The 57,671-nt window shown below is 40.5% G+C and carries 53 protein-coding genes and 1 pseudogene (1 of these 54 cut by a window edge); 17 read left to right on the top strand and 37 right to left on the bottom strand.

From position 1 onward, the window contains the following. The 31 genes and pseudogenes from B2Z27_RS15995 to B2Z27_RS15845 form a co-directional block, all read right to left on the bottom strand. Positions 1-1,106 carry the 5' portion of a thymidine phosphorylase family protein gene (locus tag B2Z27_RS15995; protein WP_286814393.1) on the bottom strand. The gene continues 397 nt to the left of window position 1, outside the view, so only the first 1,106 of its 1,503 coding nucleotides appear in the window; its start codon is at positions 1,104-1,106; the stop codon falls past the left edge of the window. A gap of 3 nt (positions 1,107-1,109) precedes the next feature. Beyond that, the gene (locus tag B2Z27_RS15990; RefSeq protein WP_210707541.1) at positions 1,110-2,486 is read right to left on the bottom strand and encodes an MBL fold metallo-hydrolase RNA specificity domain-containing protein; all 1,377 of its coding nucleotides are present in this window, start codon (positions 2,484-2,486) and stop codon (positions 1,110-1,112) included. Positions 2,487-2,500: 14 nt separating this feature from the next. Further along, positions 2,501-2,755, bottom strand: coding sequence for a hypothetical protein (locus B2Z27_RS15985; protein WP_210707527.1), 255 nt, complete (start codon positions 2,753-2,755; stop codon positions 2,501-2,503). 25 nt (positions 2,756-2,780) lie between these two features. Beyond that, complete coding sequence (locus B2Z27_RS15980; RefSeq protein WP_210707526.1) at positions 2,781-3,623, bottom strand: ATP cone domain-containing protein; 843 nt, start codon at positions 3,621-3,623, stop codon at positions 2,781-2,783. Beyond that, entirely contained in the window at positions 3,620-4,456 is an 837-nt protein-coding gene (locus B2Z27_RS15975; RefSeq protein WP_210707525.1) for a universal stress protein, read from the bottom strand. The genes B2Z27_RS15980 and B2Z27_RS15975 overlap by 4 nt, the downstream gene beginning before the upstream one ends. Before the next feature lie 25 nt (positions 4,457-4,481). Next, positions 4,482-5,255 carry an SDR family oxidoreductase gene (locus tag B2Z27_RS15970; protein WP_286814392.1) on the bottom strand — a complete coding sequence of 258 codons (774 nt, stop codon included), beginning with the start codon at positions 5,253-5,255 and terminating at the stop codon, positions 4,482-4,484. Positions 5,256-5,297: 42 nt separating this feature from the next. Next, positions 5,298-6,287: a 2-hydroxyacid dehydrogenase gene (locus B2Z27_RS15965; RefSeq protein WP_286814391.1), complete on the bottom strand. Its 990-nt coding sequence runs from the start codon at positions 6,285-6,287 to the stop codon at positions 5,298-5,300. A gap of 10 nt (positions 6,288-6,297) precedes the next feature. Further along, positions 6,298-7,566, bottom strand: coding sequence for an MgtC/SapB family protein (locus B2Z27_RS15960; RefSeq protein WP_210707522.1), 1,269 nt, complete (start codon positions 7,564-7,566; stop codon positions 6,298-6,300). Between the two features lie 2 nt (positions 7,567-7,568). Continuing rightward, positions 7,569-8,543 carry an ATP-dependent 6-phosphofructokinase gene (locus tag B2Z27_RS15955; RefSeq protein WP_210707521.1) on the bottom strand — a complete coding sequence of 325 codons (975 nt, stop codon included), beginning with the start codon at positions 8,541-8,543 and terminating at the stop codon, positions 7,569-7,571. Further along, positions 8,533-9,450 carry an alpha/beta fold hydrolase gene (locus tag B2Z27_RS15950; protein ID WP_286814390.1) on the bottom strand — a complete coding sequence of 306 codons (918 nt, stop codon included), beginning with the start codon at positions 9,448-9,450 and terminating at the stop codon, positions 8,533-8,535. Before B2Z27_RS15950 ends, B2Z27_RS15955 begins: the two co-directional genes overlap by 11 nt. Further along, complete coding sequence (locus B2Z27_RS15945; RefSeq protein WP_286814389.1) at positions 9,447-10,805, bottom strand: dicarboxylate/amino acid:cation symporter; 1,359 nt, start codon at positions 10,803-10,805, stop codon at positions 9,447-9,449. The genes B2Z27_RS15950 and B2Z27_RS15945 overlap by 4 nt, the downstream gene beginning before the upstream one ends. Positions 10,806-10,817: 12 nt before the next feature. Continuing rightward, on the bottom strand, positions 10,818-11,879 hold the full coding sequence (locus B2Z27_RS15940) for a class I fructose-bisphosphate aldolase (RefSeq protein ID WP_210707518.1): 1,062 nt from the start codon (positions 11,877-11,879) through the stop codon (positions 10,818-10,820). A gap of 11 nt (positions 11,880-11,890) precedes the next feature. After that, complete coding sequence (locus tag B2Z27_RS15935; protein ID WP_210707517.1) at positions 11,891-12,904, bottom strand: type II glyceraldehyde-3-phosphate dehydrogenase; 1,014 nt, start codon at positions 12,902-12,904, stop codon at positions 11,891-11,893. A gap of 24 nt (positions 12,905-12,928) precedes the next feature. Then, positions 12,929-14,272, bottom strand: coding sequence for an APC family permease (locus B2Z27_RS15930; RefSeq protein ID WP_210707516.1), 1,344 nt, complete (start codon positions 14,270-14,272; stop codon positions 12,929-12,931). A 7-nt stretch (positions 14,273-14,279) separates the two neighbouring features. Further along, on the bottom strand, positions 14,280-15,620 hold the full coding sequence (locus tag B2Z27_RS15925) for an NAD(P)/FAD-dependent oxidoreductase (RefSeq protein WP_414673610.1): 1,341 nt from the start codon (positions 15,618-15,620) through the stop codon (positions 14,280-14,282). 30 nt (positions 15,621-15,650) lie between these two features. Further along, a complete protein-coding gene (locus tag B2Z27_RS15920; protein WP_210707514.1) occupies positions 15,651-16,118 on the bottom strand; it encodes a universal stress protein in 468 nt (155 codons plus the stop codon). A 33-nt stretch (positions 16,119-16,151) separates the two neighbouring features. Then, positions 16,152-16,760, bottom strand: coding sequence for a lycopene cyclase domain-containing protein (locus tag B2Z27_RS15915; protein ID WP_244745172.1), 609 nt, complete (start codon positions 16,758-16,760; stop codon positions 16,152-16,154). A gap of 105 nt (positions 16,761-16,865) precedes the next feature. After that, positions 16,866-18,020, bottom strand: coding sequence for a hypothetical protein (locus B2Z27_RS15910; protein ID WP_210707512.1), 1,155 nt, complete (start codon positions 18,018-18,020; stop codon positions 16,866-16,868). Positions 18,021-18,049: 29 nt separating this feature from the next. Continuing rightward, positions 18,050-19,333 carry a multicopper oxidase family protein gene (locus tag B2Z27_RS15905; RefSeq protein WP_210707511.1) on the bottom strand — a complete coding sequence of 428 codons (1,284 nt, stop codon included), beginning with the start codon at positions 19,331-19,333 and terminating at the stop codon, positions 18,050-18,052. Positions 19,334-19,338: 5 nt separating this feature from the next. After that, positions 19,339-19,617 carry a DUF5676 family membrane protein gene (locus B2Z27_RS15900; RefSeq protein ID WP_286814388.1) on the bottom strand — a complete coding sequence of 93 codons (279 nt, stop codon included), beginning with the start codon at positions 19,615-19,617 and terminating at the stop codon, positions 19,339-19,341. A gap of 77 nt (positions 19,618-19,694) precedes the next feature. Further along, positions 19,695-20,141, bottom strand: coding sequence for a hypothetical protein (locus tag B2Z27_RS15895; protein ID WP_210707509.1), 447 nt, complete (start codon positions 20,139-20,141; stop codon positions 19,695-19,697). A gap of 38 nt (positions 20,142-20,179) precedes the next feature. Continuing rightward, positions 20,180-20,395 (bottom strand): SHOCT domain-containing protein, encoded by a 216-nt coding sequence (locus B2Z27_RS15890; RefSeq protein WP_210707508.1) that lies wholly within the window; start codon positions 20,393-20,395, stop codon positions 20,180-20,182. A 40-nt stretch (positions 20,396-20,435) separates the two neighbouring features. Further along, a complete protein-coding gene (locus B2Z27_RS15885; protein ID WP_286814387.1) occupies positions 20,436-20,654 on the bottom strand; it encodes an SHOCT domain-containing protein in 219 nt (72 codons plus the stop codon). A gap of 27 nt (positions 20,655-20,681) precedes the next feature. Further along, complete coding sequence (locus B2Z27_RS15880; RefSeq protein WP_210707506.1) at positions 20,682-20,897, bottom strand: heavy-metal-associated domain-containing protein; 216 nt, start codon at positions 20,895-20,897, stop codon at positions 20,682-20,684. A gap of 18 nt (positions 20,898-20,915) precedes the next feature. Further along, positions 20,916-21,122: a hypothetical protein gene (locus B2Z27_RS15875; protein ID WP_286814386.1), complete on the bottom strand. Its 207-nt coding sequence runs from the start codon at positions 21,120-21,122 to the stop codon at positions 20,916-20,918. Between the two features lie 105 nt (positions 21,123-21,227). Beyond that, positions 21,228-21,770 (bottom strand): hypothetical protein, encoded by a 543-nt coding sequence (locus B2Z27_RS15870; protein WP_317197100.1) that lies wholly within the window; start codon positions 21,768-21,770, stop codon positions 21,228-21,230. A 77-nt stretch (positions 21,771-21,847) separates the two neighbouring features. Further along, the gene (locus B2Z27_RS15865) at positions 21,848-22,663 is read right to left on the bottom strand and encodes a prohibitin family protein (RefSeq protein ID WP_286814473.1); all 816 of its coding nucleotides are present in this window, start codon (positions 22,661-22,663) and stop codon (positions 21,848-21,850) included. Positions 22,664-22,854: 191 nt separating this feature from the next. Then, positions 22,855-23,436, bottom strand: a complete 582-nt coding sequence (locus tag B2Z27_RS15860) for a helix-turn-helix domain-containing protein (RefSeq protein WP_286814385.1) — start codon at positions 23,434-23,436, stop codon at positions 22,855-22,857. Between the two features lie 177 nt (positions 23,437-23,613). Continuing rightward, the gene (locus B2Z27_RS15855) at positions 23,614-24,021 is read right to left on the bottom strand and encodes an HYC_CC_PP family protein (RefSeq protein WP_286814384.1); all 408 of its coding nucleotides are present in this window, start codon (positions 24,019-24,021) and stop codon (positions 23,614-23,616) included. Positions 24,022-24,243: 222 nt separating this feature from the next. Beyond that, positions 24,244-24,963 carry a gluconate 2-dehydrogenase subunit 3 family protein gene (locus B2Z27_RS15850; protein WP_286814383.1) on the bottom strand — a complete coding sequence of 240 codons (720 nt, stop codon included), beginning with the start codon at positions 24,961-24,963 and terminating at the stop codon, positions 24,244-24,246. A 3-nt stretch (positions 24,964-24,966) separates the two neighbouring features. Beyond that, a pseudogene (locus B2Z27_RS15845) lies at positions 24,967-26,696 on the bottom strand (GMC family oxidoreductase). 344 nt (positions 26,697-27,040) lie between these two features. On the opposite strand from B2Z27_RS15845, the gene B2Z27_RS15840 reads away from it, so the two are divergent. After that, positions 27,041-27,484 carry a ubiquinol-cytochrome c reductase iron-sulfur subunit gene (locus B2Z27_RS15840; RefSeq protein ID WP_286814382.1) on the top strand — a complete coding sequence of 148 codons (444 nt, stop codon included), beginning with the start codon at positions 27,041-27,043 and terminating at the stop codon, positions 27,482-27,484. Between the two features lie 11 nt (positions 27,485-27,495). On the opposite strand, the gene B2Z27_RS15835 is transcribed toward B2Z27_RS15840, so the two are convergent. The 5 genes from B2Z27_RS15835 to B2Z27_RS15815 all read right to left on the bottom strand — a co-directional run bounded on the left by B2Z27_RS15835 (position 27,496) and on the right by B2Z27_RS15815 (position 36,845). After that, positions 27,496-28,299 carry a DUF6503 family protein gene (locus tag B2Z27_RS15835; RefSeq protein ID WP_286814381.1) on the bottom strand — a complete coding sequence of 268 codons (804 nt, stop codon included), beginning with the start codon at positions 28,297-28,299 and terminating at the stop codon, positions 27,496-27,498. 31 nt (positions 28,300-28,330) lie between these two features. Next, on the bottom strand, positions 28,331-30,871 hold the full coding sequence (locus B2Z27_RS15830; RefSeq protein ID WP_286814380.1) for a spermidine synthase: 2,541 nt from the start codon (positions 30,869-30,871) through the stop codon (positions 28,331-28,333). 97 nt (positions 30,872-30,968) lie between these two features. Next, complete coding sequence (locus B2Z27_RS15825; protein ID WP_286814379.1) at positions 30,969-32,306, bottom strand: hypothetical protein; 1,338 nt, start codon at positions 32,304-32,306, stop codon at positions 30,969-30,971. Between the two features lie 19 nt (positions 32,307-32,325). Next, complete coding sequence (locus B2Z27_RS15820) at positions 32,326-35,589, bottom strand: SusC/RagA family TonB-linked outer membrane protein (RefSeq protein ID WP_286814378.1); 3,264 nt, start codon at positions 35,587-35,589, stop codon at positions 32,326-32,328. 104 nt (positions 35,590-35,693) lie between these two features. After that, a complete protein-coding gene (locus B2Z27_RS15815; protein ID WP_286814377.1) occupies positions 35,694-36,845 on the bottom strand; it encodes a FecR family protein in 1,152 nt (383 codons plus the stop codon). 115 nt (positions 36,846-36,960) lie between these two features. Between B2Z27_RS15815 and B2Z27_RS15810 the strand changes: the two genes are divergently transcribed. Then, positions 36,961-37,545: an RNA polymerase sigma factor gene (locus B2Z27_RS15810; RefSeq protein WP_286814376.1), complete on the top strand. Its 585-nt coding sequence runs from the start codon at positions 36,961-36,963 to the stop codon at positions 37,543-37,545. A gap of 63 nt (positions 37,546-37,608) precedes the next feature. On the opposite strand, the gene B2Z27_RS15805 is transcribed toward B2Z27_RS15810, so the two are convergent. Further along, positions 37,609-39,843: a TonB-dependent receptor family protein gene (locus B2Z27_RS15805; RefSeq protein ID WP_286814375.1), complete on the bottom strand. Its 2,235-nt coding sequence runs from the start codon at positions 39,841-39,843 to the stop codon at positions 37,609-37,611. Positions 39,844-40,100: 257 nt separating this feature from the next. Between B2Z27_RS15805 and B2Z27_RS19875 the strand changes: the two genes are divergently transcribed. The 15 genes from B2Z27_RS19875 to B2Z27_RS15735 all read left to right on the top strand — a co-directional run bounded on the left by B2Z27_RS19875 (position 40,101) and on the right by B2Z27_RS15735 (position 57,514). After that, positions 40,101-40,517, top strand: coding sequence for an HYC_CC_PP family protein (locus tag B2Z27_RS19875; protein ID WP_414673609.1), 417 nt, complete (start codon positions 40,101-40,103; stop codon positions 40,515-40,517). A 106-nt stretch (positions 40,518-40,623) separates the two neighbouring features. Then, a complete protein-coding gene (locus tag B2Z27_RS15800; RefSeq protein WP_286814374.1) occupies positions 40,624-44,460 on the top strand; it encodes an efflux RND transporter permease subunit in 3,837 nt (1,278 codons plus the stop codon). Position 44,461: 1 nt separating this feature from the next. Then, entirely contained in the window at positions 44,462-45,685 is a 1,224-nt protein-coding gene (locus B2Z27_RS15795; protein ID WP_286814373.1) for a TolC family protein, read from the top strand. A gap of 130 nt (positions 45,686-45,815) precedes the next feature. Beyond that, positions 45,816-47,666 carry an efflux RND transporter periplasmic adaptor subunit gene (locus B2Z27_RS15790; protein ID WP_286814372.1) on the top strand — a complete coding sequence of 617 codons (1,851 nt, stop codon included), beginning with the start codon at positions 45,816-45,818 and terminating at the stop codon, positions 47,664-47,666. A 24-nt stretch (positions 47,667-47,690) separates the two neighbouring features. Beyond that, entirely contained in the window at positions 47,691-48,146 is a 456-nt protein-coding gene (locus B2Z27_RS15785; protein WP_210707497.1) for a hypothetical protein, read from the top strand. Positions 48,147-48,510: 364 nt separating this feature from the next. Then, positions 48,511-50,943 carry a multicopper oxidase domain-containing protein gene (locus B2Z27_RS15780; RefSeq protein WP_286814371.1) on the top strand — a complete coding sequence of 811 codons (2,433 nt, stop codon included), beginning with the start codon at positions 48,511-48,513 and terminating at the stop codon, positions 50,941-50,943. Between the two features lie 210 nt (positions 50,944-51,153). After that, positions 51,154-51,540: a DUF302 domain-containing protein gene (locus B2Z27_RS15775; RefSeq protein WP_286814472.1), complete on the top strand. Its 387-nt coding sequence runs from the start codon at positions 51,154-51,156 to the stop codon at positions 51,538-51,540. A 10-nt stretch (positions 51,541-51,550) separates the two neighbouring features. Then, positions 51,551-52,024 (top strand): DUF302 domain-containing protein, encoded by a 474-nt coding sequence (locus B2Z27_RS15770; RefSeq protein ID WP_286814370.1) that lies wholly within the window; start codon positions 51,551-51,553, stop codon positions 52,022-52,024. Positions 52,025-52,045: 21 nt separating this feature from the next. Next, complete coding sequence (locus tag B2Z27_RS15765) at positions 52,046-52,699, top strand: DUF3347 domain-containing protein (RefSeq protein ID WP_286814369.1); 654 nt, start codon at positions 52,046-52,048, stop codon at positions 52,697-52,699. Next, positions 52,699-53,154, top strand: a complete 456-nt coding sequence (locus B2Z27_RS15760) for a heme-binding domain-containing protein (RefSeq protein ID WP_229702447.1) — start codon at positions 52,699-52,701, stop codon at positions 53,152-53,154. The genes B2Z27_RS15765 and B2Z27_RS15760 overlap by 1 nt, the downstream gene beginning before the upstream one ends. Before the next feature lie 22 nt (positions 53,155-53,176). Further along, on the top strand, positions 53,177-53,743 hold the full coding sequence (locus B2Z27_RS15755) for a DUF3347 domain-containing protein (protein ID WP_286814368.1): 567 nt from the start codon (positions 53,177-53,179) through the stop codon (positions 53,741-53,743). Between the two features lie 151 nt (positions 53,744-53,894). After that, complete coding sequence (locus B2Z27_RS15750) at positions 53,895-54,434, top strand: hypothetical protein (protein WP_286814367.1); 540 nt, start codon at positions 53,895-53,897, stop codon at positions 54,432-54,434. Positions 54,435-54,758: 324 nt separating this feature from the next. After that, positions 54,759-55,433, top strand: a complete 675-nt coding sequence (locus tag B2Z27_RS15745) for a DUF2231 domain-containing protein (RefSeq protein ID WP_286814366.1) — start codon at positions 54,759-54,761, stop codon at positions 55,431-55,433. Positions 55,434-55,443: 10 nt separating this feature from the next. Continuing rightward, a complete protein-coding gene (locus B2Z27_RS15740; protein ID WP_286814365.1) occupies positions 55,444-56,970 on the top strand; it encodes an FMN-binding glutamate synthase family protein in 1,527 nt (508 codons plus the stop codon). After that, positions 56,963-57,514, top strand: a complete 552-nt coding sequence (locus B2Z27_RS15735) for a YceI family protein (protein ID WP_286814364.1) — start codon at positions 56,963-56,965, stop codon at positions 57,512-57,514. The genes B2Z27_RS15740 and B2Z27_RS15735 overlap by 8 nt, the downstream gene beginning before the upstream one ends. The last annotated feature ends 157 nt before the right edge of the window (positions 57,515-57,671 follow it).

The raw sequence follows: 57,671 nt of genomic DNA, 5'->3' as shown, positions 1-57,671 counted from the left end.
GCCAAAAGCAATGACCTTTCCATTAAGTCCATCGGCGCATCTGTCTCATTTTTCAAAACCTTTAGTATATCGATGGCTTCTAAAGTTGGACCAATCCCTCTCCCTACAGGTTGCGTACCATCAGTAATGACCACTTTCACATTCAACCCGACAGTGTTGCCTACCGTTTCCATATGGTTTTTTAGTTTTTGTGCCATTTCTTCACTTCTAACTTTCGCAGTTTTTCCTACGGGAATATCTATAACAACGTGGGTTGAACCTGCCGCAGCCTTTTTGGAAAGTACCGAGGCTATGAGTTGCCCTTCGCTATCAATATCCAAGGCCTTCTCAATCTTAATCAGTACATCATCGGCAGGGCTTAATTGCGCTGTACCACCCCAAACAAAACAACCTCCTTCTTTTTCTACCACAGCCATTATTTCTTCGGAAGAGAGCGTAACATTGGTCAGAACTTCCATAGTATCTGCTGTACCTGCGGGCGAAGTAATGGCTCGCGAGGACGTTTTTGGCATTGTAAGTCCATAAGCAGCTACAATGGCCACTACCAAGGGTGTGGTTCTATTACCGGGTAATCCGCCAATGCAATGTTTATCGACAACGATTTCTTTATTCCAATTCAATTGTTTTCCAGAGGCAATCATAGCTTTTGTGAGGTCGGATATTTCATCAATATCCATTCGGTCACCTGCACAGGCAGTAATGAATGCTGAAAGGTGTATGTTGGAATAGTCGCCTTCAACGATGTCGGTTATGATTTGGTTGTAGGCGTTGTAATCCAGTTTTTGGTTATAGATTTTTGCCCTGACGTGGCTTAACGATTCTATAGGTTCTAAATGGGAAACGTACAGGGTGTCATTGTCGGAAACATTCAACTTTTTTGCAGCAGCATCCGATAGTCCTATTTCGTTGGGCAGCAGGATATCAGAATTTAAGACATTTAGACTTGCAACGATTGAGGTACTTGCATTGGATATCCTTATTCGTGTTAATGCTTCAAAACCTTCTGAAATACACACGTGGCAATCCTCACGCATATACACCACATTTTCGTTTTGGGTGTAGATTCCAAGATGTTTGTATTTTAATATATTTGAATGTTGTTCCATAGTTTATTTTATTTCTTCAATGCTATATAATTGTGGGATTTCAGCATCCCACCCATAGGTCTCCTTGATACCTTTTTGTAGTGCTTCTGCACTTTCTTTTTCACCGTGCACTATGAAAATCCGCTCTGGTTTATTATTTATTTTGCTCATCCAATCCATAAGTTCAGCGTGGTCTGCGTGTGCCGAAAGTCCTTCAATTTCCGCAACTTCCATATGAAATGGCACCCATTTTCCGTACACTTTTAATTCCTTATCGCCTTCCAATAGCTTTCTTCCACGAGTGCCTTCAGCTTGATAACCCACAAAAAGCAAAGTGTTTTTTGGGTTTTGTGCTTGTGTTTCGAGATAGTTGAGCATTCTGCCGCCAGTAAGCATCCCACTTCCCGCAATCACGATTTTTGGCTTGTTATCTGTTCTTAATTCCATAGTTTCCCGATAACTACTTACGACCGTGAAATGTGAGCACATTTCATCACATTCATTGTCCTCTAATCTGTGCCAATCCCTTGTACGGTGGAAGAGTTCGAGTACATTCGCTCCCATTGGACTGTCCATTATCATTTGTACTTTCGGTATTTTGTTCTCTTTTAATAATCTCCAAAAAATGAGCATCATCAATTGGGCACGTTCTACCGAAAAGCTTGGAATAAACAGGCTGCCATCTCTATTGATGGTATCGTTGACCAATTTTTCAATCTGTGGCAGTGCTTCTACTTCATCTGGATGAAATCTTCCGCCATAAGTGGATTCAATGAAAAGCACATCCGCTTTTTTTGGTTTTAGTGGTGGGTAGAGCAATAAATCATTGCTTCTTCCAATATCTCCTGAAAAAACAAACCGTTTTCCGTGCACATCTAGCTCAATGTAAGTTGCACCTAGGATATGTCCGTTGTATTGGAAACGAGCTCTGATATCGTCAAATAACGGAATCCATTGTGCTTGAGGAATGCCCTTAAAATGTGGAATGGTTTTTTCTACATCTTTTAAATCGTAGAGTGGTTCTGCTGGGCTATGCTTTGAATAACCTTCCTTATTGGCACGTTCGGCTTCCTGTTCCTGAATTTTTGCACTATCGTTCAAAATGATTTTTGCAATGTCCAAGGTGGGATTTGTGCCGTAAATCGGGCCTTTAAACCCTTGTTTTACCAATCGAGGTAAATACCCTGTGTGGTCCATATGGCCGTGGGTAAGCAAAACCATATCAATTTCTGAAACTTCAACGGGTGGATATTCCCAGTTTTTAAGGCGCAATTCCTTCAGCCCTTGAAAAAGTCCGCAGTCTATCAATATCTTTCTCTCTCCCGTATCCACTAAATATTTTGAACCGGTTACAGTACCGGCCGCTCCCAAAAAGTGGATGTTGATTTTATTGTTTTTCATCGTATTCTTATGTATTAGTGCCCACCACAACAGGAAGGTGTACTTCCTTTATCTTCGGTCGATTTGTATAACGCTATCACTTCATTATATAGATTTCGTGAATCCTCTTTGATATAGAGTGCTACCTTTTTTATGGATTTAGGTTCAAAGTCTACCATATCCAATAGTATTTCCAAGGCCTCTTCAAGCAGTATTGGGTCGTCTTCCAATGCTTCGTAAAAAGGCTCAAAATCTATGTTGTTCTGTTTTTTTAATTCTTCAGTTTTCATATGACTATTTTTAAAAGTTTATTTTTTAATGGTTTTTACACAACGCTTCTAAATCTTCCAAAATCTTTTTTTGCCTTGATTTATCTATTCCGATTTCATTTAATAAAGAAGGTGTTTCGCTAAGCTCTTTGCAGAGTACAATTCCTTTATCCAATAATTTTGTCTTTTCGGATTTGGTTATTGTCGTTAATGCTGTTAAGGGATGAAATCCGGACTTGTCTATTCTGTCTTTTAAACCATTTCCCATAGGATAATCCCAGCTTGTCAATAACAATCCAACACATTTGCTGTACTGTATTGCATCCGTAGTAAATCGTGTATTGGTATATACACCGCCTTTATGTAGTTTGGCTTCGTGACCTTTTTGATGTTCCCATTGTTTTTCAACATCCAAAAATCGTGAATGGATGTACAAGGGAATCTTGACATTACAAAACCTACCTTGGTCACTATGGTATTTGCACTCAATCATATAATGGTAATTATCCTTTTGGGCTATTACATCTACTTCGTGCTGTACGCAGTTCCCTTGTACAATCACACCAACCTTGGTTTCAAATCCTTCGTGTGCCAATAGTTTTCCCACTAACTTTTCAAATGGGAAGCCAGAAGGGCCCAATTCCATCAATGCTTTTTTGAGCTTGTACTTTGAAGCACTTACACGTGATTTGCCTTTAAGCATTTTAAATGCCATTTTATAGATTTGTTTGGTTGTAATTCCATCGTATAATTGACTTTCAACTTGCTCTACAATTTGCTGAATCAATGCTTCACTCGCTTGTGCACGTCTTAAGGAATTGATGAGTTTATCCACATCAAAAGCTACGACGTCGCCAGAATACTTCACTATGTTGATTGATTGTTTCATTTTTTGATATGTATGGTCATCACAGGAAGTTCTGAATGATTAGTTACACCTTCGGCAATGCTTTTTGAAAATAAGCTCAAAAATCCTGTCTTACCGTGTGTACTCATTGCAATCAAATCTGCGGGCTGATGTTTTAAAAATGTATTGATACCTTCTTCTACTGACGATTCGTTGTGAACGTTCATAGAAAAGTTTTTTAAGGCGGGAAACTTTTCAAGGAATTGCTTGACAGGGTTTAATCCAGCGTTAATATTATTAAAGTCTGTTTCTGTGTTGATACGTAACAAATGAATTTTAGCATCACATTTTTCAGCTATGGAAAGCACAGCTTGAAATGGATGACTAACATCTTCTTCAAAAGAAGAGACGAATAGAATATCCTTAAATGGAAACGTTACTTCCTGCTCTTTGACCACGATAATTGGTGCATTGGCTTTTCGTACAATCTTCTCAACATTACTACCTGTTATCTCCCTCACACGACCTTTAGTGCCACTACTTCCTGTAATGATAAAATCGTGATGAAAATGACCAGAATGCTCCAAAATATCTTTTTGTCCTGAATCGAACTGAAGAAAGGTGCGGCATTTAAGACCTTCGTGTTCTGCAATTTTTTCGAGTTCACGTAAATTAGCCTTTGCAGCGCCTATCTGCTTTAAGGTTTCTGGATAACGCTTTTCTTTAAGCTTATCTAATTTTACCCAATCCACAGGCGTGGTCATTTGATGTAGAAAGTGTATTTCGGCCTTATACAGTTTGGCCATTTTAATGCCTAAATGTGCAGCTTTGGTACAGTTTTCAGAGAAATCGGTGGGTACGAGTATGTTTTTCATAAATTTTTAATTTTTAGGTTATCCATTATTGTGCAGTATAACCACCATCAATGACCAACTCAGAACCGGTCATAAATTTTGATTCGTCCGAAGCTAGGTAAACGACACCGTAACCTATGTCATCCGGCTCTCCCAAGTGTCCAACTGGATGTAGACTTTCTAACTGCTTTTTGCCCTCTTCCACATTGCCTTGGGCTTTTAGGAAATTTTCTACCATTGGGGTCCATATATATGCTGGATGAATGGAATTAACGCGTATTTTGTAACCCTGCTTCGCACAATGTAGTGCTGCCGATTTGGTAAATATGGTTACACCTCCCTTACTTGCATTATAGGCGGGTAGATTAGGGTCTCCAATAAGTCCTTCGATTGAAGAAAAGTTAATAATGGAACCACCTTCTCCAGTTTCCTTCATTCCCTTTATGCCATATTGGGTGCCTAAAAAAGTACCGTGAAGGTTTACGTTTATAAGATTTTTCCAGTCATCTAAAGTTACATCTTCAACCGTTCCACCTATTCCTATTCCGGCAGAATTAGCTACTATATGAAGCTTTCCATATGTTTTGATCGTAGTCTCAATAACCATTTTCCATTCTTCTTCTTTAGAGACATCTTGTTTAATGAAAATTGCCTCACCGCCATCATTGTTAATGTCTTGAACTACTTTAGTTCCGTTTTCATCATCTACATCAGTTATCACAATTTTAGCACCTTCACGAGCCAATAAGATTGCACTTGATTCTCCTAGGCCAGAAGCACCTCCCGTGACAATGGCTACTTTATTTTTTACTCTATCCATAATTTTAAGATTTAAGTGTTATCACTAATTTTTGTTTCTTAATCAAGAAACTTCGTTTCCTGAGACTTTGCCATTTTCAAAACAGTCTATATTATAAATTGTGGTTTCAGCAATATTGGTCAAAGCTGTTTCGGTTAAAAATGCTTGATGGCTGGTTATAAAAACATTGTTGAAGGTCATTAATCGGGCAATCACATCGTCTTGTAAAATGTCATCGGAATGGTCTTCAAAGAACAATCCTTCTTCTTCCTCATAAACATCGATTCCGAAATAGCCAATTTTTTTGGTTTTCAATCCTTCGATAACCGCCTTGGTATCTACTAATCCGCCACGACTGGTATTGATAAGCATTACTCCAGGTTTCATAAGTGCTATGTGTTCTTTGTCAATTAAATGTTTGGTTGTAGCCGTTAATGGTACGTGCAGGCTTATAATATCAGATTGCTTGCAGATGGTTTCACAATTGGTATAGATTACATTATACGAATTGATTAGATTTTGATCTTCAATGACATCTTGGGCAAGTATTTTGCAACCAAAGCCGTGTAGAATCTTTACCAGCACGGACCCAATCTTTCCTGTTCCGATGACACCCACGGTTTTTCCATTGAGGTCGAAACCGGTAAGACCGTTCAATGAGAAATTTTGGTCACGCACCCTATTGTGAGCTTTAATCAATTTTCGGTTTAGGGCAAGTATTAGGGCCATTGTATGTTCTGCAATTGCATAAGGGGAATAGGCAGGGATGCGAGCCACTTTTATACCCAGTTCCGATGCTTTTTTTAAATCGACGTGATTGAAACCTGCTGAACGTAGGGCGAAATTTTGAATACCGATAGCGTTCAATTTTTCTAGAACATTTGCCGAGGCATCATCACCAGTAAATAGACTTACAGTTTTAGAGCCAGTAGCCAGAATAGCAGTTTCTTCTGTTAAACGACTTTCTAACAGTTTTAATTGGTGTTTACCGTTATTTGCTTTTACCAGATATGGTTCTTCAAATTTATGGGTGCTAAATATGGTTGTTTTCATCCTTCTATTTTTAAATTCCGAATTGTATTAAAATATAGGCTATACCGACGACAACGACACTTCCAAAAATGAGCATTACCAGTTTCCCCGTTTTTTTGGAACCTTTGAAATAGGTAATACCCAACTTCACAATCATATTACTTATGGTTGCTGTTATAATGACATTGGTGGCAAGCGCGAGTTTGTCTTCTAAAGACCCAAATTTTGCCATACTAATAGTTATCGCATCCGTATCTGCCAATCCTGCAATTAGCGCTGAATAATATAAACCGCTTTCACCAAAAAATTGATTTCCATAAAAAACTGCAAATAAGATGACCACATAAATACCACCAAAGCCAAGGGCGTTCAATATATTAAGTGGGTTGCCAAGATCAATTGCTGTTTTTGAGACTTCGGTATTCTTTCTAATAAATAGGATGGCACTTATCAAACAGATCAGTGTTAGGATAGTAAAGGGAACGGCCAAATAAGAGAGTATGGCAGTATTAAAAATATAGGCAAGAATGGCAAGCCTTGGAAACATTATGGCCGAAGCTATAATGACACCGGCAGCATATTCTTTTGAAAGTTCTGGCGATTCTTTACTGCGAGAAGCATATATCCAAGATACTGCGGTACTTGAAATCAATCCACCCAAAATTGCAGTGAGCAGAATACCTCGTTTAGAACCTACATATTTTACAAGAAAGTAGCCGATGAAATTCAGAAAAGAGACAATCACTATTATTGTTCCAATCTCAAAAGGGTTCAGCAAACCTTCTGGACCAAAATCGTCATTTGGTAAAAAAGGTAAAATTAAAAGCGCAATAATTGCAAACTTAATAAAGGCAAAAAGTTCTTCTGAAGTAATATTCTTAATGAAGGTATTAAAGGTTGTTTTCAATGATAACAGTGTAACTACTACTACCGCAGTAGCAACTGCTTCTTTATGCAAATGATTAGCAACCATAACCCCTAAAATCAACGTAGCGAACAGTGCCATATTGGTGGTAATACCAGTCATAATATGCTTTTGCACTATGGAAAGATGACTCAAAGACAGAAACAAAAGAAATGCTGCGGCAATTATAATTACCAACCAAGGTGTATAAGCTATAGAAAGATTTCCCAAGATATAACCAATGATGGCGACAATCGGGAAGGTTCTTATTCCAGCAAAACCTTGTTCTTCCTTCAATTTATCGTATTCACGTTCCAATCCCAAAATAAGACCAATGCCCAGACTGATGAGTAGTCCGAGGATAAAGGGATTGATGTTTTTAAAAGCTTCTATCATTTCTACTTTCCAAATAATTCTAAAAGTTCATATAATTCAGTATTTACCTGATGTTGCTTGACCACCTCTTTAAAAGGGGTTAGATGCAATTGATTATTCAAAACACCAACCATTGCATTCTTTTTACCTTGTGAAAGAGCGTTTACACTTGCCACCCCAAGTCTAATTCCCAACATTCTATCTAAAGCAGAAGGATTTCCGCCTCGCTGCACGTGGCCGAGTTTTGTAATTCGTAAATCGACATTGGAATTAACCTCCTTTATTTTTGAGGAAATAAGTTCAGCGCCTAACTCATCACCTTCGGAAACCACGACAAGGAAAGGGTCTTCGCTATCGTAATTTTTAACTTTATCTAATAGGTAAATAAAGTCTTTGCCACTCTCGGGAATTAGTATAGCATCGGCACCTACCATTAATCCTGAATGAATAGCGATATATCCTGAATCCCTTCCCATTACTTCAACAATAAATACACGGTTATGAGATTCGGCAGTGTCCTTTATTTTATCAATATTTTCAATGGCTGTGTTTACTGCGGAATCAAAGCCAAGGGTATAATCAGTACCAGAAATATCGTTGTCGATAGTCCCAGGAATACCTATAAATGAGATATCGCATATTTCTGAAAAAGCCAATAATCCTTTAAAAGTTCCATCACCGCCAATGGCAACTAAAGCGTCTATGTTGTTTGCTTTGAGGGATTGAAAGGCTTTTTTACGCCCCTCTAATTCCAGAAAACGTTTGCTTCGTGCTGTTTTTAATATTGTACCGCCTTTTTGGGTTATTTTTTTTAGTTCGTGAGATTTTAATGGTACTAAATCGCCATCTATCAACCCTTCATACCCTTTTCGAAAACCACTTACTTTTATTCCCTTTGCTTCAGCGGATTTGGCAATGGCGTAGAGCGCAGCGTTCATCCCAGGGCTATCACCTCCAGATGTAAATACGCCTATATGTTTAATTTTATTAGTGTTCATTAGATATGGTTTTTTGTAACTTTTTTTCTGAAATAGTAAAATCTTGGATTGTGCTCCAAACAAATCCTGCTTCTTTCAAAAAGAACTGGTGGTCTCCTTCAGATGAAGTAATCAGTTGTGCGCTTTTAAATTCCTTTAATAATTTCAAGGCATTTTTTAAAGGTGCAGTGGTGTCTTTTTCTCCGTGAATAAAAAGCACGTCTTTATCCGAAATTTTCCTTGCTATCGCATATAAATCAGTTTTCAAAATAACTTCTGTGAGTGAATAATAATAACTCATCCAATGATGTTTTTTTGCATCTTCATAAACTTCATCCGTTAGGTTATCAGGCTTGAATGCACGTGACATAAATATGGGATGAATCATACAGATGTATTTTGAGAATTTGCTTGTTGAAATCCTATCTACAAAAGAATGCGACGACATAATTTCTTTAAATTCATCAGCGTTTTTATAAACGGGTATGCTTATAAAAATTCCTTTCTTGAACCAAGTGGGTTGCTTTTCCAATAGCGCCATTGAAATCATAGCTCCCATAGAATGTCCCGTAATAATGGTATTTCCGTCATTGAATCCTTCTTTTTTAAGAATCAACTCAATAGCAGTTAATTGCATAGAAAGGGTATAATCGCCTTTGGGTTTAGGGGAATTTCCAAACCCGAGAAGGTCTATTACAAGCAAAGAATGTGTTTTTTTAATGCTTTCTAATTCACGTTTCCAATAGTGTAAAGAGCCTGTTAATCCGTGCAACAAAACAAGTTTGTTCTCACCAGAACCTACTATTTCATAATTTAAAAGCGTTTCGTTGGCATCATAAGCTGGTTGCATACCAATCTTGTAATGCTGATAGCTTGCTATAGCTGCAACAGGTAAAATGAACACTATGAATATGAGTAATAATGTCATTGTTTTGAACTTGATTTATTATTCGTTTTCTCACTGACCAAGATTGGGATTTTACCATAGAACCTATTAAAAACCATACAGGCAGTCAAATCACCAGTTACATTTACAGCAGTCCTAAACATTCCCAAAAGTCTTTCTACACCAATGATAATGATGATCCCTTCAGCAGGAATCCCGACACTTCCCAAAACAGAAGCAAGTATGACCACGCCACTTCCTGGGATGGCAGGTGTACCAATGGAAGCAGCGACAATGGTTACAATGACCACTATAATATTGAGTAAACTCATTTCCAGACCGTAAGTTTGAGCGATAAAAAGTGTAGTAATAGTTTGATATAGTGCCGTTCCATCCATATTGACGGTTGCACCAATAGGAATTATAAAATTGCTAATAGTTTTGTCCACTTTCAATTCCTCTTCGGCGGTTTTCAATGATAAGGGCATTTCTGCCGCCGAACTTGTGGTGGAAAAAGCCAATAATTGAACATCCCTTATTTTTTTAAGAAAGTGCAATGAATTTGTCTTTCCGAGAAGTACGATGAGTCCCAAATAGCAAATTACCAATAACAGAAGGCCGAGAAGTACGACTCCAACATAATAGGTTAGACCTGACAATGAACTTAAACCAACACTAGAGGTAAGCTGCGCCATAAGACCAAAAACGACGATAGGCACTAGAAGCATTGACCATTTTACCACCGTCATACAGACTTCCTGAATGGCACTTAAAAGAAGCTTTACTGGGCGCAGTAAAGAATTCTCAAGCGATAGCACAGCTACACCAATAATGATTGTGAAAATCACGATACTTAACATTTCACCACTAACCATAGATGCCAAAGGGTTTTCTGGAAGCAAGTTCGATATGGTATCTGGGATGGTTTCAAGACCAAAGGAAAGCTCTGGACTTTCCGTTGGGACAGCTGTAATTTCATTATGTTCATCTAGAGCCTGCTGATGTAAAAAACGCCCAGGTCTAAAAAGTTGAGATAGTATAACACCCAAACTTACCGAAACTATGGTCGTACCTAGAAAATATAAGAGAACGCCACCACCTAATTTTTTTAGACTGTCCTTGTCATTACTTGCGATTCCGGTAATAATGGAAGCCACAATCAAAGGAATCATAATCATCTGCACCAATTTCAGAAAAAGTACACCAGGCAATGCCAGCCAATCTCCTGCTATATCAGCTGTTTCTTTAGTAATCCACCCATTTTGAGGACTTAAAAGTAAACCAAACCCAACACCCAGAAATAAGGCAATGATAACCTTTAGCCATAGACGACTTTCTACCAATTTTGAGAGGTAGTGATTGAATGATTTAAGCGATTTTACTTCTGTATCGAACATTTCTTTTTCCTGTTATGCTATGCTAATTTTAGAATCCAAATAAACTTTCTGAACGGATTGTAATACTTCCACGCCTTCGCCGAAGGGCTTTTGAAAGGCCTTTCTTCCCATAATCAACCCAGAACCACCAGCTCTTTTATTGATTACAGCTGTAGTTATTGCTTCCACTAAATCTGACTCCCCTTTAGAGCCACCTCCAGAATTTATCAGTCCTATTTTGCCCATATAACAATTGGCTACTTGTAACCTACAAAGGTCAATGGGATGATCTGTTGTCAACGTATCATACATTGCATCATCATATTTTCCGAACCCTATCTCTTTAAAGCCAAAATTGTTTGTAGGCAATTTTTGTTTAATAATATCTGCCTGAATAGTAACACCCAAGTGATTGGCCTGTCCAGTTACATCGGCAGCAGCGTGGTAATCTTCTTTTGCAGTTTTAAAGGTTTCGTTTCGGGTATAGCACCATAAAATGGTAGCCATACCTAAATTGTGAGCCTCTTCAAAAGCCTCGGAAATTTCTTCCAGTTGTCTGTTGCTTTCTTCAGAACCAAAATAGATGGTAGCACCCACAGCAACAGCTCCCATATCCCACGCAGATTTTACTTTTCCAAATAGTGTTTGGTCATATTTATTAGGGTAGGTAAGTAGTTCATTGTGGTTAATCTTCACTATAAATGGAATTTTATGGGCATATTTTCTTGCATTTAATCCCAAAACACCAAAGGTTGAAGCCACTCCATTGCATCCCGCTTCCATTGCCAATTTTATAATATTCTCTGGGTCAAAATAATCAGGGTTTTTATAGAATGAATACGCTGCGCTATGCTCAATGCCTTGGTCAACTGGTAGAATGCTCAAGTAGCCTGTGCCACCAAGATTTCCGTGGTTATATAATTGTGAAAGACTTCGCAGTACTTGCGGATTTCTATTACTTTGGGTAAATACCTTATCTAGGCTTGTTCTACTAGGGGTTTGCAGTTCGTCCTTGGTTATTTTTTCACAAACGTGTTCTAAATAGAAGTCTGCTTTTTCCCCTAATAGTTCTGTAATATTTATGTCTGTTTTCATTTTATTAATGATTAAAGAATTCCTAAACTTTCATTTGTTTTGGCGATGGATTTTGCACCATCTGTTTCAATTCCAGTTAATGCTCTAATGGCATCAATCGTTTCGGGGATTACAATGGCTTGATTATCTACCACGTATGCATAAAAAAGTTCGTCGCCCTGTACTTTCAACATATCTTCCCATAGGGCTACTTCGTACATATCGCCCCAAGGTCTTCCCATATCCAAAAACATTTCCTTAATGGTGTTGTTTGAAACTAGGCCTTGGTCATATTGAATCAGTTTGATGCGACTAGACGTTTTGAAAGCATTCAGCACTTCTTCTTTTGTGGCTTGTTTTTTTAACTTCACGTTCCAATAGTGCATATGGCTCAAAGTTTCTGGAACTTTTACTGCGGCAGTGATGACATCCAAATCTGGGTCAACACTTTTAGCATCAGGACCTTGGTGGCTCGGGATGTCTTTTTCAGGAACCATCGTATTCATAATACCACCTAAATGGCTTTCCCAAGGATCTGTTGCTCTTCTCAAAAGTGTTCCTCTGGCGTAATCCAATAAATTGGCTCTTTTTAAAGCGGTCAATGTTCTTAAGATGGAAGTGGTGTTGCAGGAAACTACACGTGTAGCATCTAGATTTAGAGCAGACTGATAATTATTTTCAGCACTAAAGGAATGGCCTGTGGTTTCGTGTTTTTCGCCTCCGTGTAAAATAAATTTGATGTTTTGTTCTTTATAAATTGCTACATTTTGAGCCGCAATCTTTTTAGGGGTACAGTCCACAACGAGATCCGATTTTTTCAACAGGTCGTGCAAATCGCCTTTTACTGAAATACCTTCAGATTTCATTTTGCCTTCTGCTTCTTGAGTTGCAGCGTAGATATCGTACTCTTTTCTTACCGCATTTTGAATGCGCCAATCGCTAATGATATCACACGCGCCCGAAAGTTTCATATCGTCTTGTAGATTGATGGCATCCGCCACCCTTTTTCCAATGACTCCGTATCCTATAACTGCTATATTTTTCATATAAATTGTTTTTATTAATTATGTTTAATTGTTTTTTTTAGTTTTCATTCCCATTGGCATATTACCTTCATCGTTTGTATGCGAAATCATAAAAAACCGTTCCGCAACAAGAATCAGGATAATTCCAATTGCTGCTACGATGAGCACCATTGGATCATTCAGATATTTTATATATAGAAAGGCTGCCAGTACTACCGTGTCCATTACAATAGCTATTAACGGAATGATGGGTTTAAATTTCACCTCGTTTTTTAGGTTGCGAAAAAGTCCCCAATGGATAGCTATATCCATAATAAGGTAGAAAATAGCTCCTATAGAAGCGATTCTTGTTAAGTCGAAAAGGGCAGTGAGTAAAATGGCAAGGGCAACCGTGAATATGAGCGCTGGGTTTTTAAAATTACCCATCTTTTTTAAAGAGGGTACCTGTTTCATATTGCTCAACATCCCCAATAAGCGCGATGCCGAAAATACACTGGCGATAACCCCTGAAAAGGTTGCTACAATAGCGATGGCTATAGTGAACCATAAACCCCATTCCCCAAAAACAGGTTCGGCTGCTGCTGCCAAAGCATAATCTTTTGCCTTTATTATTTCAGGGATGCTCAAACCACCTGCAACAGCAAGTGCCAAGGTCACATAGATAAGTGTGCAGATAAGAATTGAAATCACAATGGATCTTCCAAGGTTTTTGTGTGGATTTTTGATATCTCCACCTTGATTCGTGATTGTGGTAAACCCTTTATAGGCAAGGATCGACAATGCCAATGCCGCTACAAAGCCAAATCCTTTTGGTAAGGTTTCGGTATTTTTTGGGATATAGTCTCCTGTAATATCTGCAAATCCGGAAGCTATCAGACCTGCAATCGCAAGTAGTGCAATGCCACCTACTTTAATAATTGCTGTAAAAGTGGCCGTTGCTCCAATTACTTTATTTCCTAGAATATTTATAACATAAGCTGTTACCAATAGTAGAATACCAAGAATGGATGCATAACCGGCATAACTTTCTGGGAATAATCGAAGGGTATAAGCGCCAAAGGTTCCCGCCACCAAACTTTGTGCGACAACCATTGATACATACATTAATAAGGAATAGACACCTGTTGTCGTTCCAGGACCATAGGCTTTATTGAAAAACTTAACCACCCCTCCAGATGACGGAAAGGCATTTGAGAACTTTACGTAAGAATAAGAGCTGAAACCCACTACAACAGCTCCTGCAATAAAGGCAATCGGGAACAGATCACCTACTAACTCGGCTATTTGCCCCATAAGGACAAATATCCCAGCACCTATCATTACACCAGTACCTAGGGATATGGATCCTGTTAGGGAAAGCTTATTGTTTTTATCTGTTGTGTCTTTCATTCGTAAATTATTTCTTTGTGTTATTAACTGAAGGTTTTGGTTTAAAATTTCTAATAATCAGGCGATTGCTCTTTTCATAGGAAAAATAGCTTACGGCCCAATTGAAACCGACCAATAATTTGTTTCGAAATCCGCTTATTGACAATAGGTGCACGACCGACCATAGCAACCAGGCAAAATATCCGGCAAACTTCAACTTTCCCAAATCGGCAACTGCCTTGCGCTTGCCCACGGTAGCCAAAGACCCTTTATCCCTGTAACTAAATAGGCTTATTGGTTTGTCATTGATAAGTCCCATCAATGTAACCGAAAGATATTTTCCTTGTTGCATAGCCGCCTGCGCTACCTGTGGGTGGCCTTTTGGGCTCTCTTCTGAAATTAGGGCGGCAATATCGCCAATGGCATAAATGTTTTCTTGGCCATCCACTTTCAAATAGGCATCGGTTTTTAAGCGATTGCCCTTGACTACATGCTTGTCATCGATACCTTTTGGGAAATCGCCTTTTACACCGGCGGTCCAAATCAAGTTCTTGGCCAAAATCGTTTTCCCACTTTTGGTTGTTACTATTGAGCCATCGTAATCGCTTACCGATTCATTGAATAGTACCTTTACATCCAAGTCTTTCAAATATTTCAGGGTTTTTGTAGAGGCTTTTTCAGACATCGTACTTAACAATTCATCAATGGCTTCTATCAAATAAATGTTCATAATGGAAGAAGGGTATTCTGGATAATCCTTCGGTAGAATGTATTTGCAGAATTCAGCCAAAGCTCCTGCCATCTCTACGCCAGCAGGACCACCACCAACTATTACAAAATTGGTCAAGGCATCACGTTCATTATCATCACAGGTAATCGTTGCTTGCTCTAAGTTTTGAAGCATCATATGGCGAATATTCAGGGAATCGCGAATATCCTTCATACCCAAACTATTTCTTTCGACTTCTTCCATACCAAAGAAGTTAGTCTTTGTTCCCGTTGCCAAGACCAGATAATCGTAGGTAAGCTTGCCTTTGTCCGTTATCAGCGTATTCGCGGAGGCTTGGATTTCCTGTACCTCGGCCAATCTGAAGCTCACATTCCTGTATCCTTTAATTTGTTTCCTAAAAGGAAATACGATACTATCGGGTTCGAGGCCACTCGTAGCTACCTGATAGAATAAGGGTTGAAATTGATGAAAGTTGTTACGGTCTATCAGTACCACCTGAACATCCTTGTTTTTCAGCCCCTCCACCAACGCCAAACCCGCAAAGCCTCCTCCAACTATAACAACTCGTGGCAGCCTAGAATTTGGCAAGCAGATGGCATCCTCCGCTTTGCATGTACTATCGTCGATACCGTTTACCATTTGATTCTTGATCATTAACTTTTTTGCTAATTATTTTTCTTTCGAATTGCGTTTCCGTACTATCATTACGGAACAGTGGGCATGTGTTGCCACGGACTGAGAAACCGAGCCGAGCAGAAATCTAGAGAATGCGCCATGGCCCTGTGACCCGACGACAATTAAATCGGCATCAAAGGCTTCCGCCTTTTCTAGAATTGCACTTTTGGGAAGCCCGTCGACCACAGCAGTTGTAATCGACAATGCTTCATTCTTGTCTTTTAATGATTTTGAGGCATCGTTAACAGTATCTTCTGCGGCTTTTTTCGCGTTGGAAACGGCTTCTTCATAATAGTTGCCAAGCGTACCGCCCAGTGGAAGGGCACCAGGAGCGGTCAACATAGGGTTTTCAAACACATTTATAATACATACCTCGGTTTTGGATGGTAAAGGCATCCCGGCAAGTTCGTCAATGGCCACTTTGCTAAAATCGGAACCATCTATTGCTAATACTATTTTCATCTTTTTATTTTTTATAATTGATACAATTTTTAGTTAAGTGATAACTATAGGTTTCATTAATTTTTGCCAATACAGGTGTTCATATAGCCCTGACCAGTACATACCGAAAGTGAAAGCGAACAAGAGCTCTTCAATCGGGATGCCGAGAATAAGTATATGGGTCAGGTTCTCTAAATTCCAGTAGAGTGCTACGTAATCGGGGTAGAAAGGCAAAATGCTTCCGAAATACACGAAGTAGAGTACGGTAAACAGGATGCCCCCCACCCAAATCTTTCCTTTTAGGTCAGGACGACAGTATAAGGTTGCCAAACCGCCTATGAACATGGCCAAAATGCCACAGTAGATATGGTTCAACTCGGTAAATAGGCTAAACCCTGCAAAAACCAGGACGGGGACAAACAGTATGTACACATGCAGGGAATGTCTTTTATGGCTCCTTTCCGAATGTGGTATTTTAACGTACCTCCTTTTAAAAATTAGATTGTACAATACCGTACCGATGCCCCCAATGGCGAACGAGAAAATAAGGCTTTCAATATCGAAGCCCGTTTGTATCGCCAAATCAAAAAGGGACGGCGGATGCCAATATTCTGGCACAAATAAAGGTTCAGTAAGTCCGAAAGGCATCGTTATCCAACTCATTTTGAGCATCTCCTTCCTAGCATCTTTTTTAAGAAGGTAAACCAGGCCCCAAAGGGCAAGGAGGATAAGCGACCATATAAACCAGACGTATTGCATATGAATTCTCTATTTGATATAATTGTGTTCCAGGCTCAACAGATCCTCCCTATCGCCGAACTGTTTGTTGAATATTCTACTGAAGGAATACACCAAAGCCAATTGCACACGATGCTCACTTTTTCCAAATAAGATTTCCGTTAGTCCTTTATTGTCCGAATACCGATACTGTAGCCCGATGTCAAAATCTTGCCCGAGACGATAAAAGCCATTGGCGATGAACATTAATTGGTCCGAATCTGTCTCTAAATTTGATAAGGACTTATAACCGGCCCCTATTGCCAATTGATAATGGGGGCGTTCCAGTTTTTGTTTTAGATACCGTAAGGTTCCGAATACAGTAGTTGATTCCGTTCGGGTATAATCGAAGTAGTTATTGAGTTGCGTTATTTCATTCCAACCAAAATTTTGGATGGCCTGAAACCTAAAATCCAAAAAGTTGATCGGGTCTGGTTTTAGGTTAATCGTGGTACTGAACAATAGATTTTTTACCGAAGCATCAAAATCATTGGAATACCCCGGCCTATCTGTAAAATAGTTGTTGTAGCTCAACCCGATTTCCTGTAAAACGTTGCGGTTCCACTGTTGGCTTTCTGGTACCCGATACATCAAGGTCAACCCCATGGAATTCAACCTAAAGTCATCGGGTTCGGTGCTGTCATAAAAATTCTCGCCATGTATCGAGACCAAGAAGCGTTGCTTAAAGATGCGGGCATATTCCAGCACATTTGCATATTGGTCCCGTTCTGTATTTACACCATCAGAAAACGGGTTCAGGGCATAGGTAAAGCGTTGGGCATCATCGTCCCGAAGGGTAGGGAATTCATTTAAATTCGTTTGAGCAAGGGTACGCCCGACCTTGAAGATGTTCTTTTTATCCTCTAGCCGGACAAAAATATTATTGTAAAAAACCTCCCCCAAATTTGAATTTGCATCCGGGAACTGCAGCCCCAGAACAAATTTTGCCCTCCAATCATTGTACAATTTTTGGCGTAGGCCCATTAATAATTGCGTATCTGAAAAATCCGAAACGGCACTTGACTCGTCGGAATTGAAATTTAGGTTTCCGGAAAAGACCCCTTTTGCGCCTATTTCAAATTCCGGGGTAATCTGGGTATAGCCCCAGCTCGAAACAAATAGTATAGTATATAGTAACTTTTTCATTTTAATTATAGTTTCTTATTGCAGATTTCCTATTCGTCCAAGGCTATTTTGGGTAATTTATCTTGCCCGAACATCATTTTGTCCATACTGCCCATTTCATCTTTTCCCATAGATTTCATTCCCTCCATATCGGACATACCCGCTTTAGGATTGTACATGGGATTACCGGAATATTTGGAAATAATTAGCTCATCTTCCGGCAGATCTTCATAAACCAAGGCCAACAAATTGCCTCCGGGATATAGTCCGTTGTTGGTTACCTTGCGGGTGTCGTGGTCGTGAAAGGTCCAAATCCCCCTATTTTTACCCTCCACAACAATATCGAAGGTCTTGCCCGGGGTCAATGGCACCGTATTTCTCTTCCACGGATGCTCGATGGGCACCCCGTCATCCGCCACCATCCAAAAATCATGGCCGTGCATGTGTAAATGGTGCGTTTCTGCACCTGCATTGATCAAACGTATTCTGATGTTTTCGCCCGACTTGATAAACAAATACGGAGTAGAAGGATAGGACTTGCCATTTACCGTAAACCAATTAGCCTGTGGTAGATCTGAATTTGACCTTCTATTGTTCAGATAGGGAGGTTGGTACCCCTTTTCCATACTATCCAGAAATTGTTCCTTACTATCGAATACAGCCCATTGTTCGCTGGTAAACCTCCCCTCTTTCATCAAAAAGGTCCGCTGTTTCATTCGTTCTAACATACTGTTCATTTCTTCACGTATATAGTTGGTATCATGGGAGGAATACACCAAGGTATATTCCCTTTCGTAAGGGAATTTCTTTTTAATGGGGTCGTCGGGGTTTTCTACGATTACGCTGCCGAACATCCCGGCCTGCATATGCATAAGTGTCCCCCAATGACAGTGGTAAAAATGGGTGCCTTCAGGCTCTGCCACGAATTCATAGATGAATTCATTTTTGGGCATTACGGGAAGTTGGGTCACGAACGGCACCCCGTCCATACGCCATGGCACAAATATTCCGTGCCAATGAATGGTATGGTTCAAATCCGTTTTATTCGTGAACTTTACCCGTACCTTGTCCCCGACGTTTACCCTTATTTCAGGGCCTGGAATCATATCGTTAAAAGCCAACGTATGGTATTTGAACCCTGGTGCCGGTTCATGGGTATGTAGGTCGATATACAGTTCAAATTCCTTCCATTCGCCATCTATGGTATATGGCAATGGCTGTACCAAGCGTTGCTTATTCTGTTCCTTGGCACTTTCCGCTAGCAGATTGCCAGGAAAAAACAACATGCCCGCGGTCGATGCGGCACCGGTTCCTAAAAAATCTCTTCTATCCATAATTATTATTTTCGGGTTTTGAGCTGTACGTTATAAAAGGCCGCGATACAGGCCCCAATAAGCCAGCCCAAGATGAATGTTTGCACGATTCCAAAAAGAGCTTCCAAAAGAGGAACGTCCATTCTAATAATACTTGTAACACTGAGCCCGTGTAAGAGGCTATTGAAGAAGGTTATCGTACCTTCTTGTCCGGCTGTTGCCATTACGATCATGCACCCTGCATAGACCAAGGCTCCTGTAAAACCCATTGCAAAGCCGAATTTTTTTACATTGATGCGATTCATGATTTTTTATTTTAAGGTTAATAGTTGTTATAATTCATTCGTGAGGCAAATACCTCATGCCAAGACCAAAGTTTTAATCAATGGTTCCGTTCCAGACTTTTTCTGTACTCCATTTTATTGTGCATAGTTTTTGCCAAATCCTTTTGCTCAAGGGTGTGGTCGCAAAAAGTATCGCTTAAGAGACTATCCGAAGCAATGACGGGCATAAAATGGTGGCTGGTCAGTAGCATTAAATCCGGGTATTTGGTAATCATCTCGCTCAGTTTATCAGCGAGAATGGTATCGTTGGCAGCGGCTTTTACCAGTTCGTCCACCACCATGCCCGTGGCATGGTCGTTTTCCATCATTTTGGTAACATATTTTTTGCCCAGTTCGTGGTTCTCCACCATCAATGTTAAGACCTCCTCTTGTTGTGAAGCGTCTTTAAGCATATCCTTTACAGAACTGTCCTGTTTTTGTGCACAGGCCGACAGTAGTATTGTGGCCAATACAATCCCTGCAGCCTTGTAGCTTATTGTTTTCATTTTGATTTATTTTAAGTGTTACATTTTGCTTATACTTCTTATTCGGATTTTAGAATCTTTTTTGATTCTTCATATTCCTCTTTTGTGATTTCGCCATTGGCGAACCGTTTTTTTAGAATGCTGAGCGGGTCATCTTTTTTTACTCTTTGATATGGGATATCATAGGGCACATAAAAGATCCAGATCAAGAGGATCAACCATATGATCCACCATATAAAGTGCATACCGCCCCAATGTCCGTCGAAAAAATGCATAGTTTTAGTTTTTAAGGGTTAATAGTTGTTTGTTTTTGGACTAATTATCCGATTTTAAAAGTTGTTTTGAGTCCTCATATTCCTGCTTGTTAATCTCGCCCTTTGCGAAGCGTCTTTTGAGGGTTACCAAGGTATCGTCCTCCTCTTCTTCTGGAAAAGGCCAGTTCGACGGGGCAAAGAAAATCCAGCCCAAAGCCACAAGCCAAATGGTCCACCAGATAAGGTGCATTCCCCAAAAAAATCCATCTTTAAAAAACATAGTGTTACGTTTAAGGTTATTCTAATTTTAAATTACTTCCGTAATGGTATAGCCATCAAGTTTGCTGAGTTGCTCTTGTAGATCCTCTACCGAAAGTTTCTCTTTCATATTTATGATCGTGGCTCCCTTTGGATGAAGGAAAATCTCCGCTTTTTCAATGCTGGGATGTGCTTCCAGGGTTTTCTTGACCCGTGCTACACAACCACCACAGCTTATTCCGTTTATTTGATATCTGTGTTTCATTTGTTATCCATTTTATTTTTAATGATGCCTATGGCCCTTATGTTCCTCTTGGGTTTCTTCGGCAGGTTTTTCCGTTCCGTGTTCATGACCGCTGTTTTCGCCCGATCGGCCATGTGCGCCGTGCGCATGGCCACTACCGCCGTGCCCACCGTGGGGTATAAACAAGTGAACTAAGAACATTACGATTATAAAGACAAAAAGCCCGTTATACCCTGTGATCCCCAAAGCGGGGGCGAAAAAAATCAACAATAGCGGTAGACCGCATCCGATGACCATCCAAATCCAATGACCTTTCATAATTTTTATTTTTAGCGTTAAATGTTTTATACTTTAATGATGATTGCCATGGCTTTGGCTTTTGCTCAATTCGTCTTCGCCCTGTTCTATAATATCCAGTCCTTGTTCATTCATCATGTTCTTGCAAGACTCCATGCAATCATCGCTCATCATGCCCTTGTCGTGCATCATTTTCATCATGTTGCCCATCATATTTCCGTCTTTCATCATGGACTGCATCATATTTTTCATCATGGTACTGTCTTTCATCACCATCTGTATGCCGCCGCCTTGCATCATATTACCCATCATTTTATGGCTGCCCTGCATCATTTGTATTGCGTGATCGTTGTCTTGCATTTTGTCCATGAACTGGGTCATGTAGCTGTGGTTACCAGCAATCGCATCAAAAAGTTCTGTTCTGGTTTCTGAATCTTCAAGAATGGTTTTTACGTCTGTTTCTTGGTTACAGCTGTTCAATGCGGTAATCGCGATAAGTGAAAAAATTAGTGTTCCTTTTTTCATTGTACTTGATTTAAGAGTTACTGGATTCGTTTTAACTATTTCTTTTACTTGCCCCGAGTTTCGGCGGCCCATTTGATGTCCTAATTTTCGCTTCGATCCAAAGGTTTAATTAGGTCGGTTTAAACTTTTGCCTATCATACTTTATAAAATCAATTATTGCCCAATATCAGGGGTAGGCCAGAGTCGCCACTACCCACTACAACTACTTTTGAGTTAGGCGACTTCGCTAGTTCCAATGTTGCATCGATACCTTTGTCTTGTAATATCTTATCGGTCAGGGAAGCGCTTAAAATTCTATTCGCATCCGCCTTTCCTTGTGCTTCAATGGTTACTTTTTCCGCTTCCTTTTTGGCTGTAACCAAACGAAATTCATATTCCAACGACTCTTGTTCTTGTTTAAGCTTACGCTCTATAGCTTCTTTTATAGTGCCTGGTAAAGTAACATCTCGCACTAGTATCTCATTGAGCTGAATGTACTGTCCATCAACGATTTTTTTGGTCTCTTCATAAATCTCCGCCTGTATTGCATCTCGTTTGCTGGAATACAATTGCTCCGGGGTATAGCGTCCTACAACACTTCTTGCTGCAGATCTTATTGTGGGCAGTAGTACACGGTTAACATATTCCGTACCTTTTTCTTGGTGAAGCTTTCCTAAAAATTCTCTCTTTGGTTCAAACCAAGCGGAGGCGTCCAGTTTTATCTCCAATCCGTTGGAAGAAAGCACTTGCATTTTTTCAAAAACTTCTTGCTGTCTGACCTCATATATGAAAACCTTGTTCCAAGGTGCCACGATATGAAAGCCCTCGCCCAATGGGGGCTGATCTGTAACTACTCCGCCCCCAAAGGTTTTGTAGAGTACCCCGGCCTCCCCGGATCCAATCGTTACAGCAGATTTTGCAATTAAAATAACCAGCACAACAATGATGAATATTGCTGGTAACGCAATTTTTGGCAATTTGTCCATTATATCTATTTTAAATTCGTCTTGTTCCATTTTTCCTGAGCCTGTAAATTGATTCCCACAAGTAAAAAATACACGGTATATACTATAGCCCAACTACTTAAAATTCTGCTATTTTTCATCTTATTGGTATTTAGTTGTTTGTAAAACTATTTCTTATTAAATGTCTACATCTGCATAATTTTCGTTCTTCTTTATATAATTTCGTCAAGAAAGGTTCTTTCCCAGCTTCGACCGTTTTTATAATCTGTCATGCTCCATCCGGTAATGTTCTTAAACTGTCTGGATAAGTGGTTAACACTGCTATAATCCAATAGATAAGCTATATCGGAGAATGCATGCTGTTGCAACTGTATGAGCTCTTTGGCTCTTTCGACCTTTAGCTTTATAAAGTACTTTTCAATCGTGAGGTTTTCATTTTTTGAGAAAACTTTGCTTAACATCTTATAATCGCGATGTAGTTGTGCTGACAAATGTTCGGAAGTCTTTTCCTTAATGAGGAAGGGCAGTTCCGTTACGAGTTCGATCAAGGTGATCTTGATATTCTCAACTATCATTTCCTCCTCGTTCTTGGCGATTTCAAAACCGTTGGAGTGAAGCACCGTTGCTATTTTTAAATCGATTTGTTTATCGATTTCAGTAGTGATGCGAACCGTTAGTTTGCCCAATTCAAGGGAAAGTACTTCTACATCGATTTCCTCAAGTTCCTGTTTTATGACTTTCAGGCACCGACTGCAGACCATATTCTTGATCCAGTATTCTCTTTGAGAATCCATATTTAGCTATGATTAAATGTTCTATTTTTTTAAGTCCATAGGGACTAAATTCTATTTGGTACTTTGACCAATTGGAATAAGTGTCGTTGGAAAAAGGGTACGACAATAGGGAGCCAAACGAAGTATTGGCCAATAGGAAGTACAGATTATCGATATAATAATCTGTCTAGATAAAAATCAAATCAAGAAAGTTTCATGAAGCACAAGAATGTCCTTCTCCAAAAAAGGGGGGTCATAGGTAGTAAAGGGAACTACTTTTAGTTCAAGCCCTTCAAAAAGATTTACATAGGTGTAGAAAAATGTTTGTAAGAAGACAATATGATCCGTACTGAGATCAAATTGGGCCTTTTTGGCATTGTTGTCCGCCTTTTTGACAAAAGTTGAATTTGTACAACAATCCTTTTGCCCTAAAGAACATTCTTTTGAAGATTTATCGCTTTCTTGTACTTTGTCCTTACATGGCTTCGCTTTGCTCAAAACAGCCATATCTACCAGCTTGTTGCAGCAAAAGTGCATATCCACAGTAAAAGAAGAAGTGGCGAAAAGCACTACGAAGGCTAAAGAAACTGACAATATTTTGGTCAAAAAGCTTTTCACGTTTTAAATTTAAGTTTTTTTGTTTCACTTTCAAGTGCAATAGAATTTCTTTTGAAAATTATAGCTTACTGACAATGAGATAGATAATCCAATTATCTTACTAAGACTTTGGTCAAATATAAAACAAGGGTTTAAACAGAAACATGACGATCGTCATGTCCGGGAAAAAAATTTCAAAACAGCTTCTAAAAAGCACCCTATTTAAACGGGTTATGTCAACAAATTGCCCTTATCGTCCCATTCCGCCATTACGCCCCGTTTGCTTTGGTCCACACATTTAGACAGCCATTCTTTTTCGTAGGCAACACCATGCTGTTTCAGTACATCCTCGGGCACGCCGTCCCAAACATTGGGCGTATTGCCCTTGTAGCCTAAATTGGCTATTCCGACCTTAGAGGTGTAATAACCTGTTAGCGTCAGGTTTCGCATCAAGGAGAAAAACTGTATCTCAAGGGGCCGTTCGCCCTCCGGAATATTTATATCAGGATAGGCAATGGCATCCACGATCTGTTTTTGCTGTCCTTCGATAGCCGTTTTAAATTCCGTTCCGAATTCAGTATTGCTCTTATGGTCCAGCCACATGAGGCCGCCCCGGAGGGTCGTCTGCATTTCCGGAATATCCTTGGTCATGAACTCGATAAAGTCGGGCACCCCTGCATCGGTCGCGCTACCAAATTCATCGGAGGCAGGGAGGATGAGATCTCTCAAAGCTGCTATGGTTTCCAATTCATGTTCGTTGAAGAATTGTTCCGCCTCCAGTTCTAAGATCAGCTCCTTTTCCTTGGGAGTCCTGCCATATTTGTAACTATATCCCTGTAGCATTTCAGTTTTCTCCGCTTTGACCTCGTCTTCCGGTTTGCGGCCGTGGACCGCCAATCCACCGGCGACCGACCCTAGAATAATTGACTTTATACTATTTCTTCGATCCATGTTCTAAATATTCTGTTGTTTCAACTGTTCGATAATATAATCAGATGTTCTCCAGGATAGCGCCAATATGGTCCATGTGGGGTTCTTGTCCGCTTGCGATACAAAGGGACCGGCATCAACGATAAATACGTTCTTTGTATTATGAAGTTGTTGAAACTTATTTACTACTGAAGTTTTAGGGTCGTTGCCCATTCTAGTGGTGCCCACTTCGTGAATAATCCATCCCGGAGGGGAGATGCCGAAATCCTGTTCCTTGGTAGGTTTTGCACCTAAGGCCTCGCCTCCCATATTGTGGATCAGTTCCTCAAAAGTATCCTGCATGTGCTTAACCTGTTTACGTTCATGGTCCGACCATTTGTAATGGAACCGAAGCACCGGAATGCCGAACTCATCCACTTTGGTTGAATCTATTTCGCAAAAATTATCCTTCATGGCTATGGATTCGCCCCGACCTCCAAAGCCGAGTACGGAGCCATAGTATCTTTTAACATCGTCCCTAAGACCATTGCCATAACCCCCAACTTTGGAGCCGAAGAACTTATTGAATTCGTTGGGGTCAAATCCGAAGCCATAGTTGGGCATGCCCATTCCGCCCCATACCTCTATATGGTAACCGCGTGGGAAATCCAATTTCCTAATGTCGCCCCACCAAGGAGAATATACATGCATACCTCCGACACCATCTTCGTTATAGGATACTTTCCGGTTCATAAGGTCAGGTATAAAGGCCGCCCTGCTCGCACCCGTGGAATCATGCAAATATTTCCCGACAATATCGCTGCTATTGCCCAATCCATTTGGGTGTTGGCTACTTTTTGAATTCAGGAGAATACGGGCCGAACTACAGGCCGAGGCCGCCAGGACTACGACCTTTCCTTTCAGTTTATATTCTTTTCTGTCTTCCTTGTTGATGTATGAAACGCCCGTTGCCTTGCCTTCTTTATCAGTGGTAACTTCCCTGACCATGGCATTCACAAAAAGATCGATCTGGCCCCCATTTTTTTGCGCCGGAAAGATCAGACAGGTTTCCGTCGAGAAATCGGCATATACCATACAGGCCCGGGAACATTGTGCGCAATAGAAGCAGATACCCCTATCCTGATTTATCATTTTGGTAAGGATGGACAGCCTTGATGGATATACGGGATATTCGATTTTCTTGCCCCCTTAATGTAAAAAAGCTCGTGCAGCCTTGGTTTTGGTGGAGGAAGAAAAAAACCATCGGGATCGTTCGGCAATGCCTCATTGGTGCCAAAGACCCCGATCAGTTTGTCCACTTTGTCATAATATGGTTTGACATCTTCATAACCAATGGGCCAATTGTCGCCCAAGCCGTCCTCGGTTTTACGTTTAAAGTCCCTAGGTCCAAAGCGCAATGCAATTCTGCCCCAATGATTGGTCCTGCCGCCCAACATTCGAGAGCGGAACCATCTGAAATTACTGCTGTCTTTATTTGTATAGGGTTCGCCCTCGATATCCCAGCCGCCATAGGCACTATCGAAATCCCCAAATGGCCTGACCGTACTCGCACCCCTTCTTGGCGATTCCCTGGGCCATTTTAATTGGGTGATCTGTTCGGGGTCTTTGGGGTCAAAATAGGGGCCGGCCTCCACAACGGCGACCTTAAGGCCTGAATCGGCAAGTATTTTCGTTGCCATACCGCCACCTGCCCCGGATCCGACTATGATTACGTCGTAAAGCGTCGAAGATTCTTTTATCTGCGTTGCACTCATTTTGTTTTCAGCGGTTTAAAGTATGTGTTCTTTATAGATTATATCTGCATAATTTTCTTTTTTATTGATATAATTTACTTCACAAACTTTTAGTGTTAAGCCTTGATTTCGGTAAATGCCCTCGTCTTATTTTACGTGTTGGTACTTAAAAGGCTCTGACAATTTTGGTTTAAAGCAAAGGGGAAATAAATACTATCAAACGATGAATCATTGTCGTGGACAAGAACATGTTTGCCCAAATGTTTTGCTTGAATATAAAATGAACATAAATCTAGAAGCCTAGAACTATTAACGGCATACGATTTTCAATATAGAAACGTTTTTCATATTAAATGTCTTTAATTATGGAAAGAAAAGAATTTTTGCGGAGTTTAGGTGCCGGTGCCGCGTTTGCCATTGTTTTTCCGTGTGTTCAAGGCTGTTCCAAAGATGGTAACGGAGACGTTTCCCCAGAGGATATGAGACCGATACCTACCGGAATCGATTTTACGATAGACCTTAGCTCCAACGAGGGTACTGGCTTACAGAACAACGGCGATTATATTTTGAAGGACTATGTGGTCGTAGTTAAAAATTTAGAAGGTAATTTTGTGGCGGCCAGTCAGATATGTAGCCATCAACAGACCGAGGAAGTTAGGTTTGTTGAGAACGACGGCGGTATTTACTATTGTTCTACTCATGGCGCACGCTTTGACCAAACCGGAAAGCCCTTGAACAGTATTACGAGCAACCCTTTGAAAATATTCCAGACTGAACTTACTGGAAACCTACTTCGGGTCTTTGAATGAATTAGACTGAGCTAAGGTTTGGGTATCGTTTTGATTTTCACATTTTTCAATTGAATGAGTGAGAGTTCTTCCAGTTGGTCATTTTCAAAAGCCTTCTCGATTTCATCAAAATCAATGCCGTCCTTTATTTTAGGTTGTAGGTTACGGTAATCCTGTATTACGACCCCATTAACGTTGCTCTGGTTGTATGCTTCCCGAAACCGCATTCCCCCTTTGCCGGTAAAGTATTTGTAAGCCAGATAATCCATACTATAATCCTCAACATCGAACCAATAGAGGAACACATCCTCAAAATCATCGCCACCGCCCTCTTGTTTGAAAGTAATACGGATTTTATAGTACTCCTTACCTTTTATCAAGCTTCTACCTTGGTCTTCTACAATGACCGCGGGGTCTTTGAGCCATAATGGAAGAAATGCAAAATACATCACTGAATTTACCGAATTGGTATAGGCTTTCTCTCTTTTTTCGGTAAGGCTTATCAAGGTATCGGCCACATAGCGGACCAGCCCCTTATTGGTATAGACATCCCGTATTTCCGTGCCATCGCCTTTCTTGCCGATTCTTGTGTATTCAAATCGCCCTTGGTTTCTTTTGTATGTATACTGATAATCCCTAAAATCAAATGAAGCCTTTGCATTTTTCAATTTTTCGGTTCCCGAAACTGTTATGGCCTTATCGATGATATCTTGTTGCGCAAAGGAAAGACTAAAAGATAGTATGGATATGATTATTGGAATCGAAAAAAAGAATGGTTTGTTGCTTACTTTTTTCATATAGTTCTTGATCGGTCCAGTTGTTTTTTGGTAATTCATTTTATTTCTTGTTTGTTGGTATTCCCTTATTCTATTCATCAATAGCTTTGGTCTCCGTCTGTAAAAAGTCCGGTGCCAAGAACTGTATCTGTTCCCGTATTTTTTTTGCCTTATCTTCTTCCCCGGTACTGACATATCGCAAATAATGATGGTAAAGCGCCCCCACTTTTACAAATCGAATTTCTTCCTTTGCCAAGTTGGAAAGATAGGGGTCTTTCCCAGCAGGAAGATTAGTATTTAATAAGGTCAACAAATCATCCAACTCCTTACCTGTAATATAGCTTGCACTGCCCGAATTGGCTTGTTGCGATAGAATAGGTGCCTTAAATTCAACAGACCTTCTGTCATCGGTATTCAGTTCAACTCCCGACAACCGATTTCTAATGGCCTCCAAGTTACCTAGATAAAAAAGACCGGCCATGTGGTTGTTTTCCGGGTCAATTTGCTTACCCACTACATGGACAATATTTTTGCGTAAGGTATTATCGTTAAGCTGTGAGCCTGCTTCCTGGCCAACGAGTACGATACTGGCCCGGTCCGTGGAAAAATCGGCCCGCCAGAGTGTCACTTGTGGATAAACGGCTGCAAATGTAGCGGCAATGGTATTGAAGTTCTCTGGTGTAAGCTGGTATAGCGGTAACCATTGCGCAAAGATGCCACCGGGCGATAATCGCTTTTTAACTTGTTCAAAATGTTCAAGGGTGTAAAGACTTCCCGTACCTGCATGCCACGGGGTAAAAAGGTCTCCGATAATAACGTCGAATTTCTTATTGGCGCCCAGAAGAAAGTTTCTGGCATCGTCAGCTACGATATGCGCCCGTTTATCTTTGAAAAGTCCATTGGTCCAAGGTGAAAAATAACGTTTTGTCGCAGTAACCACGTTGGACACCAGTTCAACGGCTACTACATTTTCTACATCATGATTAAACGCGGCACCTGCCGTGATGCCGGTACCCAGTCCCAAAAACGCCACATTTTTAGGTGCTGAATGTATCATAAGCGGAACATGGGCCTGCATTTGCTCGATCAAAAACGATTTCGAATCCCCGAGCACATAAAAATTATCTAATCGCATCTCTAAATTTCCCGCCAATTGTATTATAGAGACAACACCGTCGCTTGATTGCCAATAATCCAGTACTTTTTCTCCTGTTTTCAATTGTACAAGAGGTGGGTTTTTCAACACGAATATTCCGAAAATCAATGCAACTAGTAATAAAAGTTGAATAATTTTCTTTTTTCCGGATGCTGGGAAAACAATCAATAGAGCTAAGATGCCATACAGAACAGCAATGATTTTTATACTATTCCAGAGGCCGACCAAATCAAGTAGAACAAAACCTGCCACTACCGGTCCCACAAAGCCGCCCAACGAATTGTAGAGTACTAATTTGCCCGCGATTATCCCAGATGGCATATGGATTGTAGGGGCCGCTTTCAACAGAAAGGGAAACACGGCACCTAAAATAATAGTTGGAGGCATAATTACTATTAGGCTTAGTTTAAAGACGGACCATATATATGTAAGCCAAGATGCGTTCACTGCAAGGTACTCAAGTCCGTTTGTCACAGTACTGAATACCGTTGGAGATATTCCTATCAAAATTGCGGCCGAGGCCAACAATAAGATCAAAAATTTTGTTGACGGCGCCCTTAGCCTTACCAGCACATGGGATAAAATACCGCCAAGCCCTAGGGATAAAAGGAACACTACCAATATTGCAGCGAACGAATAGACCGAATTTTGTAAAACTTGGGCTAACATTTTAGTCCATAAGGTTTCGGCCGCTAGTGCCAAGGCCCCGGAAAAAAAGGCGACCGTGATGAATTGGCCATAACCCAATTCGGATGAAGCGTAAGTGGATTTTTCGTGCTTTTCAGACCAATCGAAGGCTTCAAGAGCAGCTGGGCGAGGAGTTTTATAAAAGCGGTCGAGAACAAGCGCCAGAACCCCTACGGAAAGAGCCAGGGCCATGGCAAAGCTATAGGTTGCACTGACCCCGTACCTAGCTAACAAATAAAACGCGGCAGCAAAAGCACCTAGAGCGGCCCCTAAGGTATTTACGGCATACAAAATCGTTCCACGTCTTGAAAGGTCAATTCGGTTTTTCCCGATGTACTGTGCCAAAACGGGAAAGGTGCCTCCCATTAAAAATGAAGGAAAAAAAAGTAATGAAATACCAAATACAAACTTGATGACTAAGAGAACGCTTCTTGAAACCCCTAAAAAAGATACGATATCAGAATAGTACTTTTCGTAGAAATGGAGGCCAGGAACCAACAAGAGTGCCGTTACGGCAATACCTAGCTCCATAAAGCCATATAAGCGAAGTGGACGTTTAAAACGGGCGGAAGCCTTGCCAAAAAACCGTCCCCCAAGGGCCAATCCGAGAAAAAAAGCGGATAATGTTGCAGCTGTTGCATACGCCGCATTCCCGAAAACAAGTCCCAGCCGATACATCCAAATCACTTGGAATATAAGGCCAGCGGTGCCGGACAACAAAAACAAGACACATAAGAAAATGAAGCTTCGAGAACGTTCAAATTTTGGAATCGCTAACAGGTTTTTCATAAAAAATGTAATTGACAACTTTGCCTTCAGCAAACTTAAAAAGAAAAGAGGCTCAAAAAAGCCTCCTCTCTTTTTTGTATGACATTTTCAAATATTTTCAATCCAAACAGCCAACATAATTGGGGTTGTTCGATTCTGACTGTGGGACTAGAAATTTAAGATTGGGATTATATTCCCCTCCCTTGAAATAAGGCCCCCATGGAAACACACTAGAGGACATCATATCATAAACATCCACAAGTCTTCTTAGGTCTCCAAGTCGATGACCTGTACTGAACAACCAAAAGGCACGTTCAGAAAAATGGGCCAGCAAAAGGTCTTCGCCACTAATTCCTGAGAGGTCTAACTCTGATAGACCTATTGCGGCCCTAAGTTCATTATGTATATTCTCGACGGTTTGGGCATCATCTGCACTAGCGGCCGCCTCGGCTTCGATCAACCTTGCTTCTATTCCTGAGGCCAAGGCCACGGGTACACTGGAGGAATTGAATTTGAGTTGGTTGTAATACAGGGTAATATCATCTTGTCCAAATTCCGTGCCCCCGTCCCAAGGTGTCCGGGGATCCATAGCGGAGCGGTACATTAGACCATTGCCGCCTTTGCCATCTGCTATAGAAAACTGACGGCGAACAGTAGTCATTATATAAATACCGTTCTCTTGTCTACGACTGTTGTCCGATTGTTCAATATTGTAAACAAAATCTGATGGAACAGCAGCTACTTCGCCAGCCGCGGCATCAATTTGTCCTAGGCCCAAAAGGGAGCGGGCCTTGCCTAACCGCCCCAGGTTGGCCAATTTATCGTTGCTGCCGGCGTTAGTGACGGCTTGATCAAACCATTCGACCGCAGCATTAAACATTTGCTCAGTAGTCAAAGGCTCGCCATAGATCAATTCACCTCCGTCGGCAGGTGCCTTGCTAAAGGGAACCCCACCGCAAAAGGTTTCTGCGAACATAACATAGGCATACCCAACGATACTTTGCATCTCACTTTCCACTTCTGGATTTCCGCCGAAATTGGCAAGAAGGTCTATAGTAGTTTCGGCCCCGGTTCGTGATCTGTGCAGGTTACCATAAATTGTATTTATGTCACCGTTAATATCTTGAAGGTTTCGGGTATCAGCCTCACGTCTAGTGGGGAAGGTTCCAGAATAACTATACTCATCAGCCATAAGGCCGCTCATAACGATTAGGCCCGTGGTAGCCCCATGGCCTGCTGCGGAACCGCTCATGGCCACGGCAAGATCTCCCAAAGAACCCGCGCGCAGGGTTTGTATACCGGCTTCGCTATTAAGCGATTCCGGTGTAACAATATCAGGATCTGTAACTTCTACCACCGAATCGCAAGATATACTCAACGATGTAAGTACAACCAAAACAACGACATTAAAGATCAATCTGGAATAGTTGTTTTTTATTTTCAGTAATGTTCTCATTTTCTTAGATTTTTTAATGTTAAAAAGATAGGTTTAGCCTTGCTTTCCAAGAACGCACGGGTGGTTGACTGAGAAATTCCTCAGTAGTAAAATTGGCTTGCCCCTCAGAACTTATTTCGGGATCAAGTCCCGTGTAGTCGGTCCATACACCCAAGTTTTGCCCGGAAAGCGTCAGGCTTATACGGTCAAAACCAAGTTGACTCGAAAAGGTGACAGGCGCATTATAGGTCAACGAAATTTCACGAAGCCTCCAAAACGAAGCATCTTCGATATACCCAGCATTAGTGCCCAAAAATTTTGATGCAACGGCCCTTGCCTGATCGGCAAGCGAGGCATTGGGATCGTTCAGTTCTTGGTTGTTACTATTCCCGTTTCGCCAAGAACCGGTGTTGTTATAAAGTTTTTGACCACCCCTGTAGTTTAGGAGTCCTCTTAGCACAAATTGATTTTCGAAAAAACTAAGTGTTGGGGTAAATGAAATATCGGTAGTGGCAAACGGCGTACCTAAGTACCCTACTTCCCCAACTTGTATCTCATCCTGCCCAATGAAACCATCGCCATTGGCATCGTTAAAAGTATAGGTTTCATCCCAGTAACCGCCAAGGGGAAAGCCTTCAACGTGACGTTGTTGACCAAAAATGACCGGTTGTATGCCCTCACCCAATTCTATCAATTCATTATCTATGAACGAACCCACAAAATCCACCCCAAAGAAAAACTTATCGGATTCGATGATTCTTGTATTCAATCCAATTTCAATACCCGAGTTTTTAACGGAACCCAAATTTTCAAAGCGCCCTTCCCCCACGCCGAGCGATAAGGGCAATTGCCTAAATATAAGAGCATCTTCGGTACGTTTATTAAAATAGGTCATTTCAAAGCCAATTTTTTCGGACAATAGTTTCGCATCAAAGCCGAACTCAACTTCCGTTGACCGCTCTGGGGTTAAGTCGGAGTTTCCAACGCTGCCAATAGTGACCCCGGTAACACTTTGTCCGTCCAGTGTAGCGGCTATGGGATTGAAAAACCTCAGCGCATCATTGGTACCGGGTTGTACCCCCGAGGCTCCCCAGGCTCCCCTAAGGCGTAACGAGCTTATACCATATTTGTCGGAATCATTGAAAAATTCTTCTTCCGAAATCAGCCAAGAAGCACTCACTTTGGGGTAAAATACCGAATTGAACGAGGCACCAAAAGAACTCCCGCGATCGGCCCGTACGGCACCTGTCACGAACAATTTGTCATTAAAACCGATCTGTTCCTCCACAAAGACACCTACGGTACGCGACTCGATGGTCTGTTCGTTACTTTGTGTTACTGCTGCCCCCGCAATAGAATTACTACCCGCAACCAACTGAAGACCGGTTGCGAAGGTGCCTTGCGAAAGATTCTGTAAATATTGGAATCCAAGGGAAGTTCTGGAATTTATGCCCTCCCAAAGATCTGTTTTGTAAGAACCTACGGCATCCAAAGTATAGACAAAATCGTTGAACCTATTAGAGAACCGGGCACCTTCGTCGTAGTTTAGAAAATCAGGGGCTTCACCCGTGGGGAAAAACTGACTGTCCCAACGGGATGTAAAATCTAGGCCTCCGGAGGCTCTTAGGTTCAATTTTTCAGAGGGTTGCCAAATGAGTTCAAGACCACTGGTAAAACGATTGATTATTTGCCGGGTGTCTATGGTAAACAGTTCATCGGGTGTAAATTCACCCCAACCGTTGTTGACATCTATGGTCGATGTACCATTTAGGCCCTGACTCATTAATGCGAGGGCAAAATTATCGTTCAAGGGAAGTTCCAGATTACTGTTGGTGTAGCCCGTGGTCAAATTTACCTTAAGGTCATCAGTAATCTTGGCTCCGAAATTTCCCCGGAAATTCGTTCTTTTTATGTTATTGACGGGCAACACGCCTTCACCGTCGGTAAGACTTCCCGAAAGGAAATAGGTGAGTACTTCCGAACCTCCCGATACGCTCAACCCACCGCCATAAGACTGTCCGGTTCTAAAAGGCGAGGTACGCGGGTCGTTCAAGGGCTGAAAAGAATTGACCGTACTGTGGACAAAAGTGCCTTCGGCCGCTTCAAAGTTGAAACCGGGATTGCCTGCTGCGTCAAGTGCCTGATAGTTTTTGGGATAGGTTGTTACATCTTCTACCAAACCGCTCTCGAAAAATGCAGACCATCTTGGTTCTCCTTGTTTACCTTTTTTAGTGGTAATACGAATTACACCGTTGGCCGCAATAGATCCGTATAATGTTGCCGCGGAAGGACCCTTGATGATTTCGATAGACTCAATATCCTCTGGGTTGATATCATTTAAACGGGAAGGGGATTGCCCACCTGTTTCAAAAGAGATTGAATTTGCCTCGTTATTAATCAAAATACCATCAACATAAATTACTGGTTCGTTGGAAAGGGATGCACTGTTCGAACCCCTGATCCTAATGCGCGAACCCATGCCTGTAGAACCTCCACTACTTGAAATCTGAACGCCGGTCGCCTGCCCCTGAAGTAGGTCCGAGACATTGCTTATCGGCCGCTGCTTTACGTCATCGGCAACGTTGAGATTCGCAATGGAATTTCCCATCTCAACCTTACGGCGTGCACCGGTTGCGGTAACGATTACTTCGTTCAAATCCATTGAACTTTGCATCATGGTAACGTTAATTACGTCTGCTTGTTTTACACTGATTTCACGTGAGGAAAAGCCAATATAAGAGAACACAAGAATATCGCCCTCAGAAGCTTCTATTTCATATTCCCCCTCAAAATTAGAGGAAACCCCTTTAGTGGAGCCCTTGATTACAATACTCACTCCACCTAAGGGAATATTGTCTTGATCGGTTACCGTGCCAGTTACCGTCATGGTTTGACCCGGAACCTTTGGAGGATTGGATGAGGCCGGACTAGTACCGGAATTCAACTTTTTGCCGTTTTCAACCAACACGATAAGTTTTTTTCTAATTTCAAAAGAAACATTGGTTTTCTTTAGAACTATACCCATCAGTTCATCTATCTTGACTTTGTCAACGTTTACGGAAATACGTTTATTGATGTCTAAAGTGGAATTCTTATAAAGAATGTTGAAATCGGTTGTTTTCTCTATTTCTTCAAATATTGACGCTATCGTAGCATCCTTCATGTTCATAGAAATATTGGATTTCTGGGAATACGTGTTATTTGCCTGAAGTTGAAAAAAGGCAACCAAAAGAAACAACATGGTAATTTTCATTTTCAGGTCTATTTTAATCGTAAAATACCTTTTACATAGTGTGTTTTTCATACTTTTGAGAGAGTTTAGAAATTGGTCAAATAGTTTTTAAATTCGTTTGGAATCATGGGATTGTTCCAGCAATCCCTGATTCTTTTAAGGTTCACTCCATACGCTTAGTTTTTAAGGTTAATTATAATGTTATTGTTTTCAATGTTGTAATCAAAACTTTTAATCCGTTGAAAAGCCTGTAGTATTTCCTCAATGGTTTCCGTTTTAAACCTTCCTGTATATCTTTCTTTGCTTACCTGCATATCCTTTATCTCGATTTTTACATCATAGTGCCTTTCAAGTTTTTTTGCGATATGATAAAAGTCTTCGTTCTTGAACAACAATATGCCATTTTTCCAAGCAATGTAACTGCTAACATCTATATTGGCAGTGGATAGTTCATCATCGGAATAGGAATAGGAAGCCAGCTGATTCGGTTTTAGGATTACATCTCCCGAACCAATAGAATTATTCCGACCGACTGACAGACTACCTTCAATAAGTACCACTTGAATATGTTCGTCATCCCGATAACTGGAAATATTAAATTCCGTCCCTAGGACCTTTGCATCAAGAAGTTGTGTGCTGACCGTAAATGGCCTTAAAGAATCTGAAGCAACGGTAAAGTAAGCTTCCCCTCTAAGAACAACATTCCTTGGACCTTCGTCGTAAAATATCACTGGGTATGTAATTGAGGAACCCGAATTAAGGTATACTTCCGTACCATCGGATAGTAACAACTGAAACTTTTTTCCATAAGGCACATCCAAGGTGTTGAAAACCAACCGATTCACCTTTTTTTGGTTCGATGCTACTTTTTTATAGGTAATTTTAGTGCCTTCTTGCTCTACCACATAGGCATTTGTAGTAGACACTATTCCGGTTGCCTTGTCATTTAAGGTTTCCTTTTTAGACCCATCTTCAAAAGTAATCGTGGCTTCTTTTTCAAGAATTACTTCAGGACTACGTTGCTCGTAAGCATAAATACCTAACATAAGAACGCCGACAAAAATCGCGGCGTACCTGAGTAGTAAGTTCCTTTTTTTGACCTTGCCTGCGACGAGTCTAGTGTGATTAAAAGCCGATATCAGATTTTTCTTTAGGTGTTCTGTACTTTCTTCTTCTCCAGCCCCGGTTATTAGATGATGGAGTTCCACTTCTTCCTGAAAGCTAGATTTATTTTTATCGACCCATTTGGCCAAAATATCAAGCTCATCCAAAGTTGCCGTATTGATCAAAAATTTGTGTATGATAATTTCTATTTTCTTATTTTTCATCGATGATTTTTAGGAAAGTCCCAATTCATATTATGTAAACGATTGAACTATACAATACCCTTACTTTTTATTGTCAATAATCTATAATATTGATTTTTTTTTGTTAAAATAGCCTATGAATTCAAATAACTTAGATGAAAAAATTAATGTTGAAGCAATCCAAAAAGGGGATAGGAAGGCTTTCAAAACAGTCATTGAGTTCTATTATAATGAAATCTATTGGTATGCAAAAAGTTTAAGCCGTAACGAAGCTTTGGCAAAAGATTTGGTGCAGGAAGCATTTTTTAAACTATGGAAGAAAAGGGATAATATAAAAAAGGGAACTATCTTAAAGGGATGGCTCTACAAGTCTGTCCGAAACAATTTTTTGGACCATGTAAAAAAGTATAAGAAAGAAACTTATTTTTTCGAGACTACCTATGCCGAAACTTTGGACCTTGTAATTGAAAGAGAATATCAAGAAGACTTAAAACATAAGGTGGAACTAGTTGAAAAAGAGATCGAACAGCTTCCAAAGAAGTGCAACCAAGTATTTAAGTTAAGTAAGAAAGAAGGGCTAACCAATACTGAGATTGCGGAACATTTTGGTATCTCCATCAAAACGGTCGAAGGACATCTTACCAAAGCCCTCAAAATTTTAAGGGAAAAATTAAAAGAAAAAATTCAGGTGCTGTTTTTAATTCTTGGCCATGTGAGGTAAAAAGGACAAATGTCCTTACATCGGTTTTCAATTGACATGGTCTAAAAAATATGATTCTTTCTTTTAAAGGCCATAGGTTATTGAAAAGTTAACCCCGAATGGATGCCCAGGCCGTAATCCGGCAGGAACCCTTGACACCGCATAGGTGGTGTCGAACAAGTTAATGATATTGGCGGAAAAGGTGAAGTGGCTATTATAGAAATAGCGGCCCGACATGTCAACGACAAAATTGGAATCCACCCTTAAATTTGTGGGAATGGTCCCTGTTCCTGCTTGTGTCCTGAATGCATCGATATAGCGTGCGCCCATGTCAATGCCAAACTTTTCATGCCCCAGGCCAAGGTTCAAATTGAACTGGTTCTTGGCGATATAGGGTATCTCATCACCCACCGAGACTTCCCCGAATATAGCGTTGGCACTGTCAAATGAACTAAGGAACTCGGTATCGGTCAAGGTATAGTTAAACGTTAACGGTAAGCGGACCTTTTCCGAGCTGTTATTCAAAAGGTTATAGTTCAACGATACTTCTACACCGCTGACCCTTACCTCGCCAGCGTTGAATTGGTCCAAGCTGCCCGTACCACCTGTAGCCGCAAGGTCGTTCCCCAACAAGTTTTGATAGTCGTTATAGTAGCCTACCACTTCGCCTTGAATTCCATGGTACTTAAAACGGGTACCCAATTCATAATTTATACTGCTTTCCGCATCTTGGCCTTCGGTATTGCCGGGAGGGGAAAACCCTTTGTGCACCCCGCCAAAAACGGAAAGATTTTCGGTAAAGGTATAATTTGCCCCAATTCCCGGAATCCAAACATCCACTTGGTTCTCACGTTCGGAAAGGTCCGTACCCGATCTCGTTGCATCGTTGGTACCGTAATTTATCCTGCCCAAGGTAATATTCTCGTACCGAATACCTGGGGTCAATGTAAACCTGCCCAAATTTAGTTTGTACAAGGTATGCGCGGCAATTGCCTTTGCGTTGCCGATACGGTTTGCATCCGCCCCTTTGATGCCGACCGTTGTGCGTATTAGTTCATTGTTCTGAAAACCATACCTGTCTACCCATTGAAACCTATCCTCCTCATCCTCATGGTAGCGAATACCCAGCTCCAGGCTTTGTAACCAGTCAGCGCCCCATCGCAACCGGGCAATGGACTGTATTCCTTGGGAGGTATACCTCCTGTTATTCGCTTTTATGCCGAACACATCTTCCGGGGTATCCGTGTTTCCCAACAAGGCATTGTATTCCATGGCATAGGTTTCCGGATCTGTGAGCACATTGTTTATTCCAACGCGCTCCCCAAGATTTACATCGTCCAATTTGTACCAGTTGCGTTTAAACTTGTTCACATATCCCGTGGTGGTAATGGACAGGGTCTGGGAAAGTTTAAGAAAATGTGTTAATTGGTATTGTTGGTGCTCCGCGTCCATCACATCTTCCGAGGATGCCCTGTATCTACGGTACGGGTTTTCATTGAAATCGGCATCGGTCAACCCTAAATAGGTTTCATTGGCCCTTTCTTCGGAAAATTGGATTTTAAAGACAAGGGATTGATAGGTTTTTGCATCTTCATCCGTATTTATACGAAACTTTGCCAAATAGTCCGATTTATCAAAACCGGTATTTCCCCCTCCGTCAATATTTTTAAAACCGTCTGAATTGTAGTTATAGTATTCGCTTACGAATCCGAAGTTCTTAAAACTATCGCCTATTACGATCTGTGTATTCTTTGAATTGTAGTTACCGGCCATTAAGCTCGCTCTTCCCATAAACCGGTCTGGTAACCGGGTAGAGATCATGTTGATGGCGCCACCCGTAGTATTTGGTCCATATTGGACCTGACTACTTCCCTTCAATACTTCCACGGCCTGCATCCTTGCGATGGTGGGAAAATAATATGCGGCAGGGGCACTGTAAGGGGCAGGGGCTATAAGCACGCCGTCTTCCATAAGATTGATTTTTGCACTACGTTCCGGAGAAGTACCCCTTAAACTGATATTGGGCCGCAATCCAAAACCGTCCTCCTCGTAGATATTGACCCCGGGGACGTTTCTCAATATCCTATTAATATCGTTGTAACGGAATTTTTGAAGTTCTTTCGCCGATATATAATTTGCGGAACCCGTTCTGTTCATGGCTTCAAATTTACTCCCTATAATGGCACTTGCATTGACTATGACCTCGTCTAGGATTTCTGTTTTCAGGGCAGTTGAATCCTTACCATCATTGCTTTCCTGGGATAACCCTAAATTCGCCGTCAGGAGGATTGTTGAAAATACAGTTAAAAACCATCTCATTCTGCACTTATTTAGATTGAATAAAAATAAAATGCAAACATAATTTTTTTTTAGAATTGACGCAATCTTATTGAGAAAGATTCTAAATAATTTCCAATTATAATATTACTATAAGTTTGTTGCCTTATGCCAAAGTTTGATAATTGTCATCTATTTTCGAAAGACGAACAATTAGATTTGCATATTGAATAATTTTGATTTTAAAATTTTGTTAAATTTTAAGGTCATGTTAAATTTTATGTATTTTTGCGGTATTGATGAAAAGCGATTTTAATAAAATAGCGTCTTTTACAATGGCACTAGTGGTGTTGTTTTCAACCTTTTCTTTTACGGTTGAACAACATTATTGTTGTGACAATCTAGTTGATTTCTCCTTCTTTGGCCAAGTCGAATCTTGCGGAATGGAGATACGACAAACTCAGAACTCACACAATGACAATTTTGATTCTAATGATTGTTGTGATGATGTTACATTTTCAAAAAACGGGCAACACGACTTGAAACTTACATTTGAAAAATTAAGTTTTGAACAGCAACACTTCGTTGCTTCTTTCGTTTACAGTTATTTAAACCTTTTTGAGGGATTACAAGAAAATGTAGTTCCTTTCAGTTGCTACTCATCTCTTCTTTTCGTTAAGGATATTCACATTCTGGATCAAATTTTCCTTATATAAAAGCGTATTGTATTGTTGAAGTATGGCTGTGCTATTGATATAGTGTGGTTCATATATTTATTGCCTTTGGAACATCTCATTTAATTCCAACCTAACATTACATAATATGCTTAATAATATCATAAAATACTTTTTAGAGAACAAACTAGTTACTGTTCTCATTTTAATAACTTTAATTACTTGGGGAGTTGTTACTTCTCCTTTTAATTGGGATACAGGGTTTCTCCCAAAAGATCCCGTACCGGTCGATGCTATACCCGATATTGGGGAAAACCAACAAATCGTTTTCACACAATGGCCAGGGCGTTCCCCACAGGATATCGAGGATCAGATATCCTATCCTATGACTACCTATTTGTTGGGTATACCAGGGGTAAAAACCATTCGTAGTTCTTCCATATTCGGATTCTCCATGATCAATATTATTTTTGATGAGCAAACCGAGTTTTATTGGTCCCGATCCCGGATTTTGGAAAAATTGAACTCTCTTCCGGCAGGCCTGTTGCCCGATGGTGTAACCCCAGCTTTAGGACCTGACGCTACAGCATTAGGGCAAGTATATTGGTATACGCTGGAGGGTAGGGATAAAAATGGCAATCCCACTGGTGGTTGGGACTTGCATGAAATTCGCACCGCACAGGACTTTTATGTAAAATACGGTTTAAATGCTGTTGAAGGTGTTTCAGAAGTAGCTTCGATTGGTGGTTATGTACAGGAATATCAAATAGATGTAAATCCTGATGCCCTTAAAGCCTATAACATTCCCTTGCATAAGGTTATGCAAGCCGTTCAAAAATCCAATAGGGACGTAGGCGCAAAAACCATCGAAGTCAATCAGGCGGAATATTTGGTAAGGGGCTTGGGGTACATCAAGAAAACTGAAGATATAGAAAAAGCGGTTGTTGCTGTCCAGGATAACGTTCCTGTACGTATCAAAGATATTGGAGTGGTCAGTTTAGGTCCAGCGACGCGTAGAGGAGTGCTTGATAAAGGGGGGGCAGAAGTTGTTGGGGGTGTTGTAGTGGCCCGTTACGGTTCCAACCCCTTGGCGGTTATCAACAATGTCAAGGATAAAATAAAAGAAATTGCACCTGGGTTACCAAAAAAGACCTTGGTCAATGGTGTTGAAAGCCAATTGACTGTTGTGCCATTTTATGACCGTACTCAACTTATACATGAAACCATTGGCACGCTCGAAAATGCCTTATCCCATGAGATTTTAATCAGTATCATTGTTGTATTGGTACTTGTCCTCAATTTAAGGGCTTCCATTATTATTTCAAGCCTGTTGCCCGTTGGGGTATTGATGACCTTTATCGTCATGCAATATGCCGGTGTCGACGCCAATGTCGTTGCTCTATCAGGCATTGCCATTGCTATTGGTGTTATGGTGGATGTGGGAATCGTATTTGTTGAAAATATTATTAGGCACTTGGAAATGCCAGAGAATCATGGCGTTAAAGGGAAAGAGCTTATGCAAGTAATTTATAAGGCAACTGTAGAAGTAGCTTCAGCCATTACAACAGCATTGGCCACTACGGTTGTAAGTTTCGTGCCAGTTTTTGCCATGCAATCGGCCGAAGGAAAATTATTCAGGCCTTTAGCGTTTACCAAGACCTTTGCGTTGTTAAGTGCGTTTGTTTTAGGTATTATTGTATTGCCAGCACTGGCCCATTTTGTAATGGGAGTGAATTATGACAAAAAACGCGTACGCCGTTTTTGGTCTATATTATTGATTGTTGCAGGTATTGTATTTGCTATTTATGCCCATATGTGGCTGCCGTTGGTTATAACGCTGATCGGATTGAATAATTTATTGGAGCCTAAATGGCCAGAGAAATATAAATTGTACCCCAATTATATCAATTTAGGACTAACGATTTTCATCGCTTCTTTTTTCCTTACAGAGGAGTGGATGCCATTAGGACCTCAAAACGGGATCATCATAAACTATATTTTTGTGCTGTTTTTGATCGGAATTATTTTGGCGGCGTTATTAGCCATTGTACATTTCTATACCCCGGTATTACGATGGTGTTTGCAGAACAAAGGAAAATTTATGCTAATACCTTTTGTGACGCTGTTTTTCGGGGTTTTGGTTTGGATTGGCTTCGACAGTTCTTTCGGAATTGTTGCCAAAGGCCTTGAATCCGTAGGATGGAAAAGCGTTCGGCAATCCTCTGGTTGGCAGGCGGCTTCAAATAGATTTCCTGGTATAGGGTCGGAGTTTATGCCATCACTCAACGAAGGGTCGTTCCTATTGATGCCTACCTCAATGCCACATTCTGGGGTAGAATATAATAAGAATATAGCAGGACAGCTGGATATGCTGTTGGGAAATATCCCCGAAGTAGAATTGGTCGTGGGTAAGTTAGGTAGGGTAGAATCGGCACTCGATCCGGCACCTATTTCCATGTTTGAAAACATCATCAATTACAAGCCTGAATTTATTTTAGATGAAGAAGGTCATAGGGTCCATTTTAAAGTGGATAAGGAAGATAGGTTTATTACCAAACAAAAGGACACCCTGACCAATGAAGAAGCCTTAAAACAGGGAATTACCAAAAAAGATTTGATAGAGGACGACAATGGCGAATTTTTCCGCAACTGGAGGCCACAGATTAAATCGCCGAACGATATTTGGGACGAAATTGTTAAGGTCACAAAAATTCCTGGTATAACATCGGCTCCCAAATTACAGCCCATTGAGACCCGGTTGGTCATGTTGCAAACAGGAATGCGTGCTCCCATGGGGATAAAGGTATTTGGGCCAGATTTAAAAACAATAGAAGAATTTGGAATGCAATTGGAGGGTATTTTAAAAGAAGTTCCTTCAGTAAAAGCAGAGGCCGTATTTGCGGACCGAATTGTTGGAAAACCCTATTTGCACCTTAATATTAATAGAGATGAAATATCCAGATATGGACTTAACGTGGAAGATGTACAGCAAAGCATTGAAACCGCCATTGGTGGTATGAAAGTTACTTCTACAGTCGAAGGTAGGGAACGGTTTCCTGTAAGGGTGCGTTATCCAAGGGAATTAAGGGATGATCCAGAGTCTTTAAGTAAAATATTGATTCCCACCCCAGTAGGAGCTCAAATTCCACTATCACAAGTAGTTGATTTTGAATATGTAAGAGGGCCACAGGCCATCAAAAGTGAAAACACCTTTTTGGTGGGCTATGTTCTTTTTGATAAACGCGATGGCTTTGCAGAAGTAGATGTTGTGAACGACGCGCAAGAAGCCATTCAAAAAAGAATTGATACAGGGGAATTAACCGTACCAGCGGGAATTAGTTACAAATTTTCTGGTAGTTATGAAAACCAAATCAGGGCAGTGAAAAGATTGTCCATTGTTATACCAATCAGTTTAATTGTTATATTCCTGCTGCTGTTCTTCCAATTTAAAACAGTAATAGCATCATCCATTCACTTTTCGGGTGTATTTGTTGCTTTTGCAGGAGGGTTTATCATGTTGTGGCTTTATGGACAGGATTGGTTCATGAATTTCGCCATATCCGGTGTTAATATGCGCGACCTGTTTCAAATGCATACCATCAATTTAAGTGTTGCTGTTTGGGTAGGATTTATTGCCCTTTTTGGCATCGCAACAGATGATGGTGTGATTATGGGAACCTATATCCATCAGGTTTTTGAGGAAAAGAACCCACAAACCATTCCAGATGTAAGGGCGGCAGTACTGGAGGCTGGAAAGAAAAGAGTCCGTCCGGCAATGATGACGGCAGCGGTGGCCATTATTGCACTTTTGCCTGTGCTTACCTCAACAGGAAAAGGGGCAGACATAATGATTCCCATGGCTATTCCGACCTTTGGGGGGATGACCATTCAAATCATGACCATGTTTGTAGTACCTGTATTACAGGCATATTGGAGGGAAACGGTCATTAAAAATCAAAATAAGAAATTGAAAAAAATACAATAAAATGAAAAATGTATTCACAATAATACTTGTCTTAATAAGTATGGGATTATATAGCCAGACTTTAGAGGAGTACTTTAAGTTAGCGGCAGAAAACAATCCGGGATTGCTTTCGCAGTACAAGGAGTTTGAAGCGGTATTGCAAAAAGTGCCGCAGGTAAGCACCTTGCCAGATCCTTCGCTTTCTTTTGGATATTTTGTTTCACCGGTGGAAACCAGGGTTGGACCACAAAAAGCTAGGTTTTCATTGACCCAAATGTTCCCTTGGTTTGGAACTTTAAAAGCACAAGGTGATGCCGCAGCACTTATGGCAGAAGCCAAGTATCAATCCTTTTTGGATGCCAAGAACAAATTGTACTATGAGGTTTCAGCGGCTTATTTTCCTTTGTACGAACTCCAAGAATGGATGAAAATTGAAGAAAGGAATATTGAAATTCTAGAGTCGTATAAGACCATTTCCAATTCAAAATTTAAAAATGGTGTAGGAACCTTGGTGGATGTCTTGAGAGTAGATATTTTTTTAAAGGAATCACAGACAAATCTGGAAATACTGAAAAAAAAGGAACGCCCGCTTTTAACAACTTTCAATAAATTATTAAACCGTGGTGAATTTGAACCGGTATCTATTTCTGAAACCCTTGAAATTGACATGTTGTCCTTTGATAATGGTAAAGATTCCCTTTTGGTAGATCATCCACTCTTAAATTCTTTGGAATTGAAGGTAAAGGCTGTAGAGGCCTCTGAACGGGCGGCTATTAAACAAGGTTTCCCAAAAATCGGCCTTGGCTTGGACTATGTAATGGTAGATAAACGTACCGATATGGTTGTGCCTGACAATGGCAAGGATGTATTAATGCCAATGGTAACCCTAAGCCTGCCTATTTTTAGGAAAAAGTATAAGGCAGCCGTAAAGGAAGCGCAATTAATGCAGGAAAGTTATTCGCTACAAAAGACAGAAATGACCAATTCATTATTATCAAATTACGAAATGGCCTTTTTTGATATTGAACAACAAACCGAGTTGGTGTCACTTTTCGATGAACAAATAACAGAGTCGGAACAGGCACTTAATCTGTTGTTTACGTCCTATGGGAATTCTGGAAAGGACTTCGAAGAGGTATTGAGAATGCAGCAACAATTGTTAAAGTACGATAAACTAAAAATAACCGCATTGAAACAATATAAAATAGCATTGGCTAAATTAAATTATATCACTGCAAAAAAATAAACAAATGAAATGAGCATAAATTTTTTCATCGACATATTTACCTACTGGGATGAATAAAATTTGTGCGAATTACTTAATGTCTTAAAATTTTTAAGGCATTAATCTTCAAAAAATTAAAAATTTTATACAGATGAAAACAGAAACAAAAAAAATCATAAAAGTGGCCGCATCTACCCTGGTTTTAGGCTTGTTGTTCGGGTGGCTATTGTTTGGAGGTTCAGAAAACAATAAAACAGATGAGCACCAACATACGGAAGAAGAAATAGCTGGAGAAACCATCTGGACCTGTTCCATGCATCCGCAGATCAGACAAAATGAACCAGGTGACTGCCCCATCTGTGGGATGGACTTAATTCCTTTGGGAGACGATAATGATTCAGAATTGGATCCCATGGTCATAAGCATGTCGCCAACAGCCATGCAGCTTGCCAACGTTTCAACAGCCGTAGTGGGCAAGACCAAGCCCATAAAGTTGCTTAAATTAAACGGCAAGGTTGAAGCCGATGAGCGGTCTGTATATTCCCAGTCATCCCATATACCTGGACGTATAGAAAGACTTATGGTCAATTTTACAGGTGAGAATGTAAACCAAGGGCAGGTGATTGCTTCCATTTACTCCCCAGATTTGGTAAACGCCCAGGAAGAGCTTTTTGAAGCGAGAAAGATTGTTGAGACCCAGCCACAGCTTTTTGATGCCGCAAAGGAAAAATTAAAAAACTGGAAACTATCTGATAAGCAAATCGTACAAATCCTCGAATCTGGTATTGTTAAAGAAGAACTACCCATACATGCCGATGTTTCGGGCTATGTAACTGAAAAAATGGTAAACCTTGGCGACTATGTCAACAAGGGCAAAGCATTATATCAAATTGCAAATCTTTATAATATTTGGGTATTATTCGATGTCTATGAATCGGATATGGCTTGGGTAAAAAAGGATGATGAGGTAAGTTTTACTATCCCTTCTTTACCAGGGGAAACCTTTAAAGGTCGCATTTCTTATATTGACCCGGTAATCAATCCCATGACAAGGGTAGCAAAGGCCAGGGTGGAAATCAACAACAAAGGTTTAAAACTAAAGCCTGAAATGTTCGTTTCTGGCACGGTGGAAGCGAAATTGCCGATAAAATCAGATGCTATCGTAGTTCCCAAAACCGCTGTGATGTGGACAGGACAGCGTTCTGTAGTATATGTTAAGAATACATCTGCAAAAGGTGTGAATTTTATGATGCGCGAAGTAACTTTAGGACCCGGTTTGGGGAATGGTTTCGTGGTAAACAAAGGCTTGGATGAGGGGGACGAAATAGCCATTAACGGAACATTCAGTATTGATGCCGCAGCACAATTAGCGGGTAAGCCTAGTATGATGAATCCTGAGGGTGGTCCTGCAATGACCGGACATAACCATGGCGGAATGGATATGGGTAAAAAGGATCAAATGGAAGGTAAAATGAATCCCAAGGAGTCCATGGACCATTCTGAAATGCCCGATGAGACTGACCACAGTCGTATGGAAAAAAGACTGCAAGTGTCCAAAACCTTTAAGGGACAGCTTGAAAAGGTTTTCGAGAACTATCTGGATCTCAAAGACGCCTTGGTAAAGGACGAAGCTGCTGCTGCCAAAAAAGGGGTCGATAAATTGTTGGCTACATTGAAAAAGGTCGATATGAAACTGTTGACCGACCATGAGGCCCATAATCACTGGATGACAATATCAAAAGAGATCAAGTCTTCAACAGAAGCAATTGGCAAAACCTCTGATATCGAAAAGCAAAGGGGACACTTTAAACATCTATCGGCACATTTGTCAAAAGGTGTACGCCTGTTCGGGGTAGACAAAGAGGTTTATGAACAATTCTGTCCTATGGCAGACAACAACCAAGGGGCTTATTGGCTCAGTTTAGAAAAAATTATCAATAATCCCTATATGGGCAGTAAAATGCTGACATGTGGCTCAACGGAATCGACCATAAAAAAGTAAGTTTTTAAAATAATCTAAAAAATTATGGCAAAGTATCTAATTATTACAGCATTTACCATCATTACTCTAATGGGCTGCAATACTGAGGCCAAGAAAACAAAGATTGCAGAGCCCCCAAGACCGACAACGGTCCAGAGCAAAGTGGAAGAAGCGCAACCTAAGTTGGAGATGACCCAAAATTATCAGGTAGGCTCCCAAGTGCCTACTGAACAGGTCTGTATGGTGAACGATGCCTTCATGGGTAAATTACAGATACCTGTTCCAGTCAATGGAAAAACATATTATGGTTGTTGCCATATGTGTGTTAAGACTTTGAATGAAAATGATAACGCTAGAACAGCGCTAGATCCGCTAAATAAACAAATGGTAGATAAAGCGGAAGCATTTATTGTGCTAATGGGCATGGACGGTAAGGTGGCCTACTTTGAATCAGAGAAGAATTTTTTGAAGTTCAAAGAAATTGGACGAATGAACCATTAAGAGAAGTTTCCATAGCACCTCGAGATTTCTTTCTAATACCAGCTTGCGAGAATTTGTCGAAAAATGACGGTGAATTGCATTCAAATTAATTGGAAAAAAACAAAAACATGAAATGATGGAAATGTACTGGTGGGCCTTGGGTGTTGGTATACTTGTGTTCGTGATATCATTGTTCGTGGGCCGGATCAAAGGATGGTCGGGCCGTCCATAGTGATTGGAATCGATTGATTGAAAAGTTGAGGTGTCCAACCTTTTATTGTTTTATTTTTTACAGAAATAGTTTATGAGACAATATTAAAATCAATCAAATCAATGGATATGGCAACTTAGACGTAATATAAACTAAAAAAATAAACTAAGAACTATGTTAAGAAAAATCGCAGTATTGTTGGTACTTCTCATTTCATTTGAGGGCATTGCCCAAGTAGGCACCAACGGGCAGGATCGAAAGGAAGAAGGACGACCCGTTAAGGAATACAACCTTGTTTTGGAAAATAACAAAATAACGCTTGGAGGGCTAACTGCCAACGGAATGACCATCAATGGCAGTATTCCCGGACCAGTCTTGGAATTTACCGAAGGCGACCTGGCCATCATCAACGTAACCAATAAAATGAACGTTGAAACATCGGTACACTGGCACGGATTGATACTCCCCAATTTTTATGATGGGGTTCCCTATTTGACTACCCCACCAATTGAGCCAGGAACCACTTTCCAATACAGAATCCCGATCAATCAATCCGGCACCTATTGGTACCATTCCCATACGATGCTACAGGAACAAAAGGGTGTTTACGGCTCCATTATGATTCAGCCCAAGGAAAAAACATTGGAATATGATAAGGATTTGGTCGTGGTACTCTCTGACTGGACCAACGAAAAACCGATGAACGTACTGCGTAACCTAAAAAGGGGAAACGAATGGTATCAAGTCAAAAAAGGTACAGCGGTTCCCTTGGGTAGGGTCATCAAAGAAGGTGCTTTTGGGGCTCAACTTAAATTTTGGAGAGACCGTATGGAAGGTGCTGATATAGCCGATATCTATTATCCGGCATTTCTGACCAACGGGAAAATATTGGCAGAATATCCCGAATTCAAGCCCGGAGAAAAGGTGCGGCTTCGCTTTATCAATGCTTCGGCCTCTACCTATTATTGGATGGATTTTGGTGGGGGTAACCCAATGGTGGTTTCCGGCGATGGTATTGATGTGCAACCCGTATCCAAAAGCCGATTTCTATTTGGCGTTGCCGAAACCTATGATGTAATCGTCACCTTACCTGACGGCACTTTGGAAGTTACGGCAACGGCACAAGATGGCTCCGGGCATACCTCATTGCGTTTGGGAAAGGGAACTCTTTATCCTGCGAAAACGATTGACAGACCGGACAAAGTGGCGATGATGAAGCAAATGGCCAAAATGGATATGAAAATGGGAGCACCTGCAATGGTGGGAAACAAAAAGAAGAACACGCCCGAAGTTTTAATGCAGAAATATGGGATGAAGATGAATATGAAGGATGGGCAGATGCAAATGGGAATGCACGATAAGATGTTAATGAATAATGGTCAAATGGATGATAAAATGAAAATGGAAGACCAAAAACCTATGGATATGAATAAAAATCATATGCAAATGGAGACGGATAAAAAGATGGACGGTATGGCAGGAATGAAAAAAGATACAATGTCAATGAAATCCACTCAACCGTCGCATAAGATGGATGGCCATGTGGGTCACGATATGTCTATGATGCAGAAGGATACCGCATCCTTTGATTACAGCACGCGTAAAACCTATTTTAACTATGATTTCTTAAAAGCGAAAGAAAATACCACCTACAAGGCTGATTTACCCGTAAACGATATTCTGTTAAACCTGACCGGAAATATGCAACGCTATGTTTGGAGTATGAATGGCGTACCCCTTTCAGAAACCGATAAAATAAAAATCAAGGGGGGCGAAGTAACGCGGATTACGCTCAATAACCTTACCATGATGCACCACCCAATGCACCTGCACGGGCATTATTTTAGGGTCATCAATGAAAATGGCGAACGTTCCCCATTAAAGCATACGGTAAATGTACCACCAATGCAGAAAGTGGTCATAGAGTTCTATAATGAAGAGTATGGCGATTGGTTCTTTCACTGCCACATACTGTATCATATGATGGGCGGTATGGCAAGGGTTTTCAGTTACGATACGCCAAGAGACGAAAGAATGAAGGATTTTCCCGTTCAAAAACTCATCGATGAAACAGACCATTATTATTCTTGGGGAAGAGCACGTTTAGGTTCAAATTTCAATGAGCTTAACCTAATATCGAGTAATATCCGCAATGAATTTGGTCTACGTGCCGAATTTGACTACGACCAAAATGCCGAAATAGAAGTGAATTATAATAGATACCTGAATGATTGGGTACGTGTGTATGCGGGAGTAAATACCGAAACTTCAACACCGGATTCTTATGATACATTTAATACCGTAGGATTGGTTGGTGTAAAATACTTTACGCCTTATAGGTTCAATGTAGATGTGAGTATGGACCATCAGCTACGCCCAAGAATCCGTCTGGACAGAGAACTATTGATTTTTCCTAGAATTTTTCTAGAAGGTGAATACGAATACAGAGCAGACTTTGGATGGGTCAATGATTTAGGAAATAGCTCTTATGAAAGTGAAACCCAATGGTTGGTAGGGGCTTCTTATATACTCTCACGCAATTTTTCAATCCAAGCAAACTACAATAACCGATATGGCTGGGGGGGCGGACTTTTGGTGAGATTTTGATAGTTAAAAAACATAATTATGATGTACATGTAGATTATAATATTTGCAGTGATAGTCGTAGGAATAGTACTTCTTGCCGGTAAAAATGGAAGTAAAATACAAGTAAAGAAAGTCCTAAAGAAATTTAGAACAGACGGTATGCCAAAGGCGAACTATCCCAAGAAGAATACGAAGAACAAAAATGAATTATTAATTCTAAAAATTAAAACGATGGGATATTATTTCAATAAGACCCTTAACGAAGATTTCGATAAAGTTATCGAGAGGGTTACGGAAGAACTTGAAAAAGAAGGTTTTGGCATTTTAACTGAAATCGATGTCAAGGAAACCTTGAAAAAGAAATTGGATGTAGACTTCAAAAAATATCGAATTCTTGGTGCCTGCAATCCCCCCTATGCACATCAAGCATTGGAGGCCGAAGACAAGATAGGTGCCATGTTGCCATGCAATGTAATCGTGCAGGAAGTATCGAAAGGGAATGTAGAGGTGGCGGCGGTAAACCCGATGGCGTCTATGCAAGCCGTCGACAATGAAATATTGACCGAAATCGCAAGTGATATTACCGCCAAATTGGAAAATGTAATCGATAAACTTTAGAAGCGGAAGAATGGAAAATAGTAAGGGTAAAAACAAACAGGTCTCGCAACAAGATTATTCAGAAAGTCAGAGCACCCCGTATTGCATTACGCGGAGGTATGGTAGTTTGACATTTGAGGAAACCGTACAAAACGTAAAAAATGGCTTGAAAAAGTTAGGTCTTGATCTTGTTGGCGAATTTGACGTGCGAGAGTATCTGAGTTCAGATATGGAAAAGATACCTCGGCACCTCATTCTAATGGTATGTGAAAAAGAAACTGCATTAAAACTGATTTCAAATGATGTTCAAATGAGCGTTCTTTTTCCGTGTAACATAACCGTTAAGGAAGTGGAAGATAATACGATCATCGAAGTGTCGATAGAAGATACCGACATCACTTGGTCTTCCGCTAAGAAAAAAGAAATAATGGAGGTAGCTAAAAATACAAAGAATATCTTGAAAAAATTGCTCGACACTATTGAGCAGCAAAACGTAAAACTATAATTTACATCAAATTCAATAATCATGAGAAAATCAAAAGTAACAACAAGTATTATGGCAATTGCATTGGTAGCCCTTACAGCCACTTCATGTAAAGACGCTAAAAAAGAGCATAACGACGAAGACGGTCACCATTCGGAACAAATGGATGACAATGGTCATATGGATGGCGCAATGGAAGAAGACCATAGCAAAATGGATCATGGCGATATGGAATCGTCGGATAAAATGATGGGCAACGCACAGCATGCAATAAAATCAACAACACTTATTGCCAATTACCTAGACCTAAAGGATGCACTGGTCTCTGACGACAAAGATGGTGCGGCGAAAGCCGGGGGCACGATGGTAACGGCTTTAAATAGTTTTGATGCCAGTTCTTTTAGTTCAGAACAACAAAAAGAATTGAAGGATATTATTGAAGATGCTACTGAACACGCCGAGCACATAGAAAAAAGCCCAATCGACCACCAAAGGGAACATTTTGATGTGTTGAGCAAAGATATGATAGACCTTATCGCCATTACAGGGACGGAAGAAAAGTTATATCAGGATTTTTGCCCCATGTACAATAACAACAAGGGGGCACAATGGCTGAGCGCTACCAAGGAAATAAAGAATCCATATTACGGGGCTAAAATGATAAGCTGCGGGAGTTTACAAAAGGAAATCAACTAATGAAGAAAAGTGTAAAAATCATTGCACTAGTGTTTTTGGTCGGGTTAGTGGGAATTCAGTTTATTCCCACGCAACCCAATCAAAGTGATAGTGTACCCGAAACGGACTTCATGCTAGTATATAATGTTCCTAAAACTATACAGAAGAAGTTACAGGTGTCATGTTATGATTGCCATAGTAACAACACTCAATATCCGTGGTACAATAAAGTGCAACCGGTGGCTTGGTTATTGGAAGACCATGTTAAGGAAGGAAAGGCCGAACTCAACTTTAACGAGTGGGATTCCCTGAGCAGTAGAAGAAAGGCAAGTAAAATAAAATCAATTATTAGTCAGATAGAAAATGACGAAATGCCTCTAGCCTCTTATACTCTTATCCACAGGGACGCCGTTTTTACGGATACTGAAAAACAGGACATCATCAACTTTTTAACGGAACTTAAAAATAAATTATAAACAACAATTAAATACAATAAAAATGAAATATCTAAAAATGAGTATGGCAGCAATGCTATTGTTAACCCTTTCTTTCACCAACGCACAGGAAAAAGAAAAAATGAACATGGATCATAGTAAAATGAACATGGATGGGATGAAAATGAACATGGAAAAAATGCAAGACATAAAGGCTGAAGCAATATTAAACGACTATTTCAGTCTAAAAGATGCCCTAGTTTCAGATGACACCAAAAAGGCAGCCCAAACAGGTGCTAAATTGGCGGTTTCACTAAAAGCCTTTGACAAGTCAAATTATACAGCAAATCAGCAAAAGGAACTGGCAGATATTATAGCAGACGCTATTGAACATGCAGAACATATTGCCAAAAGCAATATCGACCATCAACGCGAGCACTTTAAAACGTTGAGTAAGGATATAGCCGATATGGTGGCCATTACCGGAACAAAAAACACGCTATATCAGCAATTTTGCCCGATGTATGATGGTGGCAGTAATTGGTTGAGTGCTAGCAAGGACGTTAAGAATCCATATTACGGTAGTAAAATGTTGACGTGCGGAAAGGTTACACAAACTATAGAAATGTAGGCCTGAATAAGGGAAGGGGAGATAAAGTTAGCGGTTAATGTTTACAATGCTTCCCCTTTTCAGGCATTAATAGTTGATTCTTGCTGAGCACAGCTTTACGAGTATTAATAAAATAAAATGCAAAAAAAGATTTAACGTAAGCAAAACCAAAATGGAAGCATTGAGCCTTGACATTTTTATAGTACCAACCATTGCGTTGACCGTGGTCGTTCTGCTATATCTTTATTTTGCCAAACAGGTACGGGACAAAAAAAATTATAACAACTATATCATCGGTATTGCAGTAATAGCGTTTTCGTTCAATTTTATTTGGGAGCTGGCACAAGGTCTGCTCTATGAAGGTTTTGAATACGATTGGCAACATATATCGTTTTGTGCCCTCGCATCTGTAGCTGATATGTTGATGGTGCTTATCCTGCTTTTCGGATTTGGTTTGGTATATAAAAATGTCTTTTGGACAAGGTCAATGGGTATCAATAAAATATTCTCGTTAATTTTTATCGGAAGTGCTGGTGCAATACTAGGAGAAATTTGGCACACCTCACGGGGCGATTGGGCTTATGCAGAGGCAATGCCTATTGTACCATGGGTTAATGTGGGACTGTCGCCGCTACTACAATTTGCATTGTTACCCTATTTAATTTTTGTGATTGGTAAAAACTTTATAAACGAAGGGAATTTGGAAAAGTAAATCTGGGTCGGTCGGGAATGTGTTTTTGGATTGTTTGTTTGACATAGTTAATGTCCACCCAGATTCGTGTTATATTATTAAGTCCTGTTAGGGAAGGGGATATTGGTTAATCAATGGTTGGTGTTTAACGCTCTTCCCTTGACAGGCACAATAAACAAAATTAGGATTGAAATGAAAGATTGTTGTAAAAATGGCCCGGAAAAGTCAGGGAAACAAGGTTGGAAAAAGTGGTTCAACTATACCATTTACATCATTATAGGCACTATTGTTATAGGTGCGCTTATTTTACAGATTATGAATAGTTCATCATAAAAACGATTGATTATGAAAAAAACAGTTTCATTTTTAGTACTGCTTTTAAGCCTAATGTCGCTTCATGCAAGTGCCCCTGAGTCCATTGGGAACAATTCGGGATATTCAGCGAATAGTTTGGGAACCTTTAATGCTGTTGAATTGTCCGAAAAACTACAGCAACATACCGAAAGCCATGCTGAAAAGCCCATAAACAAGGAGGAGGTGGCTTTGGATGAATTCGACAATTTACATCCGTTGGTGGTGCATTTTCCTATCGTACTCCTTTTGTTTGCGGCATTGCTCCAAGGTATTCAGCTGTTCGTCCTTAAAAGGAACCTGGACTGGGTTATCTTATTTCTTATCGGTACTGGTTTCATTGGGGCCTACGTGGCGGGAACTTATGTACACCCGCATACCCACGGGCTTACGGATGTAGCTCAAAAAATATTGGATAACCATGATAAATATGCAGATTGGACCATTTGGTCGAGCGCTCTGGCCGCAATATTGAAGGTTATCAGCCTTTTTTGGATAAAACTGAATCGAGGTTTTGAAATAGCCGTTCTCCTTGTTATGGCCTTTTCGGCGTTCTCCGTTTCACAAGCAGGACATTATGGCGCTCAGCTCGTTTATATTCAGGGCGTTGGCCCACAGGGCCAGTATTTGGAAACTGAAACGTCAGAGGAAGAAAGCCATTCGCATTGAAAAATAAAGCATGAGAAGAATATTTTTAATATCGTCGATAACACTGTTAGTGGCACTTGCAGTGCTCATAATGTGGAAGCCCCATTTATGGTGGCTTGCGCTGTTGATTGCGCCTTTTTTGCTTCTCGGCTTAAGGGACTATTTTCAAAAATCCAACAATATAAGACGCACCTATCCTTTGCTGGGAAGAATTACCAATCTATTGGAAAAACAACGTCACGTTGTTCAAGAAACGGTTTTATTGAATAGAACAGAGGGAAAACCTTTCAATTGGATACAGAAAGAAATTGTTTATAAACGTGCCGAGGACGCGGTCAAAAACCAACCCTTTGGAACGCAGATTCCGTATGACGAGGTTGGTCGCGAATGGTTTACCCATTCCACGTATCCTGCAAAGGAAATCAAAGATGATTTCAGGGTTACCATAGGAAGTTCAAAGTGTTCAAAACCCTATTCGGCAAGCATCCTCAATCTGGCTGGAATGAGCTATGGTTCCATAAGCAATAATGCGACCCTTGCTTTTAACGGCGGTGCAAAAATCGCAGGATTTGCCCAAAATACCGGCGAAGGTGGATTCACCCCCTACCATCAGGAATATGGAGCCGATGTTATTTTTCAGTTTGGTACAGGATATTTTGGATGTAGGACAGAAGAAGGAGATTTCGACCCTAAAAAATTTGCAGAAATCGCATCCAATGAGGTAGTCAAAATGATTGAGATAAAAGTCTCACAAGGTGCAAAACCCGGTTTTGGTGCCATTCTTCCTGCCAAAAAAAATACCGAGGAAATCGCAAAGTACAGGGACGTAGAAAAAGGAACTGAAATTCTATCGCCACCACATCACGCTGCATTTAGCAATGATTCGGAAATGATTGCCTTTATACAAGAATTACGAAAACTTTCTGGAGGAAAGCCCATAGGGATTAAAATGTGCATCGGACAGCAAGACGAATTCGAAAGAATGGTCCGCATTTTTGCTGAAAAGCAAAACTATCCAGATTTTATAGCCATAGACGGTGCAGAGGGTGGTTCGGGTGCCGCACATATGGAATCGCTACATTGGGCCGGGCTTCCCATAATTGAAGCTGTACATTTTACAAACGGCATTCTTAAAAAGTATGGGTTGCGCGATGAAATAAAGGTAATGGCGGCAGGAAAAATAATATCGGCTTTTGATATCTATAGAATGTTGGCACTCGGCGCAGATACCTGTTATAGCGCAAGGGGGATGATGTTTGCCCTGGGCTGCGTACAATCCTTAAAATGCAATCTGGATACCTGCCCTACGGGAATCACCACAATGATACCTTCAAGGGTGGCATCATTGGTAGTAGAAGATAAAAAGACCAAAGTAGCCAACTACCATAAAAACACTATGGAAGCTTTTAAGGAGCTGCTAAAATCAATGGGGCTTGAAAGTAGAAAAGGTATCGACAAGAAGTTCATTGTCCGCCGAATCAATGAAAACGGGACAAAAACATACCAAGAGTTATATTCAAACGGATTGAATGGTCGAAAAATAAAAAGCTATGGATAAAAATGCAATGTATTTTTTAATAATACTGTTGTATTCTGGCAACGTGGCTATGAACGCCCAAAACTTTATAGTAAAGGAAGGAAGCGCATCCTTTAAGGCAAAAATGCCCCTTAATTCCTATATCGGTAAATCTGATGATTTACAGGGCACCATTGATTTTAAGGACGGTGCGTTGAACTTTTCGGTACCTGTTAAATCCATAAAGACAGACAATGAAAAACGGGATGGACATATGTACGAGTTGGTAAAAGCGGAAAAAAATCCCAATGTCGTTTTTGAAGGAAAGCTTAAAGACGATTTTGATTATGACGAAAAAGCGGCGCAAACGCTCAGCGCAATGGGCGATTTTACCCTTGTGGGAGTTACACGGGAAATAACAATTCCTATTGAGTTGAAACTTGTTTCAGAAGAAACAATTCAGTTAAAAGCTTCCTGGTCCCTGTTGATTACCGATTATAATTTAGAACGCCCCAGTTTTACATTTATAAAGGTTAATGACAAGCATGACTTGAGTGTGGATGCGCTTCTTGAGAAGAAAAAATGAGAACGAAACAAAGACCTATGATGAGATTTTTACAGATAACAAATAAGAATGGATAAAGAAAAAGACATAGAAACCACAAGGGCGTTTTATCGGCAGCTTTTCAACAGCTCAAGGTATGTTCTATTGGTGCTGCTTATTGCTTCAGTAATCGAACTGT

This window comes from Maribacter sp. UBA3344 (genome assembly GCF_002362375.1).
Classification (GTDB): Bacteria; Bacteroidota; Bacteroidia; order Flavobacteriales; family Flavobacteriaceae; genus Maribacter; species Maribacter dokdonensis.
The sequence above is the reverse complement of the archived record's forward strand: the minus strand, read 5'-3'. Positions and strand labels throughout refer to the sequence as shown.

Coding starts and splice junctions, on each gene's coding strand:
- B2Z27_RS15775 (WP_286814472.1), top strand. CDS start 51,154: ATGGGATATTATTTCAATAAGACCCTTAACGAAGATTTCGATAAAGTT.
- B2Z27_RS15945 (WP_286814389.1), bottom strand. CDS start 10,805: ATGTTCGATACAGAAGTAAAATCGCTTAAATCATTCAATCACTACCTC.
- B2Z27_RS15800 (WP_286814374.1), top strand. CDS start 40,624: ATGCTTAATAATATCATAAAATACTTTTTAGAGAACAAACTAGTTACT.
- B2Z27_RS15940 (WP_210707518.1), bottom strand. CDS start 11,879: ATGAAAACAGACATAAATATTACAGAACTATTAGGGGAAAAAGCAGAC.
- B2Z27_RS15890 (WP_210707508.1), bottom strand. CDS start 20,395: ATGCATTTTTTCGACGGACATTGGGGCGGTATGCACTTTATATGGTGG.
- B2Z27_RS15905 (WP_210707511.1), bottom strand. CDS start 19,333: ATGGATAGAAGAGATTTTTTAGGAACCGGTGCCGCATCGACCGCGGGC.
- B2Z27_RS15895 (WP_210707509.1), bottom strand. CDS start 20,141: ATGAAAACAATAAGCTACAAGGCTGCAGGGATTGTATTGGCCACAATA.
- B2Z27_RS15765 (WP_286814369.1), top strand. CDS start 52,046: ATGAGAAAATCAAAAGTAACAACAAGTATTATGGCAATTGCATTGGTA.
- B2Z27_RS15970 (WP_286814392.1), bottom strand. CDS start 5,255: ATGGATAGAGTAAAAAATAAAGTAGCCATTGTCACGGGAGGTGCTTCT.
- B2Z27_RS15990 (WP_210707541.1), bottom strand. CDS start 2,486: ATGAAAAACAATAAAATCAACATCCACTTTTTGGGAGCGGCCGGTACT.
- B2Z27_RS15830 (WP_286814380.1), bottom strand. CDS start 30,871: ATGAAAAACCTGTTAGCGATTCCAAAATTTGAACGTTCTCGAAGCTTC.
- B2Z27_RS15815 (WP_286814377.1), bottom strand. CDS start 36,845: ATGAAAAATAAGAAAATAGAAATTATCATACACAAATTTTTGATCAAT.
- B2Z27_RS15840 (WP_286814382.1), top strand. CDS start 27,041: ATGGAAAGAAAAGAATTTTTGCGGAGTTTAGGTGCCGGTGCCGCGTTT.
- B2Z27_RS15760 (WP_229702447.1), top strand. CDS start 52,699: ATGAAGAAAAGTGTAAAAATCATTGCACTAGTGTTTTTGGTCGGGTTA.
- B2Z27_RS15930 (WP_210707516.1), bottom strand. CDS start 14,272: ATGAAAGACACAACAGATAAAAACAATAAGCTTTCCCTAACAGGATCC.
- B2Z27_RS15860 (WP_286814385.1), bottom strand. CDS start 23,436: ATGGATTCTCAAAGAGAATACTGGATCAAGAATATGGTCTGCAGTCGG.
- B2Z27_RS15805 (WP_286814375.1), bottom strand. CDS start 39,843: ATGAGATGGTTTTTAACTGTATTTTCAACAATCCTCCTGACGGCGAAT.
- B2Z27_RS15825 (WP_286814379.1), bottom strand. CDS start 32,306: ATGAGAACATTACTGAAAATAAAAAACAACTATTCCAGATTGATCTTT.
- B2Z27_RS15985 (WP_210707527.1), bottom strand. CDS start 2,755: ATGAAAACTGAAGAATTAAAAAAACAGAACAACATAGATTTTGAGCCT.
- B2Z27_RS15950 (WP_286814390.1), bottom strand. CDS start 9,450: ATGACATTATTACTCATATTCATAGTGTTCATTTTACCTGTTGCAGCT.
- B2Z27_RS15920 (WP_210707514.1), bottom strand. CDS start 16,118: ATGAAAATAGTATTAGCAATAGATGGTTCCGATTTTAGCAAAGTGGCC.
- B2Z27_RS15965 (WP_286814391.1), bottom strand. CDS start 6,287: ATGAAAACAACCATATTTAGCACCCATAAATTTGAAGAACCATATCTG.
- B2Z27_RS15900 (WP_286814388.1), bottom strand. CDS start 19,617: ATGAATCGCATCAATGTAAAAAAATTCGGCTTTGCAATGGGTTTTACA.
- B2Z27_RS15925 (WP_414673610.1), bottom strand. CDS start 15,620: ATGGTAAACGGTATCGACGATAGTACATGCAAAGCGGAGGATGCCATC.
- B2Z27_RS15955 (WP_210707521.1), bottom strand. CDS start 8,543: ATGAACACTAATAAAATTAAACATATAGGCGTATTTACATCTGGAGGT.
- B2Z27_RS15740 (WP_286814365.1), top strand. CDS start 55,444: ATGAGAAGAATATTTTTAATATCGTCGATAACACTGTTAGTGGCACTT.
- B2Z27_RS15935 (WP_210707517.1), bottom strand. CDS start 12,904: ATGAAAAATATAGCAGTTATAGGATACGGAGTCATTGGAAAAAGGGTG.
- B2Z27_RS15910 (WP_210707512.1), bottom strand. CDS start 18,020: ATGAAAAAGTTACTATATACTATACTATTTGTTTCGAGCTGGGGCTAT.
- B2Z27_RS19875 (WP_414673609.1), top strand. CDS start 40,101: ATGAAAAGCGATTTTAATAAAATAGCGTCTTTTACAATGGCACTAGTG.
- B2Z27_RS15880 (WP_210707506.1), bottom strand. CDS start 20,897: ATGAAACACAGATATCAAATAAACGGAATAAGCTGTGGTGGTTGTGTA.
- B2Z27_RS15885 (WP_286814387.1), bottom strand. CDS start 20,654: ATGTTTTTTAAAGATGGATTTTTTTGGGGAATGCACCTTATCTGGTGG.
- B2Z27_RS15915 (WP_244745172.1), bottom strand. CDS start 16,760: ATGAGTTGGATAACGATGCCTTTCGGACTTACTGAACCTTTATTTGTG.
- B2Z27_RS15770 (WP_286814370.1), top strand. CDS start 51,551: ATGGAAAATAGTAAGGGTAAAAACAAACAGGTCTCGCAACAAGATTAT.
- B2Z27_RS15850 (WP_286814383.1), bottom strand. CDS start 24,963: ATGGATCGAAGAAATAGTATAAAGTCAATTATTCTAGGGTCGGTCGCC.
- B2Z27_RS15820 (WP_286814378.1), bottom strand. CDS start 35,589: ATGAAAAACACACTATGTAAAAGGTATTTTACGATTAAAATAGACCTG.
- B2Z27_RS15750 (WP_286814367.1), top strand. CDS start 53,895: ATGGAAGCATTGAGCCTTGACATTTTTATAGTACCAACCATTGCGTTG.
- B2Z27_RS15790 (WP_286814372.1), top strand. CDS start 45,816: ATGAAAACAGAAACAAAAAAAATCATAAAAGTGGCCGCATCTACCCTG.
- B2Z27_RS15835 (WP_286814381.1), bottom strand. CDS start 28,299: ATGAATTACCAAAAAACAACTGGACCGATCAAGAACTATATGAAAAAA.
- B2Z27_RS15785 (WP_210707497.1), top strand. CDS start 47,691: ATGGCAAAGTATCTAATTATTACAGCATTTACCATCATTACTCTAATG.
- B2Z27_RS15745 (WP_286814366.1), top strand. CDS start 54,759: ATGAAAAAAACAGTTTCATTTTTAGTACTGCTTTTAAGCCTAATGTCG.
- B2Z27_RS15795 (WP_286814373.1), top strand. CDS start 44,462: ATGAAAAATGTATTCACAATAATACTTGTCTTAATAAGTATGGGATTA.
- B2Z27_RS15975 (WP_210707525.1), bottom strand. CDS start 4,456: ATGAAAAACATACTCGTACCCACCGATTTCTCTGAAAACTGTACCAAA.
- B2Z27_RS15755 (WP_286814368.1), top strand. CDS start 53,177: ATGAAATATCTAAAAATGAGTATGGCAGCAATGCTATTGTTAACCCTT.
- B2Z27_RS15960 (WP_210707522.1), bottom strand. CDS start 7,566: ATGATAGAAGCTTTTAAAAACATCAATCCCTTTATCCTCGGACTACTC.
- B2Z27_RS15980 (WP_210707526.1), bottom strand. CDS start 3,623: ATGAAACAATCAATCAACATAGTGAAGTATTCTGGCGACGTCGTAGCT.
- B2Z27_RS15810 (WP_286814376.1), top strand. CDS start 36,961: ATGAATTCAAATAACTTAGATGAAAAAATTAATGTTGAAGCAATCCAA.
- B2Z27_RS15865 (WP_286814473.1), bottom strand. CDS start 22,663: ATGGACAAATTGCCAAAAATTGCGTTACCAGCAATATTCATCATTGTT.
- B2Z27_RS15735 (WP_286814364.1), top strand. CDS start 56,963: ATGGATAAAAATGCAATGTATTTTTTAATAATACTGTTGTATTCTGGC.
- B2Z27_RS15780 (WP_286814371.1), top strand. CDS start 48,511: ATGTTAAGAAAAATCGCAGTATTGTTGGTACTTCTCATTTCATTTGAG.
- B2Z27_RS15870 (WP_317197100.1), bottom strand. CDS start 21,770: ATGGGCCGCCGAAACTCGGGGCAAGTAAAAGAAATAGTTAAAACGAAT.